At 46.2% G+C, this 54,184-nt stretch carries 49 protein-coding genes and 1 pseudogene (1 of these 50 running past the window's edge); 36 read left to right on the top strand and 14 right to left on the bottom strand.

Annotation, left to right across the window (positions count from 1 at the left end):
• A protein-coding gene (locus QUB61_RS04850; RefSeq protein ID WP_333122412.1) for a PAS domain S-box protein crosses the window boundary here: on the top strand, positions 1 to 1,495 show its 3' portion. The gene continues 3,701 nt to the left of window position 1, outside the view; only the last 1,495 of its 5,196 coding nucleotides appear in the window; the start codon falls outside the window, past its left edge; its stop codon occupies positions 1,493 to 1,495.
• 346 nt (positions 1,496 to 1,841) lie between these two features.
• Positions 1,842 to 3,275 carry a lipid-A-disaccharide synthase-related protein gene (locus QUB61_RS04855; RefSeq protein ID WP_333122415.1) on the top strand — a complete coding sequence of 478 codons (1,434 nt, stop codon included), beginning with the start codon at positions 1,842 to 1,844 and terminating at the stop codon, positions 3,273 to 3,275.
• A 333-nt stretch (positions 3,276 to 3,608) separates the two neighbouring features.
• On the opposite strand, the gene QUB61_RS04860 is transcribed toward QUB61_RS04855, so the two are convergent.
• The gene (locus QUB61_RS04860) at positions 3,609 to 4,400 is read right to left on the bottom strand and encodes a 2-phosphosulfolactate phosphatase family protein (protein ID WP_333122418.1); all 792 of its coding nucleotides are present in this window, start codon (positions 4,398 to 4,400) and stop codon (positions 3,609 to 3,611) included.
• An 89-nt stretch (positions 4,401 to 4,489) separates the two neighbouring features.
• Between QUB61_RS04860 and QUB61_RS04865 the strand changes: the two genes are divergently transcribed.
• On the top strand, positions 4,490 to 5,383 hold the full coding sequence (locus QUB61_RS04865) for an EI24 domain-containing protein (protein ID WP_333122420.1): 894 nt from the start codon (positions 4,490 to 4,492) through the stop codon (positions 5,381 to 5,383).
• A gap of 3 nt (positions 5,384 to 5,386) precedes the next feature.
• Here QUB61_RS04865 and QUB61_RS04870 read toward each other — a convergent pair whose 3' ends face one another.
• The gene (locus tag QUB61_RS04870; protein ID WP_333122423.1) at positions 5,387 to 5,662 is read right to left on the bottom strand and encodes a hypothetical protein; all 276 of its coding nucleotides are present in this window, start codon (positions 5,660 to 5,662) and stop codon (positions 5,387 to 5,389) included.
• 544 nt (positions 5,663 to 6,206) lie between these two features.
• Between QUB61_RS04870 and QUB61_RS04875 the strand changes: the two genes are divergently transcribed.
• The 8 genes and pseudogenes from QUB61_RS04875 to QUB61_RS04910 all read left to right on the top strand — a co-directional run bounded on the left by QUB61_RS04875 (position 6,207) and on the right by QUB61_RS04910 (position 14,377).
• Complete coding sequence (locus QUB61_RS04875; protein WP_333122427.1) at positions 6,207 to 7,397, top strand: transposase; 1,191 nt, start codon at positions 6,207 to 6,209, stop codon at positions 7,395 to 7,397.
• The gene (locus QUB61_RS04880; RefSeq protein ID WP_333122429.1) at positions 7,390 to 7,623 is read left to right on the top strand and encodes a hypothetical protein; all 234 of its coding nucleotides are present in this window, start codon (positions 7,390 to 7,392) and stop codon (positions 7,621 to 7,623) included. Before QUB61_RS04875 ends, QUB61_RS04880 begins: the two co-directional genes overlap by 8 nt.
• A 151-nt stretch (positions 7,624 to 7,774) precedes the next feature.
• Positions 7,775 to 8,533 (top strand): annotated as a pseudogene (locus tag QUB61_RS04885) (glycosyltransferase); the annotation flags it as partial.
• 24 nt (positions 8,534 to 8,557) lie between these two features.
• Positions 8,558 to 8,995, top strand: a complete 438-nt coding sequence (locus tag QUB61_RS04890) for a glycosyltransferase (RefSeq protein ID WP_333122432.1) — start codon at positions 8,558 to 8,560, stop codon at positions 8,993 to 8,995.
• A 546-nt stretch (positions 8,996 to 9,541) separates the two neighbouring features.
• Positions 9,542 to 11,047 (top strand): MBOAT family O-acyltransferase, encoded by a 1,506-nt coding sequence (locus QUB61_RS04895; protein ID WP_333122435.1) that lies wholly within the window; start codon positions 9,542 to 9,544, stop codon positions 11,045 to 11,047.
• Between the two features lie 10 nt (positions 11,048 to 11,057).
• Complete coding sequence (locus QUB61_RS04900; RefSeq protein ID WP_333122438.1) at positions 11,058 to 11,984, top strand: hypothetical protein; 927 nt, start codon at positions 11,058 to 11,060, stop codon at positions 11,982 to 11,984.
• Between the two features lie 309 nt (positions 11,985 to 12,293).
• Entirely contained in the window at positions 12,294 to 13,025 is a 732-nt protein-coding gene (locus QUB61_RS04905; RefSeq protein ID WP_333122442.1) for a DUF7873 family protein, read from the top strand.
• A gap of 461 nt (positions 13,026 to 13,486) precedes the next feature.
• Positions 13,487 to 14,377, top strand: a complete 891-nt coding sequence (locus QUB61_RS04910) for a serine/threonine-protein kinase (RefSeq protein WP_333122444.1) — start codon at positions 13,487 to 13,489, stop codon at positions 14,375 to 14,377.
• Positions 14,378 to 14,409: 32 nt separating this feature from the next.
• Here QUB61_RS04910 and QUB61_RS04915 read toward each other — a convergent pair whose 3' ends face one another.
• From QUB61_RS04915 to QUB61_RS04925, 3 genes are all read right to left on the bottom strand, one after another.
• Positions 14,410 to 15,036 (bottom strand): J domain-containing protein, encoded by a 627-nt coding sequence (locus QUB61_RS04915; RefSeq protein ID WP_333122447.1) that lies wholly within the window; start codon positions 15,034 to 15,036, stop codon positions 14,410 to 14,412.
• Positions 15,037 to 15,166: 130 nt separating this feature from the next.
• Positions 15,167 to 15,760 (bottom strand): ATP-dependent Clp protease proteolytic subunit, encoded by a 594-nt coding sequence (locus tag QUB61_RS04920; RefSeq protein ID WP_333122451.1) that lies wholly within the window; start codon positions 15,758 to 15,760, stop codon positions 15,167 to 15,169.
• Positions 15,761 to 15,977: 217 nt separating this feature from the next.
• Positions 15,978 to 16,637, bottom strand: coding sequence for an ATP-dependent Clp protease proteolytic subunit (locus tag QUB61_RS04925; protein WP_333122454.1), 660 nt, complete (start codon positions 16,635 to 16,637; stop codon positions 15,978 to 15,980).
• A gap of 72 nt (positions 16,638 to 16,709) precedes the next feature.
• Here QUB61_RS04925 and QUB61_RS04930 point away from each other — a divergent pair, with 72 nt between their 5' ends.
• The 21 genes from QUB61_RS04930 (at position 16,710) to QUB61_RS05030 (ending at position 40,709) form a co-directional block, all read left to right on the top strand.
• Positions 16,710 to 17,945, top strand: a complete 1,236-nt coding sequence (locus QUB61_RS04930; RefSeq protein WP_333122457.1) for a VWA domain-containing protein — start codon at positions 16,710 to 16,712, stop codon at positions 17,943 to 17,945.
• A gap of 572 nt (positions 17,946 to 18,517) precedes the next feature.
• Positions 18,518 to 19,084: a Uma2 family endonuclease gene (locus tag QUB61_RS04935; RefSeq protein WP_333122460.1), complete on the top strand. Its 567-nt coding sequence runs from the start codon at positions 18,518 to 18,520 to the stop codon at positions 19,082 to 19,084.
• A gap of 3 nt (positions 19,085 to 19,087) precedes the next feature.
• Positions 19,088 to 19,582 carry a tetratricopeptide repeat protein gene (locus tag QUB61_RS04940; protein ID WP_333122462.1) on the top strand — a complete coding sequence of 165 codons (495 nt, stop codon included), beginning with the start codon at positions 19,088 to 19,090 and terminating at the stop codon, positions 19,580 to 19,582.
• Positions 19,583 to 19,672: 90 nt separating this feature from the next.
• Positions 19,673 to 20,737, top strand: coding sequence for a homoserine kinase (gene thrB / locus QUB61_RS04945; protein WP_333122464.1), 1,065 nt, complete (start codon positions 19,673 to 19,675; stop codon positions 20,735 to 20,737).
• 165 nt (positions 20,738 to 20,902) lie between these two features.
• A complete protein-coding gene (locus tag QUB61_RS04950; RefSeq protein ID WP_333122468.1) occupies positions 20,903 to 24,343 on the top strand; it encodes an AAA domain-containing protein in 3,441 nt (1,146 codons plus the stop codon).
• Positions 24,340 to 25,872 (top strand): phospholipase D-like domain-containing protein, encoded by a 1,533-nt coding sequence (locus QUB61_RS04955; RefSeq protein ID WP_333122471.1) that lies wholly within the window; start codon positions 24,340 to 24,342, stop codon positions 25,870 to 25,872. Before QUB61_RS04950 ends, QUB61_RS04955 begins: the two co-directional genes overlap by 4 nt.
• A gap of 285 nt (positions 25,873 to 26,157) precedes the next feature.
• Entirely contained in the window at positions 26,158 to 27,231 is a 1,074-nt protein-coding gene (gene fbp, locus QUB61_RS04960) for a class 1 fructose-bisphosphatase (protein WP_333122473.1), read from the top strand.
• A gap of 178 nt (positions 27,232 to 27,409) precedes the next feature.
• Complete coding sequence (gene tal / locus QUB61_RS04965; RefSeq protein ID WP_333122474.1) at positions 27,410 to 28,564, top strand: transaldolase; 1,155 nt, start codon at positions 27,410 to 27,412, stop codon at positions 28,562 to 28,564.
• Positions 28,565 to 28,921: 357 nt separating this feature from the next.
• Entirely contained in the window at positions 28,922 to 30,046 is a 1,125-nt protein-coding gene (locus QUB61_RS04970) for an RNA-guided endonuclease TnpB family protein (protein WP_333122477.1), read from the top strand.
• Between the two features lie 87 nt (positions 30,047 to 30,133).
• Positions 30,134 to 30,259 carry a hypothetical protein gene (locus QUB61_RS04975; RefSeq protein ID WP_333122480.1) on the top strand — a complete coding sequence of 42 codons (126 nt, stop codon included), beginning with the start codon at positions 30,134 to 30,136 and terminating at the stop codon, positions 30,257 to 30,259.
• Positions 30,260 to 31,789, top strand: a complete 1,530-nt coding sequence (zwf, locus tag QUB61_RS04980) for a glucose-6-phosphate dehydrogenase (RefSeq protein ID WP_333122482.1) — start codon at positions 30,260 to 30,262, stop codon at positions 31,787 to 31,789.
• A gap of 164 nt (positions 31,790 to 31,953) precedes the next feature.
• Complete coding sequence (gene opcA, locus QUB61_RS04985) at positions 31,954 to 33,321, top strand: glucose-6-phosphate dehydrogenase assembly protein OpcA (RefSeq protein WP_333122484.1); 1,368 nt, start codon at positions 31,954 to 31,956, stop codon at positions 33,319 to 33,321.
• A gap of 388 nt (positions 33,322 to 33,709) precedes the next feature.
• The gene (locus tag QUB61_RS04990; protein WP_333122486.1) at positions 33,710 to 35,251 is read left to right on the top strand and encodes a cobyrinate a,c-diamide synthase; all 1,542 of its coding nucleotides are present in this window, start codon (positions 33,710 to 33,712) and stop codon (positions 35,249 to 35,251) included.
• A gap of 208 nt (positions 35,252 to 35,459) precedes the next feature.
• Positions 35,460 to 35,951, top strand: coding sequence for an ureidoglycolate lyase (locus QUB61_RS04995; RefSeq protein ID WP_333122489.1), 492 nt, complete (start codon positions 35,460 to 35,462; stop codon positions 35,949 to 35,951).
• 195 nt (positions 35,952 to 36,146) lie between these two features.
• The gene (locus QUB61_RS05000; RefSeq protein ID WP_333122491.1) at positions 36,147 to 36,479 is read left to right on the top strand and encodes a hypothetical protein; all 333 of its coding nucleotides are present in this window, start codon (positions 36,147 to 36,149) and stop codon (positions 36,477 to 36,479) included.
• 20 nt (positions 36,480 to 36,499) lie between these two features.
• Entirely contained in the window at positions 36,500 to 37,558 is a 1,059-nt protein-coding gene (gene codA / locus QUB61_RS05005) for a cytosine deaminase (protein ID WP_333122494.1), read from the top strand.
• A 26-nt stretch (positions 37,559 to 37,584) separates the two neighbouring features.
• Complete coding sequence (locus QUB61_RS05010) at positions 37,585 to 37,893, top strand: hypothetical protein (RefSeq protein ID WP_333122497.1); 309 nt, start codon at positions 37,585 to 37,587, stop codon at positions 37,891 to 37,893.
• A gap of 11 nt (positions 37,894 to 37,904) precedes the next feature.
• The gene (locus tag QUB61_RS05015; RefSeq protein WP_333122500.1) at positions 37,905 to 38,357 is read left to right on the top strand and encodes a hypothetical protein; all 453 of its coding nucleotides are present in this window, start codon (positions 37,905 to 37,907) and stop codon (positions 38,355 to 38,357) included.
• A 99-nt stretch (positions 38,358 to 38,456) separates the two neighbouring features.
• On the top strand, positions 38,457 to 38,918 hold the full coding sequence (locus QUB61_RS05020; RefSeq protein WP_333122503.1) for a KGK domain-containing protein: 462 nt from the start codon (positions 38,457 to 38,459) through the stop codon (positions 38,916 to 38,918).
• 120 nt (positions 38,919 to 39,038) lie between these two features.
• Entirely contained in the window at positions 39,039 to 39,215 is a 177-nt protein-coding gene (locus tag QUB61_RS05025) for a DUF4089 domain-containing protein (RefSeq protein WP_015176516.1), read from the top strand.
• A 24-nt stretch (positions 39,216 to 39,239) separates the two neighbouring features.
• Entirely contained in the window at positions 39,240 to 40,709 is a 1,470-nt protein-coding gene (locus QUB61_RS05030; RefSeq protein WP_333122506.1) for an AtzE family amidohydrolase, read from the top strand.
• 2 nt (positions 40,710 to 40,711) lie between these two features.
• On the opposite strand, the gene rpsU is transcribed toward QUB61_RS05030, so the two are convergent.
• Positions 40,712 to 40,906, bottom strand: a complete 195-nt coding sequence (rpsU, locus tag QUB61_RS05035) for a 30S ribosomal protein S21 (RefSeq protein ID WP_006632476.1) — start codon at positions 40,904 to 40,906, stop codon at positions 40,712 to 40,714.
• A gap of 195 nt (positions 40,907 to 41,101) precedes the next feature.
• Positions 41,102 to 42,221, bottom strand: a protein-coding gene (prfB, locus tag QUB61_RS05040) for a peptide chain release factor 2 (protein ID WP_333122509.1) whose coding sequence is annotated in 2 segments (ribosomal slippage) — positions 41,102 to 42,148 and positions 42,150 to 42,221 — 1,119 coding nt in all. Because the reading frame shifts where the segments join, the coding sequence is not laid out codon by codon here.
• A gap of 183 nt (positions 42,222 to 42,404) precedes the next feature.
• Between prfB and QUB61_RS05045 the strand changes: the two genes are divergently transcribed.
• Entirely contained in the window at positions 42,405 to 43,547 is a 1,143-nt protein-coding gene (locus QUB61_RS05045; RefSeq protein WP_333122512.1) for an IS4 family transposase, read from the top strand.
• Positions 43,548 to 43,572: 25 nt separating this feature from the next.
• Here QUB61_RS05045 and QUB61_RS05050 read toward each other — a convergent pair whose 3' ends face one another.
• The 5 genes from QUB61_RS05050 to QUB61_RS05070 all read right to left on the bottom strand — a co-directional run bounded on the left by QUB61_RS05050 (position 43,573) and on the right by QUB61_RS05070 (position 47,458).
• The gene (locus QUB61_RS05050) at positions 43,573 to 44,619 is read right to left on the bottom strand and encodes a PCRF domain-containing protein (RefSeq protein WP_445300164.1); all 1,047 of its coding nucleotides are present in this window, start codon (positions 44,617 to 44,619) and stop codon (positions 43,573 to 43,575) included.
• A gap of 171 nt (positions 44,620 to 44,790) precedes the next feature.
• Positions 44,791 to 44,979, bottom strand: a complete 189-nt coding sequence (locus tag QUB61_RS05055) for a hypothetical protein (RefSeq protein ID WP_333122515.1) — start codon at positions 44,977 to 44,979, stop codon at positions 44,791 to 44,793.
• A gap of 161 nt (positions 44,980 to 45,140) precedes the next feature.
• Positions 45,141 to 45,800, bottom strand: a complete 660-nt coding sequence (locus tag QUB61_RS05060) for a tetratricopeptide repeat protein (protein ID WP_333122517.1) — start codon at positions 45,798 to 45,800, stop codon at positions 45,141 to 45,143.
• 50 nt (positions 45,801 to 45,850) lie between these two features.
• On the bottom strand, positions 45,851 to 46,174 hold the full coding sequence (locus QUB61_RS05065; protein ID WP_333122519.1) for a hypothetical protein: 324 nt from the start codon (positions 46,172 to 46,174) through the stop codon (positions 45,851 to 45,853).
• Positions 46,175 to 46,729: 555 nt separating this feature from the next.
• On the bottom strand, positions 46,730 to 47,458 hold the full coding sequence (locus QUB61_RS05070; protein ID WP_333122521.1) for a Bax inhibitor-1 family protein: 729 nt from the start codon (positions 47,456 to 47,458) through the stop codon (positions 46,730 to 46,732).
• 561 nt (positions 47,459 to 48,019) lie between these two features.
• On the opposite strand from QUB61_RS05070, the gene QUB61_RS05075 reads away from it, so the two are divergent.
• Positions 48,020 to 48,316, top strand: coding sequence for a PEP-CTERM sorting domain-containing protein (locus tag QUB61_RS05075; RefSeq protein WP_333122524.1), 297 nt, complete (start codon positions 48,020 to 48,022; stop codon positions 48,314 to 48,316).
• An 82-nt stretch (positions 48,317 to 48,398) separates the two neighbouring features.
• On the opposite strand, the gene QUB61_RS05080 is transcribed toward QUB61_RS05075, so the two are convergent.
• Positions 48,399 to 50,546, bottom strand: a complete 2,148-nt coding sequence (locus QUB61_RS05080) for a magnesium chelatase subunit D family protein (protein WP_333122528.1) — start codon at positions 50,544 to 50,546, stop codon at positions 48,399 to 48,401.
• Positions 50,547 to 50,771: 225 nt separating this feature from the next.
• Between QUB61_RS05080 and QUB61_RS05085 the strand changes: the two genes are divergently transcribed.
• The gene (locus QUB61_RS05085; protein ID WP_333122532.1) at positions 50,772 to 51,134 is read left to right on the top strand and encodes a hypothetical protein; all 363 of its coding nucleotides are present in this window, start codon (positions 50,772 to 50,774) and stop codon (positions 51,132 to 51,134) included.
• Positions 51,135 to 51,275: 141 nt separating this feature from the next.
• On the opposite strand, the gene QUB61_RS05090 is transcribed toward QUB61_RS05085, so the two are convergent.
• A complete protein-coding gene (locus QUB61_RS05090) occupies positions 51,276 to 52,700 on the bottom strand; it encodes a HAMP domain-containing sensor histidine kinase (protein ID WP_333122535.1) in 1,425 nt (474 codons plus the stop codon).
• A 66-nt stretch (positions 52,701 to 52,766) separates the two neighbouring features.
• Between QUB61_RS05090 and QUB61_RS05095 the strand changes: the two genes are divergently transcribed.
• Complete coding sequence (locus tag QUB61_RS05095; RefSeq protein WP_333122538.1) at positions 52,767 to 54,104, top strand: ArsB/NhaD family transporter; 1,338 nt, start codon at positions 52,767 to 52,769, stop codon at positions 54,102 to 54,104.
• Positions 54,105 to 54,184 lie beyond the last annotated feature (80 nt).

The following is a 54,184-nucleotide window of genomic DNA, read 5'->3' on the forward strand; positions in this document are numbered from 1 at the left end:
ATTTCTCGCCAACATGAGCCACGAACTGCGCACGCCTTTAAACGGCGTTTTAGGTTACGCTCAAATCCTCAAAACCGACACAGACTTAAGCTCAGATCACCAAGAAAGTCTCAGCAATATTCAACAGTGCGGTCAACACCTGCTGATGTTAATCAACGATGTTTTAGACCTTTCCAAAATCGAAGCTAGAAAAATGGAACTCTACCCGGAAGAGTTAAATTTTCTACATTTCACAAAAAACATTGCCGACCTCTTTCAGATGCGAGCCGCTCAAAAAGGAATTTCCTTCACTTACGAACAAGTATCTCCCTTGCCTAGCTGCGTCCGTGTCGATCAAAAAAGATTGCGCCAAATTCTCATAAATTTACTCAGCAATGCCGTTAAATTTACGGAAACCGGCGGAGTGACTTTCAAAGTCGGCTATGTCGGCACGGGGGCCTGGAGTCGAGGTCAAGTAGAGAATTATGAATTCTCGATTTTGAGTTCGGAACTGAAAGAAAATTATATGCGCTTCACCCACAATGCGAAGGCAGCCAAACACGCTTTAAAAATCCGCTTTCAAATCGAGGATACCGGCACTGGAATAGACCCAAGCAAGTTAGAAGAAATATTTTTGCCCTTCCACCAAGTAGGAGGCAATACATTTATTGAAGGTACAGGTCTAGGACTCTCTATCAGCCAGAAATTAGCGAAACTGATGGGCAGCGAAATTCGCGTTAACAGCACTTTGGGAAAAGGCAGCACTTTTTGGGTAGATTTAGAGCTGCCCTCGGTCAAACGGCACTTGGAGGTGTCTCCTTTGCGCGAAAAACGCTGGGTGGTGGGTTTTGTCGGCAACAAGCGTAAAGTCCTAATCGTGGACGAAAATCAACTAAATCGCGATTTGTTGTGCAGGCTGCTGGGGCGTTTGGGATTTGAACTTGTAGAGGTCGAAAACGGTCAAGAATGCCTCTGCAAAGCTGTTGAATTTCAACCGGATGTGATTTTAATCGACTTGCGGATGCCTGTAATGGATGGCTTAGAAACTGCAAGGAGACTGCGGCAGTTGCCGGAATTAAAAGATGTCGTGTTAATCGCTATGTCAGCTAGCGTTTTCGAGGCTACGCAGCAAGAGAGCATCCTCGCAGGGTGCGATGCTTTTCTTCCCAAGCCGATCGAAGCCAATCACTTTTTGGAACAGTTACGCGTGCACTTGGGACTAGAATGGATTTACGAGGAATCTTCGGAAAGCCAAAAACGCAAAACTCCCAGTTTGTCACCAGCATCTGATTTTCCTGCTTATTCTTCTCTGTTACCTGCGGCTTCTGAGTCGGTAGCAAAAATTTTGAAACTCGCAGCTATGGGCGACATTGAAGAAATTTTTGAGGAGTGTGCTAAGCTGGAAAGTTTAGAGCAAAAATTAGTGCCGTTTGTCTCGAAGCTGCGCCAACTTGCTAAGGGATTTCAGCTCAAACAAATTCGGAATATTTTAAAGCAATATATCGAGGGAAAATAGTAGGACGATCGTGGTTTAGAGCTTGCCTGCAACAGATAATCTAGATGCGCAGCAGCTTACCGCTGCGTTATGAAAGCCGGAGATCGGGCAATTGTCGATCGGGCAATTGTCAGTGCAGGCGGTCCTAAGTCCCCACATTAAACAAGTTGTTTTGCCGCGGAAGAAGTTGCCCTCTAGCGAGTCCGAGCAACTGCTATTAAATGCCAGATATTTTTGGGTACAGCAGAGATTTTGATCGGCGCCGGGTCTGGTTCGATATTACGGCGTTTTGTACTATTTCAAACAACAATTTTCTGGTAAACTAAAGTGTAAAGTTGCCTTCGATCCCTAGACTGAAGTCCCAGGGTTGGCAGGCTATTTTTTGACAATAGAGTTTTTGAGAGAGTTGGGATTGAAATTACTTTGCCTCAGTAACGGCCACGGAGAAGACGCGATCGCCCTTCGCATCTTGCGGGAACTGCAACAGCACCCACATCCCCCAGCATTAGACGTGTTTCCGCTAGTGGGCGAAGGGCAAGCTTTTGCTCGACTAGAAAACGCCCGCATCATCGGCCCGGTGCAGCGGATGCCTTCGGGCGGCTTTATTTACATGGACAGAAGGGAATTTTTGCGCGATGTCAAAGGCGGCCTGATTCAGTTGACCGTAGCTCAGTTTAAAGCCATCCGCGCTTGGGTGCGGGCGCAACAACAGTCTGGGAATCAAAACGGCGTTATTTTAGCCTGCGGGGATATTGTACCGCTGCTGTTTGCTTGGCTCAGCGGCGCGCCCTATGCCTTTGTCGGTACGGCAAAGTCTGAGTATTATTTGCGGGACGAGGACGGGCCTTTGGCTCGCAAATCCCGCGCCGGATCTGGGTGGAGTTGGTCGCCGCGATCGGTTTATTTGCCTTGGGAGCGCTGGTTGATGACTCGTGAGCGCTGTCGGGCCGTTTTTGCCAGGGATGCGCTCACCGCCGAGACTTTACAAAAGCTGGGAATTCCGGCTTACAATCTCGGAAATCCCATGATGGACGGACTCGAACCGGAAAACCCAGCCGGTTTTTACGGCCCTGACGCAGAGTTTCGGGAAAGGTCGCGATCGCTCGTCATCACCTTACTCCCCGGTTCTAGAGCGCCGGAAGCCTATGCTAATTGGCTGCTAATAGTAGAGGCTGTAGCCGGAATTTTGTCGCTGTTTGCCGAGCGCAAATTGTTATTTTTCGGAGCGATTTCTCCTGAGTTAAATTTAGAAGCTTTGCGACCTAGTTTAGATTTTTTCGGCTGGCGACAAGACGGCGAAACTAGAACGCAGCGGCGAGAAGGAAGTATTTTGCGACCTGCTGTTTCTAGTCATCAAGAAATGCGGAAAGACTCTCCTAATTTGCTATTGCCCTTGACATTTGTGCAGAGAAACGCCACGATGATTTTGACTCAGCAAAGTTTTAACGATTGTTTGTACGAAGCCGATTTAGCAATAGCAATGGCAGGAACGGCTACAGAACAGTTTGTAGGTTTAGGAAAACCCGCGATCGCCATTCCCGGAAACGGCCCGCAATTTACTCCCGCTTTTGCAGAAGCTCAAAGTCGCCTGTTAGGCCCGTCATTAATTTTAGTCAAACATCCCGCCGAAGTTGCCGGCGCCATGCAGTCTTTGTTCCGCGACCCCGACAGGTTGCAGCTAATCGCTGAAAATGGCTGGCGCCGCATGGGACAACCCGGTGCAGCAGCCAGAATTGCCAAGTGTTTAATTCAGCGCTTGGGCGGTGAAAGCAGCAATTCTCAATTGCCTCCAATACACTAGCAACACAACATTAGTGATGTCCCTACCGAATATCTTTAATTCTACTTTCTTAAATAAAAAATCTCGTTCGCTAACTACTAATATCAAATCCGTTAGCATCGTCCTGTATTCATCTCTCTGTTCTCGAACTCTGCGTTAAGAGCGTTCTCTGCGGTTTAATCATTCCAATGCAACCGGAATTGATATAACTTCCATTGTATGCAGCATCGGAATGCAAGTCCTCGGATTTTTATGAGGACTTGCATTCCGATACTGCAAACCAATTTTATTGTGGTTGTTCCAGTAGGGTGCGCCGGGCCGCGCACCTTACTAATACACCACTCGCCGAAAATTTTAATTCGCCGTTTTTTCCGAAGATGGCACCCAGAAATTAGCTTGAGGAATTTTAAAATCCGACTTAACCAAAACTCCCGGTTCTCGCTGCACCGGCAGCACATCTAAAGTATCCGTTTGCGCGCAATATTTTAAATCTTCAATAACACCTAAACCGAGGAGGCGCTGGCCGTGACTCGCTCTTTCCAACAATTCGTGCAACCGATCTTGCCAGTGCAGGTAAAGAGCAATAGCCGCAAATACTTCATCGTTACCAGCAAAATCGCTCGCAGGAATACCGCTTTCTGCCAGGAGACTTTGGGCGATCGCACCAGCACAAACCGTATCTTCCAACGAATAACCCCCTTCCCAACCAGAACCCACAATCCAAATAGTTTCCGGCTGTTTATTTAACAAAAACTGCACCACTGATTTGCGGTTAATCAAAGCCGCCGTTAACACAGTTGCAGCAGCTTGCACTCGCTGCAGAGCCCGAGTACCGTTAGTTGTGCTGATAAAAATTCGCTTCCCACTCACCTTTTCTGGCGTGCAGTCGAAGGGGGAATTTCCCATGTCAAATCCGTCAACTTTGCTGCCGCCGCGCTCTCCGGCGCGAATCCGCTTATCTGCAGGCCATTTTTCGCTCTCGGCCATCAGCTTATCTAAGTCGCTGAAAACTTGGACAGCTTCCGCCCCATTATTCAGGGCCGTTGCCATTGTCGTAGTCGCCCGCAGCACATCAACTGCGATCGCGCAAGCCGGCATATTGTCGGCTGGCGTAAGTTCCGGGGTATGGTAAATAAAAAGCTTCACTTTTGGGCCACCTGCGATAAATCCTCATCAGCAATAATAATGGAAAGTGGATAATAGAAAATAAAGTCGAGTCCTCAAAAGCAGCAAATATGTCAAAACAGCTAAATTCAAACCCCGCCCGCGCCGCCATTACCGCACCAATTCGACTCCTCGCAGGTTTCACCTATCCTTTTCGAGCTTTCACGCTGATTTGGCAAACTCCTAAGCTGTGGAGTTATGTATTAGTTCCCGTAGGGCTAAATTTTATAATTGGTATCGGTCTTTATTTAAGCTTGCTATTTCCCAGTTTGGCAGGCATAGACGTTTTAGTTGCCGATTTGTCCGTCCGATTTAATGCTATAATTGCGAGTTTTCCAGCTTGGCTGAGCTTTCTCGGCGTGTTAACAGTCGCTTTCGGCTGGCTGCTGCGCGTACTCCTAGTCTCAGGACTTTTGCTGATAATCGGATTTTTGTTAGTGCAGTTTGGCGTGATTTTAGGTTCGCCCTGGTACGGCAAACTTTCCGAACAATTGGAACTTCTGCGGAACGGTCAATTGCCCGCAGAAGCACCAATGGATTTACGCAGTAGTTTTCAGGATATTCAAAGGGCGATCGCCTTTGAACTGCGAAAACTACAAATTTTGTTGAGCATCGGCATACCGCTGCTGCTGCTGAATTTTATCCCGGGCGTCGGCTCTATTCTTAGCAGTTTGGGTGGCGTAGCTTTGGGCGCGACTATTGTCTGTTTGGACTTCTTAGATGCACCTTTGGAGAGGCGGAGGCGACCTTTTCAGGAGAAATTGGAGATAATTTGGGCGAGTTTGCCGGCCAGCGGGAGTTTTGGTGTGGTTTGCTTGGGTTTGGTGAGTATTCCCCTGTTGAATCTGTTGGCGATTCCGCTGTGCGTGACGGCGGGAACTTTGTTTTTTTGCGATCGCATTTGGCCGGCCCGCTTTGCCCCAGAAGAGAGAAGTATCGATCGAGAAACTAACATTACAAATTAAAAACTAGGGAGATGCTTCTACATTCTGCCCAATGCCTTCTCCCTTCGGTTGACTCTGGGAGTTAAGACCCAGAAAAGGGCTTAAAAATAGCCAACTAAGGAAGAAGAATGAAGCTGTAAATAGCTGGACAATATCGATCGCCGACAAATATCCGTCAGATAATAGTGCAATACTTCTATCTGTCAGCCCGAATATCCAAGAGAGAATCCCAAACAGCCAAATGCCTTTTTGGAGGATTGGCAAAAATGCTGAAACTTCGGAGTTTTGCTGTTTGTTCATTGATTTAGCCCTTGTTTGCGAAGAATCTAATTAACCGGGGCACGCCAAGGGCTTAAGGATTTTTGGTGTCTCCTCGCATTCCCTTTGTTATCTATATGTTAAGAAATGTTTCCCGATATGACAAGCGGGCTCGGGAGGTATTGGCGCATCTATCTCAAGAGGTAGTCGCCGCGTGAAAAACAAGTAAACTTTCCTACACTTTGGTTAGAGGAGGTTTAAAAATACGGAGAGAGACAAAAAGGCTTAGGCAAGTCTGCCTAGCCTCTGTCGAATCATGGCAATATGGATCAAACCTTTTTTTGATGCAGGTAATCGCTGATAATCGATATTTCGGCGGCCAGAGCAATGGAATTAACCGTAGGTGCGCTCTACTATCGAACCTTTGGGAAGCAGCACAAAACCTTGAGTGCCCTCAGGTGTTTTGACCGAAAATAATGGGATACAAGCCTCCCCCTTTTAGGGGGACTTTCGGTTCTGAATTTCTCCGAAGAGGATTTTGAATAAATGTAGTGCGGTTTGTTCAGACTTGCTATAAAATGGTTGTATGTTAAATCTAACCTACCAGTACAAGCTCATTCCTACCGATAAGCAACGCGAAACTTTCGACCAGTGGCTCAATATTTGCCGCAAGGTCTATAACTTTGCATTGCAGGAACGAAAAGATTGGGTCAATTCTCGTAAGTGTGATATTAACTCGTGCAGTATTAAGCAAGAATACATCATTCCATGTGATGCACCACGCCCAAGTTTTGCTCGTCAATGCAAGTCATTGGCATTCGCAAAAAAGTCAATTCCTGAATTAAAACTGCCACATACCCATGTATTGCAACAGGCGTTGCGACAATTAGAAGCAGCATTTGTTGCAATGTGGGAGCGAGGACATGGTTTCCCTAGATTCAAAAAACGGATGCGCTCACTTGTGTTCCCTCAATTGAATCTAGAGTCTGTTAAACACTTTAATGGCGCTGATTGGGTTAACCTGCCCAAGATTGGTTTAGTTAAAATGCATCTATCACGTCCAATTCCTGAAGGGTTTGAGGTTAAACAAATTCGCGTTGTCAAAAAGGCATCTGGTTACTATGCCATGCTTACTTTGCAATGTGATGTCGAAGTACCTCAAACCTCACCTTCAGGACATGGATTAGGGATTGATTTAGGGTTAGAACATTTTTTGGTAACTTCTGATGGTGAATTGATTGATAGACCTCGATTCTTTGTGGATGGACAACGCAAGCTGAAATCGCTGCAACGTCAACGGTCGCACAAGAAAAAAGGCTCTAGGAAGTCCCGTCAACTTCATCACCGAATAGCCAAGCACTACGAATACATCTCGAACATTCGCAAAGATTTTCATTTTAAGACCGCTCATCATTTATGCAACGCAGCCCAAACATTATTTGCTGAGGATTTGAACCTCAAAGCAATGTCAGCCGGAATGGTTGGCAAACACACGCTTGATGCAGGGTTTGGTCAGTTCTTGAATATCTTGAGCCATGTTTGCTTTAAGCGAGGTGCATACTTCGCTAAAGTAGACCCGAACGGAACAAGTCAAACCTGCCCCTTATGTCAAACCCATACAGGTAAAAAAGAGTTATCTGAACGGGTGCATAAATGTTCTGAGTGTGGCTATGAAACAAATCGAGATGTTGCAGCCGCGCAAGTAGTATTGCAGCGTGGATATACAGCGGTTGGGCAAATCGCAGTGAATTTTGGGGAGGGCAAGCTACATGAGTAGTCCCAATGAACCAAGAATCCCTGCTCCTTTAGGACAGGGAGTTGTCAAGACACGGGCGAATCCATCAGGATGTATCCATCACCCAAGGGAGAAACTCCGCCCCAGAAAATCCTCCATAGACCCAGATGCGGACGAGTCGCAGCAGGCGATGTCCTGGTTCACTTATTTGAGCAATTGCTTTGCTCCTTCGCCCTCAGGCAAGTTGGTAGAATTGGGCGGAGACTGAGTTTGTACAGCAATCCTAACTGATTGGAAAAATCCTCTCTTCTCTCTGTGTCCTCCGCGACTCTGCGGTTTGAAAAAAAAATCACTAATAAAAAATGATTCAGCCGTTGTTAATTAACACTTAGGATCCAAAAGGAGGAGGCGGATCCGCGCGCGCAGCTTATCGGCTGCATCAGGGGTTAATTCAGCTAGGAGTTGACTCCAAGATGCTAGTTCAAGATCGGAGAATTGACGACAGGACTGTAATGAGTGCTCCTAACAACGTAGCTCAAAGAATGTGGAAAGCGCGTCCTGTTTTGGAGGATTTGCCGCTACAATTTTACAGGAACAGACCAAGCTATCCGGCACGTCTCTCCGTGCAATGGCTCCCCGATATAATTACGTCGCGAATTGCTGCTCTCAATCCAGATGTCCTTAACTTGTACTGGATAGGCGACGGATTTGTTTCGCCAGAAGCGCTGTCTGAGTTTAATAAACCAATTGTTTGGACGCTGCACGATATGTCAGCATTTACGGGCGCATGCTGTTACAGCCAAGAGTGCGATCGCTACACCAAATCCTGCGACAATTGTCCTCTACTCGGCCATAATAAAAGCTGGGATTTGTCCCGCTGGGTTTGGCAGCGAAAAGCGAAAGCATGGCAAAATCTCAAACTCACAGTTCTCAGTCCTAGCAAATGGCTCGCTGACCGTGCAAAGTCCAGTTCGCTATTTAAAAATAGTGACATTAGAGTGATTCCAAACGGATTGGATACTGGCACATATAAACCCTGCGATCTGCAAACAGCCAGAAATATACTAAATCTCCCGCAATATCGGCAACTAATTCTTTTCGGTGCGCTGAATTCAACAAGCAACAAAAGGAAAGGTTTTCCTTTACTTATGCAGGCTTTAAAGCAGCTAAGTAATTAGGAAAACTCACAAAATTGGGAGTTAATGGTATTGGGTGCATCTCAACCAAAGGAAAAACAGGATATAGACTTTAAAACTCGCTATCTTCCTACTCTAAGCGACGATATTTCTTTAGAACTTATTTATGCAGCAGCAGAGATTTTCGTTGCTCCTTCAGTTCAGGATAATTTACCCAACGCCGTCAGGGAAGCCTTAGCTTGCAGCACTCCTTGCGTAGCTTTTCAAATAGGAGGAATGCCAGATTTAATAGAACACAAACAAAATGGCTATTTGGCTCATCCCTTTGCTACAGAAGATTTAGCGCAAGGAATTGCTTGGGTGTTAGAATCTCCGCAGCGTTGGCAAGTTTTATCAAGTCGTGCCAGAGAAAAAGTTGAACAGGAATTTACTTTAGAAAAACAAGCACGTCGATACTTATTTGTATTTGAAGAAGGAAGTACAAAAACCTTTAAACAAAGCTAGTAACTCTCACAGTTACCGAGCTAATTAAACAGTAAAAACTTCAAAAATTTGAGTCAAATACTAACTTCGGAAACTTCATTTACTCTCTCCCCAATTCAGCAGTATAATTAGTTTTTGCATCAAGGATCGCCAGAAGGTTTAACTGATAAACTTTCTGGGGCACTGCGGATTAAATCAGCGGTGGATATCGGTGCCGTAAAAGCTGCATTTCAAACTTTGATTGACCGCCGGCTAGGAAAGAGGTAAAAAACCTGCATGACGCAAGTTCGTCACGATCGTCGATACCCTGGGGTTACTGATGGCTGTGCGGGTTGTCGCCGCCCAAATGTCGATTATCAGCGATTACCGGCATCAAAAGAAGCCTCGATCCACATTGCCATGATTTGACTGATGCTACGCAGACTTGCCTGGGCCTTTTTGTCTCTCTCCGTATTGTCAAACATCCTCAAAGAGCGAGATCCCTTTAGCCGGAGTCAGCTCTTGCCATTACCGCACCTACTTGATATAGTGGGTCACAAGCGACGTAAAAGAGCGAAATCACAAACTATGTTATTTAACAGTGTTGAATTTTTAGTATTTTTTGCGATTGTTTTCACCATATATTATTTCCCTCCCTTGCAAAAACTGCAAGTTCCCATCCTCATAATTGCCAGCTTTATATTTTACAGTTGGAGCGCACCCGCACTGCTGCTAATCCTGCTGCTATCAATTATTATCAACGCTACGGCAAGCTTTCAAGTTGCTCGAATTTCCGACAAAAAACAGCGATTCTTTTGGGCTTTATCGGGAGTAGTTCTGAATGTATTAATGTTGAGCTTGTTTAAATATGCCGGTTTGCTGACTAACTTTGTTGCGGATGTTTTTAATATTGCTCGAACCGAAGGCAGCATTGCTTATTTATTCTTAAAATTGCCTTTGCCGATCGGCATTTCTTTCTACACCTTTGAAGGCATCAGTTTAATCGTAGACGTACTGAATCAAAAAGATAAAAGCGAAACAGACTCAAACGCTTACGTCTCGCCCTACTTCACCCAACACCTGCTCAACACCTCATTTTTTATTAGCTTTTTCCCCAATTTACTGTCAGGCCCGATTTTAAAATCCAAGACATTTTATCCCCAGATTGCTCCTAAATACTTTAAAGACATTCCTGGGAATTTCATTTTTCGCTCGCTCGTTGTCGGCTACTTCCTAAAAATGGTCATCGCCGACAACTTAAAAGACTATACCTTCTGGATCAGCTTTCCCTACTACCAAGGACTTGGAACTTTTACCAACCTGACGCTGCTGTTCGGCTACTCAATACAAATCTTTGCCGATTTTGCCGGTTACTCCTTAATTGCGATCGGTTTTGCAGCCGCTTTGGGCTACAAAATTCCAGACAACTTCGACTTTCCCTACATCTCTCGTTCCCTTTCCGAATTCTGGAGAAGGTGGCACATTTCCCTCTCAACTTGGCTCAGAGATTATCTATACTTTCCCCTCGGCGGAAACCGCAAAGGAAAAATCCGAACTTATGTTAATTTAATGACAGTAATGACTTTAGGAGGATTATGGCATGGGGCTGCTTGGAGTTATGCAGTTTGGGGAATTTATCACGGATTAGGTTTAGCCGTAGAACGCTTTTTTGGGTTCGATAAATCTAAAAATAAATCGCAAGAACCAAATCAAGCAAAAACCACACCAATCTGGCAGCAATTATTATTTGACAGCCTTAGTGTTTTAGGAATTTTCTCTTTTGTTTCCTTGGGATGGCTGCTTTTCAAACTGCCTCGATTTGAAGAAGCGGTTGACTTTGCAGTTACTTTAGTTCGCCACTATAAAGTCAAGCCCGCTTGGAGTCACGTTATTCCGACGCTAATTTTTTCCCTACCCGTAGTAATTTATCACATTCCTCATTTTCCCACTTGGCAAAATCTGATGAAACAGGATTCAAATAAAAACGGTCAAAAAGTCTGGAGCCTTTATCAAGATTTAGCTTTAGGAATTATGCTAGCAATGATATTCCTCAATAGCGGCAGCTCGAAACAATTTATTTATTTCCAATTCTAGAAGGTGTTCTATGTTTGTCAAATTCCAGTTGCGATCAATTTTGCGCCCGGTACTAATTTTTCTGTTTCTAATGAGTTTTTATCAAGTCCTCGTCAGTGGCGGAGTTTTGCCAGCTTCTGACGGAGCTAGCCTGATTCAAAATAATATTGTCAAAGCTCAAAGGTATGTATATCAGGATGATTCAGATCTGAAAATGGTAATCGTAGGTAGTTCGCTAGCTGCCAACCTTAATGTAAAACAGATTGGAGAGGGCGTAAAAAGCATAGCTTTGGGGGGAGGATCGAGCAAAACAGGTTTAGAAATAATTAAAAGAAGTAACAGCAAGCCTCCGATAGTTTTGGTAGAAATGAATGATACTATTGTTCGCAAAATAGATGCAGACTTACTTGATTCTTTGTATCACCCTATTTTTTATTGGATGCGTCAGTATCTGCCGATGATGAGAGAGGAATACCGTCCGGTTAGCGTTTTTATTAATTCTTTGAAAAGTCGATCGCAGCAGAACCTAAAAATGATGACGCGAGAGGCACTAGATAGCTTAGAAGGTCGAAATATTACTCCAGAATTATCGCAAAAAGCTATCCAAATGACAGTTGATGTTGAAAGCACACCTTTGTCTGAAAAAGATGCAGAAACTATGAAACAAGAAGCTGAGTTAATTAAAACTCAAATCGCCGAAATTAAAAAAAATATCGGGGCCAAAGTAGTTTTATTTGACATACCGCTAGAGTCGCGAGTTAACGCTGCAATCAGGAGAAAGCAAGTCCGAGAATTGGCGAAAAAGCTGTTTCCGCCCGATCGTTTTGAGTGGCTGCCGCCCCCGAAAGAGCGAGAGTGGCGCACCAATGATGGCATCCACTTGATCCGCAGCGACGCTAGAGATTTTGCCGAGTTTTTGAGGGATAATACCATTTTAGATTTGAGATTAAAGAATTGAAGAATTGGGAATGACTTATTCCATACTGGTTTGGAGCACGGGCCTACAGTTGCATTCTTTTTTTGGATAGGTATAAATTCCTGGACACGAGTAGCGGCGGGCTTTCTTGGCAGCGCGCCTACAAAAGAAAGGTTGTAATTTACATTGAAGTATGCAATACTACAAGTAGAGCAAGTCTGGTTAAAGAACGATCGTGAGGTTTGTACTGAGGATCCAGAGTCCTCAAAGCCCTAAAAGCCACAGGACAAACAATTCGATTATCAGTATTAACCCGGCTTGATATGAGTTCAGCGTCAATAACATCGAACAATGGCACGCTTAAATCAGATTATCGCGATCGAAAAAGGCATCAAAAGCCGCTCGGTCCAAGAACTAGCAGAAGCTCAAAAAGCACTTCAGAAGCCCGCTGTGCTTTCTGGAATATCGCGCACTTACCGTCCCAAAGACGAAGAAGGCGAACAACTGCCGCCCGAGTCCAAAAAAGTTGAAGTCAAAGCCGAAGAGATTATCCGCAAAACGACTGAAGTTTTGACCAAACTCTTCGACGTAACGGCAACCAAAGATTGGACAAATTGTAGCGCCCGCGCTGATGTAGTTGTAGACGGAAACGTGCTTTTGAGCCAAGTACCCGTCAGCTATTTGCTATTCATTGAAAAGCAGTTGGTCGATTTGCAAGCATTCATCAAAAAACTTCCCGTCTTAGATGCTTCCGAGACTTGGAACTTCGATGCTTCGGCAGACTGCTGGGCAACAGAACCGGTGCAAACTCTCAAGACTTTTAAAACTCCGCGCAATCACGTTAAAGCTGAAGCTACCGAACACCATCCTGCTCAAGTCGATGTTTATTACGAAGATATTACGATCGGCTATTGGCGGACTGTCAAGTTTTCTGGAGCTTTGCCCGCGCGGCGGATCAATGAGTTGCTGCAAAGGGTGGAAATATTGCAGCAAGCTGTTATGTTCGCCCGCGAAGAAGCTAACAATTCTGAAGTTGAGGACAAAAGAGTGGGAGAGCGAATTTTTCAATTTATTTTCCGCTGATTGCTTGCTTTTTTGAGAGTTATGGTTTAAGATATAAACAGAGTACAAGTTAAAACTCAAACTTCAACTTAAACCGTACAAATGTGATAGTGCAGGTTCGACTCCTGTCCCTCCTACCCAAAAAAGGGGGGTAGCCCAATTGGCAGAGGCAGCATTGCGTACAATTCAACAGCAAGTTATTACTCTAAACTCAGCATTCACCGCCGATCGCTAAAACGAATGTCAGGAAAAATCACATCATCGAGGTTGCTGGCTCATATCCAGTCCCCTCTACCAAACGCAGGGGGGTAGCTCAATCGGTAGAGCGCGATGCTATTAATCTTAAATCCTTGACTTAAATGTGATAGCGTGCCCAAATGGGCGGTAAATAGAAACCCAGTAGTAAGGTCAGAACTGCTGGGTTTTATGCTAATAACTGAATAAATCCGTTAAATCCGTCAGTCCTGGACGTATCAAGGCCGATGATTTACTGCATCAATCCTCAATGCGAACAACGCGAAAATCCTGCTGCTGCTCAAAATTGTCAGGCTTGCGGTACGGCTTTGTTAATTGCCGATCGCTATCGTATCCTTAAACCAGTGCGATCGCCCAATCCCGCACGCCCCACAGACATCTTTGAAGTCGAAGATTGGGGAACTGGGGAAAACGAATGGGGAACTGTCAAAGTTTTAAAAGTCTTGAAACACACCCACAATCCAGATTTAGTTCGCTTGTTCAAGCAAGAAGCGCGAGTTTTGATTTGGCTGGCGGGAAATGGCCCAGTTCCCCAAGTCGAACCTGACGGTTATTTCCACATTAAACTACCCAATAACTGCCAGAAATTTTCTTGTTTGGTAATGGAAAAGATTGCTGGAGAAAACTTGACCGAATTCTTAACTAAAAACCAGTGCGTTTCTCAACAACTAGCTCTGGATTGGCTGCAACAAATGCTTCATATTTTGCAGGAAATCCACAAATATCATGTAGTGCATCGGGATATTAAGCCATCCAACCTGATGGTTGAAGCCAAGGGGAAATTGAGATTAATTGACTTCGGGGCCGCCTCAGAAGCAGAGATGGATACCGCACCCATAGGTTCTGCTGGATACGTCGCACCGGAACAAATTCTAGGTAAAGCAGGCGTGCGATCGGACTTTTTTGCCCTGGGGCGTACTTTTGTACATTTATTAACAGGCATACAGCCGATCGACTTTCCCGTTAATGAAAAAACTGGTAAAATTAATTGGAGGAACCAGGCTATAGATATTGACCCGTTACTCGTAAACTCGATCGACCAATTGATGGAACCGCTACCAGAAAACCGACCGGAAAATACCCAAGTTATTTTAGAAAAATTAAAAATTCACGACTGATCCCCCCTGAAAAAGGGGGACGCAACATCGCTTCAATAAATCTGTTCCAACCTGCGAAAATCCCGCTCAACTTCCGCCCACAAAGCTCGATTGTGAGGGTCAGTTTTCACAGCCTTTTTCAAATAAATTCTTGCCTTATCAACCTGCCTTTCTCCGATCAAATGCCGTCCCCAGCGCTGATAGGCGATCGCCTGCCACTGACGCACCTCCAAATCTTCGGGAATCCGCTGTGCCAAACCTTCAATCAAGGCGATCGCCCGTGGGAACCTCTGATATTTCAGCAACTGCTGCAGCTCAATATAAGCATCTTGCTTTAACTTTTCTTCTGCAGCCGATAAATCTGCCTTGGATTGCCCCGGCGGATCTTTTCGAGTCACTTTAACTGCCTGCGGTTGAGCTTTCACCCCCCGAGGTTGTGGTGTCGAAGTAGGCGACGCAGTGGAATTGCCAACTTTCGACTCCGCAACATCGGGGGGGGCAATATTCACCAGGAACTTATAAGCCTCAGTAATAGCAATAAACTTATTCTTAGCCTGTTCGTTTCCCGGATTCACATCTGGGTGATACTGTCTGGCTAACTGGCGATAAGAAGCCTTAACTTGCGATAAACTCGCACCAGACCTCAGTCCTAACTGTCGGTAATAATCTGCAATATCCATTTAGCATGAATGAGCGTTGATAGTACCATTAAATATGGCAGAATCCTTAAATGTAAAGATTCTGCCAAAATTTACTGCGAACTAGGTTGTAGTGCGAGGGTTGCCCGCACTACTGAAGCGAACAAACAACTTACGGACGCTCTTCGATCACTCTGTCAATCAAGCCGTATTCCTTGGCTTCCTCAGCGGACATGAAATAGTCGCGATCCATGTCCTTCTCGATTTTCTCGATCGGCTTGCCAGTATTCTTAGCATAGATATTATTCAGTTGGTGCCGCAGGCGCAGAATCTCTTTCGCCTCAATCTGAATATCCGTTGCTTGTCCCCGCGTGCCCCCAGAAGGCTGGTGAATCATGATTCGCGAGTGAGGCAAAGCTAACCGTTTCCCCTTGGCACCGGCTGCTAACAGGAAAGAACCCATCGAAGCAGCCAAGCCCACACAAATCGTCACCACGTCCGATTTAATGTGCTGCATGGTATCAAAAATAGCCATGCCTGCCGACACCATCCCGCCTGGGGAATTGATGTACAAAATAATATCCTTACCTGAATCTTCCGAATCGAGATAGAGCATCACAGCGATGATTTGATTGGCAATTTCATCGTCAACGTCCCTGCCCAAGAAAATAATCCGTTCCCGGTAGAGGCGATCGTAGATATTAATCCACTGAGTATCATAACCCCCCGGCATTTTGTAGGGAACTTTTGGCACACCGATAGGCATAATTCGGAACTCCGTTTAGTTGGTAATTGGTGATCGGGCAATTGGGCATCGGGAAAACAGGGCATCGGGCATCGGGCATCGGGCATCGGGCATTGTTAGTCATAAAAAGACTATTGAATAACTAATCAGGGTAGAAACTACTAGCCATTAACCCTTAATTCTTACTCATTCCCCATTGCCCATTCCCCATTCCCCATTCCCTATTCCCCATTCCCAGTTAGATGACTCCAGCCGGCAGCGGTTTCGGCAATTCTTCCGAACTTTCAAGAACGCGATCGATCAAACCGTATTCTTTAGCTTCCTGGGGCGTCAGGTACAGCAACCGATCCATATCTTTAGTAATCTTTTCGATCGGTTGGCCAGTACATCTTGCAAAAATATCAAGCATCGTTGCTTTATTTGCCAGCACTTCCTTAGCCCGAATTTGAATGTCGCTTGCTTGACCCCGCGTGTACGCCTTGGGTTGGTGCAAAACAATCGAAGCGTGGGGCAAACTCGCCCGAAAGCCTTTTGTACCAGCCGCTAACAGCATCGCAGCCATGCCCATTGCCGAACCGAGGCAAATAGTGTGCACGGGCGGCTTAATGTATTTGATCGTGTCGCAGATAGCGAAGGCTTCCGTTTCAAAGCCGACGGGTTCGCCACTGTAACCAGAAGTGCCGGTCGAGTTGATGTAGATTTTGATCGGCTTATCTGGGTCTTCGTACTGCAAGAACAACAGTTCAGCGATAATCAGTTCTGTTACCGCAGGTACCAGAGGCATACCCAGATAAACGATCCGCTCCTTCAGCAACAGGGATGGCAAATCGGGAGGTGGCGTCCGAGAGTTCCCTTCCCCGTAGTATGGCGATTGCACAGCTTTAATTGGTGTGTTCATATAACCGAAATGTTGCCTGAACTGATGGAGCTATTCTTAAAGAAATACTAACGCAATCTTTAGGTATCCCGCATGAAAGTTAGTTTGCTCCCGGTTTTAAACGACCCTAACCTTGACGCTGCCGCGCCCTCGACCCAGCGCCAGCTAGCGATTTCAGTATCTGCGATCGCCAGGGAGATCGACTCCAGCGTACCCTTAAACCTGTGCCTGATTCTCGACCACAGCGGCTCGATGGGCGGACGCCCCTTGGAAACCGTCAAACAAGCCGCCGGACAGTTGCTGGACAGGTTGAAGCCCGGGGATCGCTTTTGCGCGGTGGCTTTCGACCACAAAGCCAAAGTCCTCGTCCCCAATCAAATTGTGGAAGACCCCGCTAGCATTAAACGGCAAATTGAGCAATTGCGCCCGGCCGGCGGCACTGCAATTGATGAGGGCATTAAGTTAGGTATTGAAGAGTTGGGTAAAGGCAAAAAAGAAACTATCTCTCAGGCGTTTCTGCTGACTGACGGCGAAAACGAACACGGCGACGACAGCCGCTGTTTGAAGTTGGCGAAACTGGCCGCCGAGTATAACATGACTTTAAATTCTCTGGGATTTGGCGATAACTGGAACCAGGATATTTTGGAAAAGATTGCTGATGCTGGCGGCGGTGCTCTGGCTCACATTCAGCGTCCGGAAGATGCGGTTGACGAGTTTGGCAGGCTGTTTACTCGCGTCCAAGGTGTAGGTTTGACTAATGCTTATTTGCTATTTTCGCTGATGCCAAAAGTGCGGTTAGCCGAACTCAAACCGATCGCCCAAGTAGCCCCAGACACGATCGAATTACCGGTACAGCAGCAGGGCGATCGCTTTATGGTGCGCTTGGGAGATTTAATGAAGGATGTAGAGCGAGTAGTTTTGGCTAATATTTATATTGGACAGTTGCCCGAAGGTACACAGGCGATCGGGCAATTGCAAATTCGCTACGACGATCCGAGTGTCGGTCAAAGTTTGCTTTCCGATCCTGTTGAAGTTTTCGCTAATGTCCTGAAAGTTTATCAGCCGGCACTTAACCCGATGGTGCAGCAGCACATTTTAGCTTTGGCTAAGTACCGACAAACTCAACTGGCAGAAACCCGATTGCAACAGGGCGATCGGGCCGGTGCCGCCACCATGCTGCAAACGGCAGCTAAAACTGCTCTGCAAATGGGTGATAAAAGTGCCGCAACTGTGCTGCAAACTTCTGCTACTCGTTTGCAGTCTGGTGAACAATTGAGTGAAGCCGATCGCAAGAAAACTCGCATTGCTTCTAAAACTATTTTGAAGTAGTAATCCGGTGATTTAAAATTTTAAATAATTTTAAATTGGGCGATCGGACAATTCGCCGATCTCAAATCGATCCTACACAAACGAAACCCGCGCCCAGGCGGGTTTCAATATTCTGAGTCTCGCCTGCAAAAAGCGACACTCTGTGTAGCCCGATTGTTTCAAGCCGTGGAGCGACAAGAAGCTCGATCGTTTAGAATGTTTGTATCACCTATCAAGAGTGCTTGTGTCAGGAACCTTAGCCTAAAGGCATAAGGCTTGAAAGAGAAATCTAGAAAGCCATCCTGACCAGCTTAAGTCCTTCGCGGACTACGTTTTTTGAGTCACGACACCTTGGGATGCGTAGCTAGTCCCCTGCTCTGTCGCTGAGAGTTAAACAATCTTAAGGTCACTGAGATAGTGCTTTCAGCCTAACAAGCTCACTAAACATTGACCGACAAGCTAACTTTACTCCGAAAGGAGAACGGGACAACCATATCCCGACGGAGGGGCAACCATACCCCTCCACCCCGGAAGGGGATTCAAATTAATGTAAAGCCGTCCTAAAAGGACGGGGTTTCAAACCCAATTTTCCGATGAACCAGACAATATCTGATAAAGTACGCTGGACTACCGCCGATTTAGAACTATTGCCCGATAACGGCGATCGCTATGAAATTATTGATGGGGAGCTATTTATGACTAGAGCACCGCATTGGGGGCATCAAGAAGCTTGTGGTAACATCTACTTAGAGTTAAAAACTTGGTCGCGCTCGACTGGTTTGGGACGAGCCGCCATCAATCCGGGTCTTATTTTCACGGACGCTGATAACGTCATTCCTGATGTAGTTTGGGCGAGCAATGAACGCTTGGCTATCTTGCTAGACGAAGCCGGCCATTTAACCGCCGCACCCGAGTTAATTGTTGAAGTATTGTCCCCCGGTGCAGACAATCATAGACGCGATCGAGATTTGAAACTCAGACTCTATTCGGTGCGAGGAGTGCAGGAATACTGGATTGTGAATTGGCAATTGCAGCAAATAGAAGTTTATCGCAGGGAACAAGCAAGTTTAAGGCTGATTGCTACGCTGTTGAGCAATGATGAACTAACTTCGCCTTTGTTGCCCGGTTTTAGTTGTTCTGTAGCTGATATTTTTGCCTAGATTATGAAATCATCATTTTACATTTTAATTGCTCCTCTAGGAATATTTACTATCTTTGGTAATATATCCCCTGCTGTCTCTGCTCAATCCTCAGCAATATTAATAGCTCAAAAAACGATTGTTCAAAATCCGGCCGAAGACTTATTTAACAGCGGTTTAGCTAAGTCAGAAGCAGGGGACATTGAAGGTGCGATCGCCGATTACACCGCAGCCATCCGCCTCAACCCCAACTACGCTACAGCCCACAACAAACTGGGCATAATTCGCGCCCGCAACCTCAAAGATTATCCAGCAGCCAAAGCAGATTTCGCTCGCGCCATTGAAATCAACCCCAACTACGGCGATGCTTACTACAACCGCGCCAGAGTCCGCGAGTTCTTAGAAGACAAAGACGGGGCGATCGCCGATTATCATAAAGCAGCCGAACTCTATGAAAAAGATGGCAATACCAACGATTATCAAGATGCCATCAAGCATCTTCAAATGCTGCAAGAATAAATGGCTTTTGAAAACATAGTATAATATGCTTCGCTCGGCGTTCCTCCGCATTCATCTGCAGTTAAACATTCCAAATCCACCATTCAAAAAATGCCCGAAACTTCCACCGTCACCGTTACCGTACCCGCCACAACCGCCAACTTAGGCCCCGGCTTCGACTGCATCGGCGCCGCTTTAAGCCTCTACAACCGCTTCCAATTCTCCCGACTCGAACCCTCAGCAACCGAGAAACTAAAAATTACAGTTACAGGCCAAGAAGCTGCCAAAGTCAAGATAGATGACAGCAATCTCGCTTATCAAGCATTTATAAAGTTATACGGATACCTGAACCAATCGCCGCCGCCCGCAGCCATACATATAGATATGCAAGTGCCGCTGGCTAGAGGTTTAGGAAGTTCCGCCACAGCTATTGTCGGTGGGTTAGTCGGTGCAAATGAATTAGCCGGAAAGCCTTTGAGTCAGGTGGAAGTGATGCAATTGGCGATCGAACTTGAAGGACATCCCGACAACGTTGTCCCCGCTTTACTCGGAGGATGTCGCCTCGCTGCTAGCAATGCACCCCCCCAACCCCCCCTTAGTAAGGGGGGGCTAAGAGAAGAATTCCCCCTGCGTGAAGCGGGGCTAACAGAAGAATTCCCCCTGCGTGAAGCGGGACTAACAGAATCACCCCCCCGAAGCTTGGGGGGGCAGGGGGGGGGTTCTTGGCAAATTTGCGATATTCCCTGGCATCCGAATATTGTGCCCGTGGTAGCCATCCCCGATTTTGAACTTTCTACAGCCGAAGCCCGCAAAGTTTTGCCAGCAGATTACAGTAAGGCTGACGCGATTTTTAATGCCGCACACCTCGGTTTGCTAGTGCGGGCTTTGGAAACTGGCAATGAAAACTGGCTGCGCTGCGCCCTCCAAGACAAAATTCACCAACCTTACCGGCAATCTCTGATTCGGGGATATGAAGCGGTGCAACAAGCCGCCCTGAATGCAGGGGCCTATGGAATGGTAATTAGCGGTGCCGGGCCAACACTTTTAGCTTTAACTGATGTGACATCTGCCTCAGCGGTTGAGAGGGAAATGGCGGCTGCTTGGATGGAATTTGGGGTGAAGGCTGATGTAAGGGCGATCGGGCCCGACACCCAAGGCGCGCAAGTCTCGACTTAATTATTGGTAAGGTGCGTACCCGAGAGGGTAAACGCCTCTTAAAAATTTGCCATCATCTAAAAATATTAAGACTACCTATAATTGACAGTCTATAAACCGCTGAAAAGCCTGTTTCATGGGATCTGTGTTACAAAAAGAACAGAAATCTTTTATGGGTAGCAAGTTATGCCAGTTCGCTTCATCAACGATCGCTATGCTCTATCTCCTAACCCGCGATCGGGTGGAATGGCAGATGTTTACCGCGCAAGAGATTACGATCGGGAAGAACGGCTGGTTGCAGTAAAAGAATTCAAACACGGGCAGATTGAAGCAGATATTCTAGCCGAGTCCTTCAGACGTGAAACCCAAGCCCTCCAAGAGTTAAAGCATCCTGGAATCATGGAACTTATAGATTCTGGTAAGGATGAAACTACGGGTAACTATTTTCTCGTCTTGGAGTGGATGGACAAGGATTTGGCAACACTTCTGAAAGAATCTCCAGCAGACGGTTGGGATTCTTTCTGGGAAGCGGTAGCGTTGCCCGTGCTAGAGGCTTTGGCTTTTTCCCATAGTCGCAGCATAATACACCGGGATATCAAGCCTAGCAATATTTTAGTGGGGAGTGACGGTAAACTCAAACTCGCTGACTTTGGCATATCCAAGCTTAAGAGCTATTTGCAACCAAGCATTACTCTCAAAAACTTTGTATCGCGTACATTCACACCGCCAGAACATGACGATGGTTCTTATACCTACACCCGCGATATCTACAGTTTTGGTGTATTAGTTTTAAAGTGCCTAACCAACGTGAATCTTGTCGATTGCGAAAGCATCCCCGAAGCTCTCAAAGCGTTTGAGGCACCACCTGAAATCCTTGAAATAATCGAGCGTACTGTTTCCCTCGACCCCGCAGAGCGTCAACCTAATGCAGAGGTATTGCTAGCTGAACTTAATGCTATTCAAGGGAAGCGATCGCAAACACACTCAGCCAAGAAACGTGATTGCTACCTGAAACTTACTACGAAGGCTTTGAACAATCTTCAGAATCTACTTGATTCGCCTCAAAATGAAATTCAAAAGATTATCTTAGAGGATTTGAATAGTGGATGTGGAATCTTACCGTATCAGAAATCCAACGGAGCTAATCAGGCTAACGAATCCTCTGAAGGTCATTACTCTATTTTTGGGTTTTCCTACAGATACCATGTAGCGGTCGATCGAGATTGTCTAGCCATCATCAACGCCCAAGATTTTTCCAGCGCTATTCTAGAACAACAGCGAGAACGTGCATGGATTCCACCCTACGAATTCAAATTTGGAAGACCGCTGATTAGATCGGAAGCCGAGGAAGTTATTAGGGAACTTCAATTTTCAGTAGAAGAACATGAGGCAAACCTGCGGCAGACAAGAGCTGAAGAAGAAAAACAACGCTTATTCCGAGTTTGGTTGAATATTCTAAGAGCCAAGACAGATTGGGAGAAAAATCGAGAAAAACCGATTAAATACACAAGCGTTACTCCTGAGGGAAACCGCGTTACCTTTGAATTATCAGAACTTCCAGAAAATGATCTAGCTGGACAACCCCGCCATGTGACAAATCCAAAAGGATTTAGCATAGTCGGAGGAGATGTTGAGGAAGTCATCGGTGATAAATTGGTTCTTTATGTCAAATTTGGAGAACCAGACCGACTCCCACCTACTGGTGAGCTACGCTTTGATACTCGTGCGGCTGAAGTTGCCTTAAATCGACAAAAAACTGCCCTCGATGCCGTTCGATTTGACCGTGCAGTACGCTTAGACCTTCGCCATTTACTCGTCAATCCCGAAGAAGTCCGTACTCCTAAACTAGAGGTGGATGTCCAGTTTGTTCAACCTCTCAATGAATCACAGCAGGAAGTTGTTAAAGCTGCACTCGCGACAGAAGATTTTCTAATTGTCCAAGGTCCACCAGGTACAGGAAAGACAACATTTATTACAGAAGTTGTTCTGCAAACTCTTAAAGCTAATCCTGATGCTCGAATTTTGCTCAGTTCACAAACTCATGTTGCGCTAGATAACGCCCTAGAACGGATTCAAGCTAAAAATCCTAACTTGAAGTTGGTGCGACTTGGTAACCATGAACGGGTATCAGATAATCTTCATTCGCTCTTACTCGAAGAACAGATGGAACAGTGGCGAGAGGGTGCGATCGCTAAAGGGCAGGAATTTATTGCTAATTGGTCAGCACAGCGCGGTATCTCTCACAAGGACAGTGAAATGGCAACTCTGTTTCAAGAATTGGGAACTATAGCCGCCAAGATCGAAACCTTGAAAACAGAGATTGCTATTTGGAAACTGGACTTAGACGAAATTTTAGCTATCAATTACGACCCAGAAAACCCAGAATCAGTAGTAAAAGCTCACATACCCAAGGAGAGGTTAGAGGAAGTTCAAAGTATTGAAGCTGAAATTGTCAGTCTGCGTCAGCAGTCAAAAGAAGCGCGTGATGAGCAGAAGAATACAGCCAAACGTCTGCAACAGTTAAGTAGAATTGATACAGAAGAACTTTTGGGCTTATCGTCGGAAGATATAAGTTGTTATATCAGCATACTAATTGAGAAAAACAATCCCGATGTAAAAATGCTTCAACAATTGCTGAGTATCCAAACGGAGTGGTTCGATCAGTTTGGTAGAAATGATAAATTCAATGCACCTTTGATTAAGCGATCGCAAGTAGTAGCCGGAACCTGTATCGGAATTCCTAGAGATATTCAAGACATAGAATTTGACCTGTGCATTGTTGATGAGGCTTCAAAAGCTACGGCGACAGAAGTATTAGTTCCAATGGCGCGATCCCACCGCTGGATACTGGTGGGCGACCCCAAACAACTCCCACCCTTCCGAGATGAAGCCAGCAGAGATTCTGATTTTCTGGACAAATACGAACTTACTCAGGAGGATATCCGAGAAACTTTATTCGATCGACTCCTCAGAACACTCCCAGATGGATGCCGCAAGATGTTAACAATTCAACATCGAATGGTAGCACCAATCGGTAATCTTGTCAGTGAATGCTTTTACGAGTGTCAACTTCAAAGTTCCGGGCCTGATGTAGATAAAAATCTTACCAGGGTTTTACCGCAACCTGTTACTTGGCTGACAACAACAAAACTTCCTGACTTTCGCGAGCAATCTGTTAATTCTAGCTTTAACAATGCCTGTGAAGTTAAAGTCATTGTTCGGTTTCTCAAACAGCTAAATCAAATAGCATTACAATATGAAAAAAAATACAGCGTGGCTGTTTTGACGGGGTATGCAGCACAGCTCAAAATACTTAATCGTAACCTTGACTCAGAAGTAAATAATTGGCAAGCATTAACAGTTGAGTGTAATACAGTGGATGCCTTCCAAGGACGCGAATCTGATATTGCAGTGTACTCTGTGACTCGTTCTAACAAAGAAGGTAAAGTGGGTTTTCTACGCGATGCAGAACGACTGAATGTGGCTTTGTCCCGAGGTAAAGTTGGCTTAGTAATCGTCGGAGATCACCACTTTTGTAGAACCTCACACGACAATCCATTACACCGAGTTTTGGATTACGTTGAGCGTCACCCTGAAAATTGTGTCCTAATAGAGGCTAAATTATGAGTTCAGAAGAATCAGCTTCTCTTGCTCCAGAAGAACTACGTCGCTACGACAATCGTACAGGCTTTGACCTGGTTAGTTGTAGAGAAGTCGGTTTGCCTGTTTATAAAATCACGGTTCAAGTTCTAACCCAAATCCGTAAACCGATTCCCCCTATAGAAGAATATGTATTGAAAGCTATTAACGTTGGTCTATCCTCTGAAGAGGATATTGGTGGGTTTCTCGGTCTCGAACCGCCTATCATCAGGGATGCAATGATCAATTTAAGGATGAGTGAAGATATTGACCTCATAGCCCCTCATGACTCTCTGATGCAAGTTTGGAAGTTGACCAAAAAAGGTGAAGGAACGCTCCGTGATGCCAAAATTATTGTTCCAGAGGAGCGAACATTTGATATCAACTTTGATGGACTCCTACGGCATCCTCGCTGGTACGGGCAATTGGAGTCACGTTTGCTCAAGCCAAAAGACTTGCGCGACAAGGATATTATAGAAATTGAACCCTCTCCGAAAAAACCTCCAGAATTGTCAGACCTCAAACTCAAAGATGTGGACGCAATTATTCGTCAGATTGAGGGGGCAAGCAAAGCCAAGGTCAAGCAAGAGCGAGACCTGCTAGCCTTGAAAGCTAGTGAGCGGAGGCAGAGGTTTTTTCAACCTGCCTTAATACTAATCTATAAGGCAAAGGACAGTGATGATGTTCAGGTTGCCTTTGCTATCGATGCTGTCCTTTCTAATGAACATGAAGCTGCATTTGCTCGTGCTAAGGGGGTCAAGAAACTTCGTTTACTAGAGGCATTGAGGGAAAGCGCACCCCAAAAGTTAGCCGCAGAAGTTTTAGGGGATGAATTTGTTGCTCAAGCTCCTTTACAACAAGTTGAGGCTCTTAAGGAAGAAGTTTCTGCTGCTCAAGCTCAGATAGAAGCACAAATAGAAATAACTCGAAACACTCTAGAACGAACTGAAGATAAGGAAGAAAAACTCATTCTTGAGCAACAACTTAAAGACGCACAACAACAAATAGAGAAACTCCAAGTCAAACTAGATTCTCTGTTAGCGGCGGTTCCTATGCGTTGGCTAGAGATGTACGAACACCGCCCACTCCTAGAACAGGCTCTTCAAGATAGCCAAGAACGTTTGATGATTATCTCTCCTTGGATTCGGGCAAGTTCTGTGGATAAACGGTTTATTCAACAATTTGAAAATCTTCTCAAACGGGGAGTACAAGTTTTCATTGGGTACGGTTTGGGAGAGAACGATGATAAAAAGTACCAATCTGATATCCAGGCTGAGAAGAATATTCAAAAATTAGCGAGTCAGTACAAGGATAATTTCCGGTTTAAGCGCCTTGGAGATACCCATGCAAAAATCCTCATCTCTGATGTAAAATTTGCTGTAACAACAAGTTTCAACTGGCTTTCCTTCAAGGGCGATCGCGATCGCACGTTCCGGGATGAGCGGGGGACGCTGGTATCTGATCTCCAGAAAATCGATGAACTGTTCGATAGCTATAGGTCGCGATTTAAAGATTGAATGGTATCGCTTCCACAAAGTTAAAACCTTCTTCCCTCGCACTTCCTCTGCGCTTAATTAAAAAATTGAGTGATTTTTAATACAATTGCGGACTCAACACTCGCTCGAAGTCCTGAATTTTCGATGCGGATCTAAAATTCACCTAAAGTTCGACGCCCGATCGCAAAACCCTTCCTAAGATAGAAGTTAGAGGTCGATCGACCTAAAAGCCGATTCAGGAGCAAGTGTGAAGCACCTGAAAAATCCCAAACGAGCGAGCCACAAGACAGGGAGGATATCAAAATCATGGTAAACGCGCCGACAGGGGAAGCCCGCCTGGGCCCGACCGAGCAGGTACAATCCTTAGACCGCGATTGCACAACTCTATCCCGTCACGTACTCCAGCAACTCCATAGCTTTAGTGCAGATGCTCAGGATCTCAGTGCCCTGATGAATCGCATCGGGCTAGCTGCAAAGCTGATCGCGAGGCGGCTCAGCAGAGCCGGGTTAATGGAAGATGCTTTAGGGTTTACAGGGGCTGTGAACGTGCAGGGAGAATCCGTCAAAAAGATGGATATCTATGCCAATGAAGTGTTTATCTCGGTATTCCAGCAAAGCGGACTTGTCTGCCGCTTGGCTTCGGAGGAAATGGAAAAACCTTATTACATTCCCGAAAATTGTCCGATCGGGCGTTACAGTCTGCTCTACGACCCCATAGACGGTTCTTCCAATCTTGACATCAATCTCAATGTCGGCTCAATATTCAGCATCCGCAAGCAAGAGGGGGACGATGAAGACGGTTCTGCTTCCGATTTGCTGCAAGACGGACACAAACAAATTGCGGCTGGCTACGTGCTCTACGGACCTAGTACCATGCTGGTTTATTCGATCGGTCAGGGCGTTCATTCCTTTACCCTCGATCCGAGTTTGGGCGAGTTTATTCTAGCTAACGAAAACATTAAGGTTCCGGATCGCGGCCCGATTTACAGCGTTAATGAAGGGAACTTCTGGCAGTGGGAGGAATCTTTGAGAGACTACATTCGCTACGTACACCGCAGCGAAGGCTACACTGCCCGGTACGGCGGGGCTTTGGTGGGAGATTTCCACCGGATTTTATTCCAGGGAGGCGTGTTTTTGTACCCCGGAACGGTCAAACAACCGCAGGGCAAATTGCGTTTGCTTTACGAATCGGCTCCTTTGGCGTTTTTGATGGAGCAAGCCGGCGGGCGCGCCAGTACGGGGACTCAAGATATCTTAGACGTTGTGCCGACCCAACTGCACGAGCGATCGCCCTTGATTGTCGGTAGTAAAGAAAATGTAGCGATGGTGGAGTCTTTTATTCAAGATCGATCGCGCAATCCTAGAACAGTCCAACAGTGAAGTCATTAGTCATTAGTCATTAGTCATTGGTCATTAGTTATTGGTCATTAGTCATTAGTCATTGGTGATTAGAACCAAAAAATCACAACTAAAAACTAAGCAATGCCCAATTCTTTTAGACCAGAGCCTAAATTCCCAATTCCCAATTATCAACTATCAAATTGTAGGAGTTACAGTAATGACGGCAACGCCAACGAATCACCTGTTAGAAATCAAAGAAATTGGCCAAAGCATCTGGATGGACAATTTGACTCGCAATCTGATCGAGTCCGGCGAACTCAAACAGATGATTGAAACTCGGGGACTGCGGGGGATTACATCTAATCCGGCGATTTTCGAGAAAGCGATCGCGGGTAATGTGATTTACGACGCGGATATCGAAGCGGGCATCCGGGCGGGCAAATCTGTGATGGAGATTTATGAATCTCTGGTATTTGAAGATATCCGCAACGCTTGCGACATCTTCGCGCCAGTTTACGCAGAGTCGAAGGGTTTGGACGGTTACATCAGTATCGAAGTGCCACCGACGATCGCCAACGACACAGAAAGCACGATTAGCGAAGCCATTCGCTATTACACAGCCCTCGGCAAAGAAAACGTGATGATTAAGATTCCGGGAACTGCTCAAGGTTTGCCCGCAGTCGAGCGAGTCATCAGCGAAGGGATTAACGTTAACGTGACTTTGCTGTTCTCGGTTGACAGCTACGTCGAAACCTTCTGGGCTTACATTCGCGGTTTGGAAGCGCGGGTGGCTAAAGGTTTGGATGTGAGCAATATTGCTTCTGTTGCCAGTTTCTTCTTGAGCCGGATCGACATCAATGTCGATGGCAAGATTGATGAGAAACTCAAAAATGTCACAGATATTTCCACAAAAGCCAAACTGGAAGCGGTGAAGGGGAAAGTTGCGATCGCCAATGCGAAGGTAGCTTACCAGAAGTATAAAGAGATCGTAGCGAGCGATCGCTGGCAAGCTTTAGCGGCCAAAGGAGCGAAAGTGCAGCGCTTGCTGTGGGCTTCCACCAGCACCAAAAACCCCAACTACAGCGATGTCATGTACGTCGATGAACTAATCGGTCCCGAAACCGTTAACACTTTGCCGCCGAACACCGTTGAAGCTTGTTTCGATCACTGCGATGTCGCACCCCGGATTGAGAACAATGTTGCAGAAGCTTACAACCTGATCGAAAGTCTCAAAGATCCCGACATCGACATCAACTTGGACCAAGTGATGGCAGACTTGCTCCTCGACGGGATCGACAAATTCGTCACCCCGTTCCAATCCCTGATGGATTCCTTGCAAGAGAAAGTGCAGAAGTTGTCACCCGTCGCCTAGACAGATATCTGTATCCTTAAAGGCAGAAGCATTTAGGAGTTGGAATAGATAATTGTTTGGGTTCTGGGCGCTGAGTTTTCCATCCCGAACCGGAAAAACTGAGACCAATTGGTCTCAAAAATCCTACAGAGGAAAATCAACTCCCTAGAATTTGGGTTCTGGGCGCTGAGTTTTCCATCCCGAACCGGAAAAATTTGAGACCAATTGGTCTCAAATTTCCGACAAAGGAAAATCAAGTTCGTCCTCTAACAGGATTACCCCGAGACCTGCAACTCGAAATCTGGCAAGAGTTGGACATAGCGTGCCAAATAGTCTACTAAACTTGTCCACAGTTAATTAGCGAGAGGAGGTTTAACCATGTTTGCCGTCAAGCGAGCGCTCAAATTGAATAATAGGGAAGCGACCTTGATGGCAAAACACGCAGGATTTCGGCGTGTAGTATTTAACATGGGTTTGAGCTTGCGAGTCCAAATGTACGGTGCCGGTGAGTTTTCAGACTCAAAGGTCATCAACCAAGTCAAGAAAGTTCTTACCAATCACGTCAAGAAAAAGCCTGAATTCGCTTGGATGAACCAGTTGTCTAGTCGAGTTTATCAAAATGCTTTGATTGACTTAAAAGATGCTTTTAGTCGGTATCGCTCTGGAAAAGCAGGTCATCCAAGATTCGCTAGTCGCCGGGACGGTCAGTCTTTTACGGTTGACTCATCTCATGGGAAAGTTCTTTTAGCTGCTGGCAAGACCATTAAGATTCCCACCTTGGGAAATTTTCGACTTTGTGAACCCCTAGAATGCGGCTTCGTATCTCAAACTTTTACGATTTCAAAAAAAGGAAGTCGTTGGTTTGTCTCATTCTGCGTTGATGCAGAGCGTTTGCCAGTGAAGCCGCCTGAAAGCTCTGTAGGAATTGACGTAGGTATTAAATATGCGGCCACGCTGTCAAACCAGCAGGTTTTTGATGCACCAAAACCGTTGAAAGCCCGTGCGAAAACCAAACTTGCTAAATTGCAACGCAAAGCATCAAAACAGGTAAAAGGCTCCAACAACCAGCGCAAAACCTACAATAAAATTAGCCGGCGACCTGCGCGGATAGCTTGCATTCGCTCAGATTTCCTTCACAAGTTAACAACTTATTTAGCTAAAAGTTTCAAGCTAATCAAGATTGAAGACTTAAACTTTAAAGGTATGATGGCGAATCACAAACTGGCTGGGGCAATATCCGATCTAGGGTTTTACGAATTCAAGCGCCAACTTGATTATAAGTGCAAAATGTATGGAGCAACTTTAGTTCTAGTAGATCAATGGTTTCCTAGTTCTAAAACCTGTTCTAATTGTGGCACTAAAAAAGATATGCCACTAAGCATTCGGACTTTTGACTGTCCTGCTTGTGGTAGATCTTTCGATCGTGATTGGAATGCCAGTTTGAATATTTTAAACTGGGAACCCTCGGCAGCCAGGGGGATAGCCTACTTATCTTGGGATTAGCCGTCTACCCAACAGCGTAGGAAGTGAACTCGAATTGTGTCTAAAGATGGTTTTAGACAAGTTTAGGTAAGTTTTACAAAGCAGGAAGTGAGAGCCGAAATCAAAGCTAAGTATGAAGGCCAAATTCACTCTCTCACCCAGCAACTAGCAGAAATGACCGCAAACTATCATGGTGTATTAGCAAGACTAACAGCTCTAGAAAAAGGAAAATAAATGGTAACGCTACTTGAAAATCCGTTGCGCGTAGGCTTACGAAAAGAACGGGTGCCGGAACCACAAATTCTGGTAATCTTCGGAGCATCTGGGGATCTGACCCAGCGCAAACTGGTACCAGCAATTTATCAGATGAAGCGCGATCGCCGCTTGCCACCGGAAACAACCGTCGTGGGAGTAGCCCGCCGCCCTTGGAGCCACGATTACTTCCGCGAGCAAATGCGCGAAGGCATTGAAGAATTTGGCGGCGGCATTGGCAATGAAGAATTTTGGCAAGAATTCGCTAAAGGTTTGTACTACTGTCCGGGCGACATTGACAACCCCGAAAGCTATCAAAAACTCAAAGATTTCTTAGCGGAACTCGACGAAGAAAGGAGAACTCGCGGCAATCACATATTTTATCTCTCAGTTTCCCCGAACTTTTTCCCAGAAGCAATTAGGCAACTGGGCGCGGCTCAAATGCTGGCAGATCCAGTAAAAAACCGCTTGGTAATTGAAAAACCCTTCGGCCGGGACTTGAGTTCGGCAAAAGCTCTCAACCGAGTCGTGCAGAAGGTTTGCCAAGAACAGCAAGTTTACCGGATAGACCACTATTTGGGTAAAGAAACCGTTCAGAATTTAATGGTGTTCCGGTTTGCGAACGCGATTTTTGAACCGCTGTGGAATCGGCAATTTGTCGATCACGTACAAATTACAGTTGCAGAAACTGTAGGCGTAGAAGACCGGGCAGGTTACTACGAATCCTCTGGGGCGTTGCGGGATATGCTGCAAAACCACTTGATGCAGATTTTCTGTCTGACGGCGATGGAACCACCGAATTCCTTGGACGCTGACAGCATCCGCACCGAAAAGATGAAAGTTCTGCAAGCAACTCGCTTGGCAGATTTGCATAACTTGGAGTTCTCAGCGATTCGGGGTCAATATTCCGCGGGTTGGATGAAGGGCAAACAGGTGCCAGGATATCACGAAGAACCGGGGGTTGCTGCCAACTCGACAACGCCGACTTTTGTGGCGATGAAGTTTATGATTGACAACTGGCGCTGGCAGGGAGTGCCTTTCTACCTGCGAACCGGCAAGCGGTTGCCGAAAAAAGTTAGCGAAATTGCGATTCAGTTTCGGGAAGTGCCGCTGTTAATTTTTCAGTCCGCGGCCCAACAAACTACTCCTAACGTTTTGACGATGCGCGTACATCCCAATGAGGGGATTTCGCTGAGGTTCGAGGCGAAAATGCCGGGGCCGGATTTGCGGACGCGGACGGTGGATATGGATTTCAGTTACGGTTCTTCCTTTGGGGTGACATCTTCGGATGCTTACGATCGACTGTTAATTGACTGTATGCTGGGCGACCAAACTTTGTTTACCCGTTCTGATGAAGTGGAAGAAGCTTGGCGGGTGGTAACGCCGGCGCTGATGGATTGGGAATCGTCCAACGAACAGGAGTTGGTTCCTAAATACGAAGCGGGTACTTGGGAACCTGCGGAAGCAGAACTGCTAATTAACAGAGACGGCCGCAAGTGGCGCAGACTTTAAGAGTCATTAGTCAGCAGTCATTAGTCAGCAGTCATTAGTTTATTGGTCAGGATTAGTGATTATTGATTAGCTAAGAACCAATGACTGAGAACCAATGACTGAGAACCAATGACTGAGAACCAATGAGCAATGAGTAATAACTAATAAGAAAGGAGAAAAGATTTATGACGATGACACCGATGAAAGCTCCGCCTCTGGTTTCGCTGCAAAATCCTAAAGATGTGTCGATCGACCAGATAGAGGCAGAATTGAGTCAAATCTGGGAAAGTTACAGAGAATCTGGGTCAAAGGGCGATTTTCCGATCGCTACTAGGGCAACAACGTTTACTTTTGTAGTCTACGAACCGGAAGAAACTCAGCAGTTATTGGCGGATCTGGGGTTTTACGAGGGGCCGGTGGACGGTATTACCGGACCGATGACGGCATCTAGCATCAGGGCTGCTCAAAAAGCTTACGGACTGCCGAGAACTGGCAAAGCTAACGCTGAATTGCTGGCGACTTTGCGGGAAGAAGTGGCTCGCAAAAATTCCAATGGTGACAGCAAGTTGGGCGCGCCTGGCTTGGGTTCCGGGGGTTCGGGGGTGGCTGACGCGATCGTGGCTGCGAATCCCTGCCGGATTATTGCTCTGTGCCCGACGGCGGGGGAAGATAGGGGCGTGCAGGCTCAAGTGGCTGCTTATTGTCCGGTTCACAAGCGCAACACCGGCAATCTGATCTGCTGCGAGTACATTACGCTTCGGGGTACGGAAGCTGCCCTGGAACGGGTGAGCGGCATCGTGACGGCGTTGACGATCCCGAATTTGCCGACGCTGCTGTGGTGGAAAGCGAATCCCGATGCCGATCGAGGTTTGTTCCAACGGCTGGCGACAACTAGCAGTTCTGTGATTGTTGACTCTAGCAGCTTTGCCGAGTCTGAAGCGGAATTGCTGTTGATGCAAAGTCTGATCGAGGAGGGAATTCCGATCGCCGATCTCAATTGGCGGCGGTTGGCCGCGTGGCAAGAGTTAGCTGCTGAGGCTTTTGACGCCCCGGAACGTCGGGCGGCGATTCGGGAAATCGATCGGGTGACGATCGATTACGAAAAAGGAAATACTACTCAAGCGCTGATGTATTTGGGCTGGCTGGCGAGCCGGCTTCAGTGGCGTCCGGTTGCTTTCAAACAAGAAGAGGGCGATTACCAAATCAAGCGAATTAAATTCGCAGGTCCCGACGAACGGGTTGTAGAAGCCGAGTTGGCTGCTATTCCTACTGCTGATTGGGGCGATGTCCCGGGCGATTTGATTGCTCTGCGTTTGAATTCTACGAACGAAAAGGCTGACTGCGGTACAGTTCTGTGTTCGGAAGCGGGCGGCTGTATGCGGATGGAAACCAAAGGTGGCGCTCAAACCGATCGCTTTAACCAGGTGACTCCTCTGTTCGACCAGGTGACGGAACAGTTGCTGGGTCAGCACCTGCAGAGTTGGGGCCGAGATGTGCTTTACGAAGAAAGTTTGGCAGTGACGGCTCAAATGCTGAAGTTAGCTAAACAGTAAAAAGAAGTTCGGCAACGGATTGTGTAGCGGATGTAACGGATGTAACGGATGGATGGAATCAGGAGAAAGGAGAAAAAAATAAGCAAGACGGATTGAGTTAACATTCAGTGGGGCAGGCAATGTCTGCCCTACTTTTATTCTTCTCTTTTCTTCCTTCGCGCTCTTGGCGTCTTCGCGGTTCGTTAAATAGTTATTATTTGAGCGGTTCGAGAGCAATACTCATAACTTTATCAACTGTCTATTTTTATGAGGAAGGATTGCATAAATCTTTGATTGATACAGAAACCGCAGATTCAAGGCAGATTAACACAGATAAACGCAGATAATTTCCTGATTGGAAAGCGACTTTGGCAATCTTATCTATTATTTATTTTAACTAACTAGAACTATGGCTTTAGTAATTGCTGGCGAACGCAGCGGTGCGGGAAAGACGACTGTGACGATCGCCCTTTTAGCTTATTTAATCCGCCGCGGCTTGAACGTTCAATCTTTTAAGGTTGGTCCCGATTACATTGACCCCATGTTTCATACTTTTGTTACTGGTCGCCCCTGTCGGAATTTAGACCCGGTATTAACGTCTGAATCTTATGTAAAAAAGTGTTTTTCTCGTCAGATCCAAGATGTCGATTATGCCTTAGTTGAAGGGGTGATGGGACTATTTGATGGAGTGAGTCGAAAAAATCAGGAATCACGAAGCCACGACACGGATTTTGACACGGATACACGGATTAATTATCGAAAAGAAGAAGGCAATTATGATTTTTCCTTTGCTTCTACGGCTCATGTGGCTTATTTGCTGAATTTGCCGGTATTGTTTGCGATAGATTGCAGCAGGCTCTCTGGTTCTGTGGCTGCGATCGCCCACGGTTTTCGTTCTTTTAACCCTGACCTTAAATTCGCTGGTTTGGTGCTGAATCGGGTGGCGAGCGATCGACATTTGGAGTTGCTTCAAGATGCTCTCAAACCGCTCAATTTACCTATTTTGGGCGTTTTGCGTAGGGATGAGGCTGTTACTATTCCCGATCGACATTTGGGGCTGATTCCTGCTGAGGAGTTGCCTAATCTTCATGCTGCGATCGATAAACTGGCTGATTTGGCTGCTGTTAGTTTTGACTGGGAGCAACTTTTGCCTTTGTTGGCTGCAACTCGAAATGGGGGTGAGGGGTCTGAGCAACTTTCGGGTAGACACAGTCTCCCTTCGGTTATTATAACTCAAAAAGATGATGTTGTCAACTCTTTGGGAAAACAATTTGGAGTGAGGATTGCTGTTGCGCGCGATCGGGCTTTTAATTTTTACTATCAGGACAATCTTGATTTGTTGGAAGAGTTGGGTGCCGAGTTGGTATTTTGGAGTCCCCTTGATGACTCGGTTTTTCCTGACAATGTGCAAGGGTTATATTTTGGTGGTGGTTTTCCTGAGGTGTTTGCTCAAAAATTGAGCGGTAATGTTTTAATTCGGGATGCGGTAAGAAGTGCTATTTTTTCGGGAATGCCGACTTATGCGGAGTGCGGCGGTTTGATGTACTTGTGCGATTCTATTGTAGACTTCGATGGCAATTCTTGGCAAGGGGTGGGGGTGTTGGAAACTGCTGCTGCGATGGGTAAGCGTTTGACGCTGGGATACCGAGAAGCTGTGGCGGTGAGGGATAGTTCGGTGTTAACTGCTCTCGATCAGGTTTGGGGACATGAGTTTCATCGATCGCATTTAACTGTGGAACCGACTAATCCAGTTTATCACAGTTGGAGGTATGGCAAGCGGGGGGAGGTTGAGGCGGTTGCTGAAGGTTGGGGAGTTTGTCAGGTACACGCTTCTTATTTGCATTTGCACTGGGGTGCTCGTCCTGATATTCCGGCTCGTTTTTTGCAGCAGTGTGCTGATTTTGATTTTAAGGGTGTTTTGGGCGATCGATCTCAAGTAATATCTTTTTAACGAACCGCGAAGGCGCGAAGGACACGAAGGAAGAGAATGAAGAGGAAGGAGAAGATAGGTAGTGTCTGTAGCGCTTTGGCAATAAATCTATTCTGTTTTTTGGGAAGTCGAAAAGCCTGTTCCTGGCTGCGCCCAAGGTAGAAATAAAGTGGTCTTACTATTTATATTAGAATATTTATGACGGAGAAGGCTAGGGAGGTTGGGATTTATGAGCGAATCAATTTCGACTAAGCTGTTGTTTGCGCAATGGGTGACACGGGAGAATTTTCGGCGTTACGGTCAAGTTATCTTTGCGGCTGTTGATGGCAAGTCTTTCGATGCTGAGGACGCTCAGTTAAATTTGCAAAATGGTGTTCCTAGATTTTACATTATGCGGTTGCTGGAGGAAGGTCGCAAGTTTGGCAAAATTACGCGGCACGTTCAATGTACTCAGTGTTTGGGTTCTTTGGAGGGGAAGGATTGGTTGATGGCGGTTGCGCCTCCTGGGGATAGCGATAAACCGAGTTTAGATGATATTGTTGCTTTTCGGATTCCGGGCAATTGTTTTATTAAGTTAGATGTGGGGACTTGGCACGCTGGGCCGTATTTTGATGCGGATTTTGTTGATTTTTACAATCTGGAATTGAGCGATACTAATGTGGTTGACCATTTTACTTTTGATTTTGTGAAAAATCACAATCTGGAGTTTGAGATTGTCTGAATGTTGGCGATTTGTAGTTGCGCTTTCTTTTTGGTGATTTTTGAGTAAGATTTTTTAACCGCAGAGGGCGCAGAGGACGCAGAGGGGGAGAAGGATGAGGTTCGCAAGTGATTGGGGAATTGTTTTGGTCTCACTCGGCTGAATGGCCACGCTTGAAGGATAAAGTTTACAAGTGTTAAATTAAGTGCAATTGTTATGTCTGAGCAAAAGTATAGCATTGTTCTGCGCGAATGTCGTTTGTTAGGTGCGAGCGACGATCGCCCAACGGTTGATATTGCTATTGAGGATGACCAAATAGTCGCCGTTTCGCCTCGGATATCAGAACTTGGCGAACGCGAAATCGACATTCAAGGCAATTTAGTTAGTCCTCCTTTTGTGGAGTCGCACATTCATCTTGATTCGGCTTTGACCGAAAGCATCCAGGATACAAGCCCCCGGATTCATCGGTGGAGAAATAAAAAACCTGTATCCGATGAAACTTGCCCCCCGAATTTATCCGTGGGTCAATGCTTCAATTCTTTAATCTAAAATCTAAAATCTAAAATCTATTGACTGCGGGGGAACCGCGATGGAATCAAAGCGGCACTTTGTTCGAGGGAATTCAAATCTGGGGGGAACGAAAGCAAAGTTTAACTCTGGATGATGTCAAAAAACGGGCTGTTGAAACTTTAAGGCTGCAAGCGTCTCAAGGGATTTTGTTTGTCAGGAGTCACGCTGATGTTAGCGAACCGACGCTGACTGCTTTGCAAGGACTTTTGGAAGTTCGTGAACAAGTCAAAGATTGGATGACTCTGCAAGTTGTGGCTTTTCCCCAAGACGGGATTTACGGAAGTCCAGAAAATGACAAACTTTTAGAGAAATCTCTGGATATGGGTGCGGATGCTGTGGGCGGGATTCCGCATTATGAGTTGACGCGGGAAGATGGCGTGAAGTCGGTTGACCGAATTTTTGAACTTGCTGAAAAATACAATAGATTAATAGATGTTCACTGCGATGAAATCGATGATGAACAGTCGAGATTTTTGGAGGTGGTAGCAGCTTGTGCGATTAGAAGCGGGGCTGGTTCGCGGGTGACGGCTAGCCACACGACGGCTTTCGGTTCTTACAACAATGCTTTTGCTTTTAAGCTGATGGGAAGTTTGGCAAAATCGGGAATTAATTTCATCGCCAATTTTTTAATTAATATCACTCTGCAAGGCCGCGCTGATACTTATCCGAAACGCCGTGGGGTGACGCGGGTTAAGGAGTTGTGGCTGCAGGGATTGAATGTGAGTTTTGGTCACGACTGCGTGCAAGATCCTTGGTATAGTTTAGGTACGGGAAATATGTTGGATGTCGCTCATATGGCGGTTCATGTTTGTCAGATGACGGGAATGGCTGAGATTGCGGCTTGTTTTAATATGGTGACTGTCAACGGTGCTAAGACTCTCTATCTGGGAGATGATAATTATGGGATAGAGGCGGGTAAACCTGCAAATTTGATTGTGTTGGATGCTGAGGATTGTTATGAGGCAATTAGGAGGCGCGCTGCGGTTCGGTATGTGATTTCGCGGGGTAAGTTGCTGGCGGAAACTGCACCTGCTAAGATGAGTTTTTATGGTATTTGACAAACAATATTTGAAGCTGTTAAATTGTGAATCAAGGTGCTATTCCCGATGAGAGTCCGAGAAATTTGCCGGAGCAACTTCTGTTGCAAGATGCTAAGGCTAGCGTCGGCAGACGAATTCTAGGCAGTGCAGATAAGCCGTTGGGAGATGCTCCCAGATTGGTCGCTAATTACGGAGGCAAAGTCGGTGATTGGGTTAAAATGGTTAGTGCCCAAACCGCAGTAATTGAGGGAGCAGTTGTTGAAGTACATTGGTTCAGGAATAACGAGACAGCCCAAACTGTTCAATTCAAATTCAAACGTACATATCCTAAAGCTGCACTAAAAAATTTGTAGTTATAAAAAACATGAAAATTCGCTGTATTGCCAATACAGGTAATGCTCTCCCTGAAAGTTACCTCAAGCCTGAGTTCTATTTTACGAAAGAAGTGGAATTTCCCCTAACGGTTGGCAAAGAATATGTTGTCTACGCTCTTTACCAATCGCAGGGTAATGTTTGGTACTATATCTGTGACGATAACTACACCTATTATCCCATGCAGAATCCGGCACCGCTGTTTGAGGTGGTTGATAGTAGAGTTTCTAAGTATTGGCGGTTTGAACTAGCACCGAATGGGCGGTTAGAGATTGCTTTTGAGCAGTGGTTTACTGACCCTTATTTTTATGATAAGTTAACTGACCAGGAAGAGGCAGAGGTTGAGATTTTTGAGAAGGTTAAGGAATTAATGGATGCTGAGGATTTTACTTTCTCTCCGCTGGATGTGGCCGTTGAGAAGTTGCGGGAACCTGTCAGTGTTTGAGTGGGAAAAGTGCGATAATTCATTAATTTTGTTAACCAGCTTGACTCAGATAGCTTGAAATGGTATCAAATAGGAATCAGCAGAATTTGGTAAAAAAAAATGAACGATGAAATTAAATCCAATAATAACTATCAGACCGTCGGTGATGATGATGTTTTGTTATTCGATGAAGCTACTTTTCTGGTGCGTAGGTTTAAAAACTTAACCGCCAGCAAGTTTAGTAAGATACTTGAAACTTATGTAGTAGGAGCTAATAACCAAGGTGGTAACAAGCAGATAATTGAGTGTATGAACGAGCTGCGAATTAACGAAAAAATAATAATTTATGGATCTGAAATAAACTGGAATTTCCCTAAAGAAGGAATCGATTGTCAAGTTATCAAAATCGGTTCTAAGGGTTGGCAAAAAGGAAAGGTTAAAATAGAAGTTAATGAAGATTTACAGTTGGGGAAAACACAGGTTTGTATAAAATTTTGCCCAGATGAACCATCAGAGCAAAAATCGCCTCTAGATGATATCAGACAATCAGAGGAATACAAAAAACTGAGCAATAATAGCTGACTGCCAGATCGCGCTTACAATACAATAATCGATCGCACTTATATCTGAATCTTAGATTTTTAACCGCAGATGGGGGCGGATGTACGCGGATGAACGCTGATGTTTTTTTGGGAGGGACTCATGGTAAATGTAGAAGAATATGTCGATCGCACTGCTGAACTGATAAATTTACCGTTAGACCCGGAACATCGGCCGGGTGTTGTGGTAAACTTTGAGAGGATAGCTGCGATCGCCCGACTGGTTACTGAGTTTCCTTTACCCCCAGAAGTAGAAGTCGCGCCGGTGTTTGAACCTTAGATTTTTAACCGCAGATGAGGGCAGATGAACGCGGATGAACGCAGATGTTTTTTGGAGAGGGCTGATGCGGTTGCTACGGCAGCGGCTGTTAAATGTGGTAGGGTTACGGCTACAGTGGCGGTAAGTGCTGCTTTGGAACGGATTGCTGTTAAGGATAAGGCTTTTAATTGTTTTACTGCTATCACTGCTTCAAGCGCACTCGCAGCAGCCGAAAATATAGATAGTTCGATCGCAAATAACCAAGACCCAGGCCCTTTAGCAGGCGTTCCCTTCGCTGTCAAAAACCTGTTCGATGTCGCCGGAATTACTACTCTAGCTGGGTCAAAAATCAACGCTGGCAATCCGACCGCTACCCAGGACGCGGCTGTGGTCGCCCGACTCAGACAAGCCGGGGCTGTGCTCGTGGGTACGCTCAACATGGATGAGTACGCCTACGGTTTCGTGACGGAAAACAGCCACTACGGCCCGACTCGCAATCCCCGCGATACTGCGCGCATCGCTGGCGGTTCCAGCGGCGGTTCCGCAGCAGCAGTCGCCGCCGGTTTTGTACCCGTCACTCTCGGTTCTGATACTAATGGTTCTATCCGCGTACCGGCTGCTTTGTGCGGTGTCTTTGGGTTTAAGCCTACTTACGGCCGTTTGTCCAGGGCAGGCGCTTATTTATTTTCGAGTAGTTTGGATTGTGTGGGACCGTTTGGGCGATCGATCAGAGATATGGCGCTGCTGTACGATGTCCTGCAAGGCCCTGATTCTCGTGACCCTGTTTGCACTCAACGCCCGCCTGAACTTTGTTCGCCGCAGTTAAATCAAGGCATCGAAGGATTGCGAATTGCTGTTGCTGACGGGTATTTCGCCACAGGGGCCGCACCGGAAGCAATGGATGCTGTAGAAATAGTTGCTAAAGCCTTGACAAATGTCTTGGATTGTGGTAAAGGCACAGAAAAAACAACAAACCCCCCAAAAATAGGGGGGCTTGCAACTGTCACCATACCGGAATCCGATCGCGCCAGGGCTGCGGCGTTTATCATTACCGCCTGCGAGGGGGGAAATTTGCATTTGGACAATTTGCGATCGCGCCCTCAAGACTTCGATCCTGCCACGCGCGATCGCTTTTTAGCGGGAACTCTGATCCCTGCGACTTGGTACTTGCAAGCCCAGAGATTCAGACAGTGGTACCGCGATCGAATTCGCGAAATATTCCAACACACAGACATCATCCTCGCACCCGCAACCCCGATAGCTGCCCCTGAAATTGGCGTCGAGAAAATGGTAATAGCCGGACAAGAAATCTTAGTACGTCCCAATCTCGGACTGTTCACCCAACCCCTATCATTTATTGGCTTGCCCGTTCTTTGCGTGCCCGTACAGCGGCCCGGCGCTTTGCCCTTGGGGGTACAAATTATTGGTGCTCCCTACAGCGAAGCGGTGATTCTCCGAGTCGCTGCGGTACTTGAATCGCAAGGCCTTGTATCTGCCGAATCAATTGACCCCTAATTCTAGGGTTTGTTGTTGCGGTGGAAGCGTCTCTTAGTCCTTCTGGCAATAGCTTTGCGCTTCTGCTTTTCCAAGGGGGTTTCAAAGTGGCGGTGCTTTCTCATGTCGGGGAAAATACCCGCTTTGGAAACTTGCCGCTTAAACCGTCGCAGGGCTGACTCAATCCCTTCATTTTCGCCTATTACAACTTGGGTCATTCTTTCTCCTTAGTGTTTGTTAGATCAAGTTTTATCATATCAAGCTTTTTGACGGCGCGACCTGTTGGAGGTCGGGCGATCGCCCAAAACCTCAAAATTATACCATAGAATTGGTTTGTAGTGAGGACTTGATTCCTCAAATTTTGACGGTCGCTAAAATCCTCACTACTAACCCCTTTGATTGCGGGTACTGGTTTAAGAGGGTTGGGCTATCAACTGATTTTCCTGCCGCAGGTAAGCTTGAATAAACGGGTCTAATTCGCCGTTCATCACATCTTCGATGGCCGTTGTTTCCACTCCAGTACGCAAATCCTTGACCATTTGGTATGGGTGAAAAACATAATTGCGAATTTGGTTGCCCCAAGCTGCCTCTACCATGTCGCCGCGAATCTCGGCAATTTCTGAAGCCCGCTGTTCCTTCGCAACCACCAACAGCCTAGCCTTGAGTAATGCCAAAGCTTTTTCCTTATTTTGCAACTGACTGCGTTCTTCTGTGCAGCGGACGGCCAAACCGGTAGGAAGGTGAACGATGCGGACTGCGGTTTCTACCTTGTTAACATTTTGCCCGCCCTTGCCGCCCGCGCGGGAAGTCGTGATTTCCAAATCCTTTTCAGGAATGTCCAACTTGACGGATCGATCGAGAATTGGCATCACTTCGACGCCTGCAAAACTGGTTTGACGCTTGTCGTTAGCATTAAAAGGCGAAATTCTGACCAAACGGTGAGTGCCTTTTTCCGATCGCATATAACCGTAAGCGTAGCGGCCGACAATTTCCAAAGAAGCAGATTTAACACCTGCTTCCTCTCCCTCGGAAATTTCCATTAAATGTACTTTGTAACCTTGACTTTCCCCCCAGCGGGTGTACATCCGCAGCAGCATTTCGGCCCAATCTTGAGCATCTGTGCCGCCGGCCCCGGCGTTAATCGTCAAAACGGCGCCGCCTTCGTCGTAGGGCCCAGATAGTAATTGTTGCAGTTCCCACTGGTCGAGTTCGCGGGTTAACTGAGAAAGACTCGATGAGGCTTCTTGGAACAGGGACTCGTCGGCTTCTAACTCCAGCAGTTCTAAAATAGCTTTAGCATCTTCCAAGCTAGTTTGCCAGCCGCGATATTGGTCTAAATGAGATTTTAAGTCATTAAGTTCTTGGAGGGTTTCTTGAGCTTGGTCTTGGTCGTCCCAAAATGCTGGTTGGGCGCAGATTTGCTCTAAGTCTTGAATTTTGGCTGTGAGTGCGGGGATGTCAAAGATAGTCCTGGGTTGCACCCAGTCGATCGGACAAAGTTTCGATATTGTGTTTGATGTCTAGAACTTCCACTGTGAGTTCTCCGGCGTTGTGGGCTGTATTTTTGAGTTTAGCTGAAATGTTGCTCTAAATGTGCAAATCAATCTGGGGGGGTGACAACCAGCCTGAAACCCAGAGGTGGTGAGGATTGAGCCAATCCGCTGCTCAAAAAAGATAGGCAGCATAATTGTTACACGCTTGCCTATCCCAAAAATAATGATACCAACATTTTACCAGACTCATTTAAAAAAACAACTGACATCAGCTCAGTTTCTTGTAATGACAACTTTCCTATCTGTGATCCAATCAGAAAAACAAGTGAGATTAGAACGACTGGCACGGGTATTTCCTTACCCAATTACAACGGAAAGTCGGCGTAGGAAACTACAAAGATTTCTGGATTTACCAAACTTAACTATCTCATTAATTTGGTTCCCCTTAATTACTTATTGGTTGACCACTTATTGCCCCATTGGTACTCGTTTATCAATCGCAATCGACCGCAGTCAATGGGGGTGCATTAATCTCTTTATGGTTAGCTTAATCTGGGAGCGAAGAGCAATTCCATTATACTGGTCACTGTTGCCCAAATTGGGAAACAGTAGCTTCGAGTCACAGACTACCAATTTACAGCAAGTTTTACCATTATTTTCAGAATATAAACTCATCGTTTTAGGAGACCGTGAATTTTGTTCTGTTGATTTGGGAAACTGGCTTAAGGAAAAGGGTGTGTCTTTTTGCTTAAGACTGAAAAAGAATCTTTGTATCGAAACAGAACATTTAGTTTGGCAACGGTTGGATGAATTAGGAATAGTACCCGGAACTTCTTTGTATGTTCAAGGGAAAAAAGTGAGGAAAACTCTACCTACTACCGGGTTTGAGCTTGCTTGTAAGTGGAAAAGGAACTATGGGAAATATCAAGTTAAAGAAGCCTGGTTTATTCTCACGGATTTAGGCTCATTGCGAGCAGCGCTCAATGCTTATAAGCAGCGGATGGGCATTGAAGAAATGTTCCGAGACTGTAAAACAGGAGGCTACGATCTTGAAGGAACAAGCCTCAAAGGGAACCGACTTATTAACATGATTATGCTCATGACACTGACGTACAGTTCAGCAATATTTCAAGGTAATGAACTGAAGAAAAAGCAGGTACAAGAATATGTATCTCGTCGCACAGAACCAAAGAAAAAATATCGCAGACGGAGTACATTTGGTGTGGGATTAGATGGAGAAAAGTGGGTTAATTATCTAGAACAATATTCTTTGGAGGTGGAACAGTTAATGAAGTTAACTCCTTCTAAACGCCGCTTTTATCAACAAGGTATGCGGGCTGCAACCCTTATACAGTCTATTTCGTAGACCTCTTTGTCACCCCCCCAGCAAATCAATTTTTCAGCAGCACACCAGCTTTGATAAATGAGTCAATTTTGCCGTCGAGCACGTCGGCCACGGCTGTTGTTTGGATTCCTGTACGGAGATCCAAAACTTTGCCCTGATTCGCGCTGTCGCTGGCCAATTGATATTCCCGAATTGGTTGGTTAAGGACTGTTTTTAGGATCTCGCCCTGAATGTCTGCAAGCTCTTGAACTCCTTGCCTTTGCATAATAGCAAACAGTTTGCTTTTGAGAAGCGCCAAAGCCGTTTCTCTATTTAGCAATCGACTCCGCTCCTCCCCAGATATTGCAGAAATACCAGTAGGAACATGAACAATCCTCACCAAAGTTCTGATTACACACCTCACGTAGGGAGGAGGCAAGATTATTAATTCTAAATCCTGCTTTGGAATCTCCAGTTCCACATACATTGGCACAACTTCCACCGTCACTGAACTCGCCTGCTTTCTGGTAATATTAAAAGGCGATGTACGTTTCAGTAGATGCACTCCGGTTTCTGACTTTAGATAGCCGTAAGCGTAACGTCCGTCTATTGCCAAAGTTAGAGAATTAACTCCTCCTATTTCCAAAATAGCAGAATTAATTTCTACATACTCCGATAGGGAATCTTCAACCAACATAACTCTATAGCCTCGGTTGTGTCCCCAATGAGCATACATTCTCAGCAACATTTGTGCCCAGTCTAGAGCATCTAAGTCATCTATTGCTGCATTAATTATGAGGTAGGCTCCATTTTTGTCGCAAGGCCCGCTCAAGGATTGCTCTAATTCACACTCTTCGAGAGAGCAGTTGAGTTGAGCTAAATTAGTTTGAAGTTCTTGCTCTAATTCCTCGTCTGCTTGAAATTCGAGTAACTCCAGTGCTGCTGTAGCATCTGCCAAAATTGTTTGGCACTGGTTGAGTTTTGCCTGGTAGGATTGGAGTGCGTCTAGTTCTTGGAGTAGCCGTTCGCCTGTATTGATGCTGTTGCCCGATTTCGGCTGTGCTGCTAGCTGTTGTAACTTTTGGTTCTCGGCGGTTAAGGCTGAGCTAAAGATAGTCTTGTAGACCCGTTAGGCGATCGGACAATGTTTCGATATGGTGTTTGATGTCTAGAACTTCCATGGCTAGTTCTCCGGCGTTGTGGGCTGTATTTTTGAGTTTAGCAGAAATTTCGACATTTCAGCAATTAATCCGTGTATCCGTGTCCAAATCCGTGTTCTTCCTTCTTATATATACTGCGAACCTGTTGAATTGAAAGTTTTACCGCATTCGTGAGCGCATACGTCCAACCTTTTGGAACAGGAAAAACTTTTTGTGAGGTCTTCGCGAAACCAATCACTTTCCAGGGCATCTTTCACAGATTGAGTTCTGAGAGAATTAAACCCCTTGCCGTATTTTTCAATTAAAGCCAGCATTTGCGGTCTGTAAGTGTGGTTATAAACAGCGTATTTAGTATGGCTTACCCAACAGCAAAGCCAGAGTTCCGCTTCAAAACTGATGAAAATCTCTTTGCTGGCTTGAGTTTGACAGCTAATTTCTACATTTCGGTAGTAATTGTTTAGGCTACCAAATATTTCTACAGCTTGGATAAATTGGTCTCCCTGTGGATTTTTATATTGTTCCAGCGATGGGGTTGGAGTTCTTCGCTGGCTGGCTTTGATGGGACAGAACGAGTTTGTTCTGCTGCTTGAGAGGTTTCGATAGCTATAGCTTGATACCAAGCATAATTGGCTTTTTCTGGTTGCCTCAACTGCGTCAACACTTTAGCTAAATTGCGATAAGCTCCGGCAAAATTGGGTTTAAGCTCGATCGCCTTTTGGTAATAAGCACTAGCTGGCTGCCACTGTTGCTGTTGAGCATAAAGACTGCCGACGTTAGCATAAACTTCGGGAAAATTAGGCTGAATTTGGAGTGCCTTGGCGTAACAATCTGCAGCTGCTTGCATCTTCCCCAAACCTTGAAAAGCGTTGCCCAAAGTTTTGCAGGCTGCTGCAAAATTAGGTTGAATTTTTAGGGCTTGTTGGCTGGCTGCGATCGCCTCTGACAGTTGCCCCTTTTTCAAACATTCCTCAGCTTGTCGGTGGAACTGAAGCGCGGCCTGTTCTTGATGCTGAGGGGCTGATACATTCGCGGTTGCTGGTTGGTTTGGGCGATCGCTCTTAGCATCTACCTGAGAGTTTTCTGGCTTCTGAGGCTGTTGATTGGCGGACTCTTTTTCATAAATCTCTTTCGCCACAAAACGAGAGGTAGCTTTCGGTACAAACTCGACAAATCCTAGTTGTTGGGCTAAGCTAAATCCCGCGCTGCTTCTACTTGGTGCTGGTTGTGTTCAAAAATCAAGTAGTGCCATACAGCTTTTCCGCCTGCTTGGATAAAGGCATTAACAGACTGCATTATCCTGTCCCAGTTGGTATTTTGGCGGTAGATGCTGTTAGTATCGGCCAACCCGTCGATACTAAAAATTAGGCGATCGTATTCTCCTGTCATTGTCTGTGCCAGCCTGTGCCACCACTCGGGGTTGCGTCCGCTACCGTTGGTGTACAGGCAGACATGAGGAATTCCCATGCGGTGCAAATACTCGATCGCCCCAATTGTGGTATTGCTAGTCATAGCATCGCCGTAGTTGCCGCACATATAAACAAAATCCAACTGAGAGCAAAACTATGAGGGAAAAATACTCTCAATATCCTGCATCTTTAATTCCGCCCCCGGCAAAATCGGGTTGCCGGTGCGGGGACACTGCGGGCAAGCTGCATTGTACCTGGAGGTAATTTCTACCCTGACTCTTCTGATATCTTCATATTTTAAGTATATGAGTTTTATCCTATTGATTTTTTATGAATGTTGAAATCGCGATCGACAGAATTAGACAACAAGACTTTTGATTAAGTGATTAAAAATTAAAATTATACCTCATGCCTTCAGCCAGAGGACATGATACAGCGTATTCCTGGTTGATGAAGGATACCAGATATCGCTCTATCCCCGCCGTAGGCGCACTCTTGCCGGGCCCCGTGTCTCTACTTCATAAACCAGGAATACGCTGTATAAGTTTTGTTGACGATCGCGCTTGAGGCGATGACGACTATCTTGATTGCCTATCTCAATCAAAAACCGCGGCCGGATGTCGATCGAGCCGCGGTTTTTTTTAAGCTAAAGTTTCAATTAATCCCGGCCGTTGAGAGCAATCAGCAGGCGCAGAATGAAAATGAACAAGTTGATGTAGGTCAAGTACATCGACAGAGCAGCGGGCAAATACTGATCGTCGCGGTAGCTGCGGGGTAATATGTAAAAATCGACGATCGCAGCGCCGGCAAATATAAACACGCCGATGCCAGAAATGCCAATTTCCAACCAGGTTGGGGTGTAAACGCCAAATAGAGAGAGCAGAAACTGACCGCCAACGACGACTAACAAAGCAATGACACCTAAACTGATAGTTTTGGTGAGGGCCATGCCGTCTTCTTCAGAAAGGTTGGACCCAATTTGACGGGCGGCGATGAAGGTAAGACCACAGCCGAGAGCAGCAAAACCGATGCCGGAGATGCCGACGCCTTCGCTTCTGAGGGCTACAGACACCAATCCGCTGAGGGTGTAGCCTGTAAGCAAGCTGTAGGTTGCCAGCAGAGGCAAAGCGGTATTTTTGTTGTTTTGTTCGGCAGCGCCGCGGGCGACAAAGAACAGAATTAATTGTAGGACGATCGCGCCGATGAATGTGGGAAAGAAGATCCCGGGATAGTTGCGGATCACTCCCAGGCCCCCGTAGGTGCCGACAGCAGTTAAGACAAGTCCGCCGCCTACGAAGGGGAGAGCGTTGGAGATGACGTTGGGGCCTACCAGCGCGTGGTTTTTGGCCTCGCGCACGGCTTCGCGAAAATTGCTAGTGTTACTCACGAGGATTTACCTAATTTTGGCTGAGAATTGCTATCTCTATTTTGACAGCTTTACAGTTTGTTTGCAAAACCTCAAAGAGTTTAAAGATTTGATAAAGAAGCGGTGACATCACTCCAAAGTACGGTTCGATTGTTTATAATCGAGTCTGATCGAGTCTGTGGGGTGTGACCCTCTCGCACGGTTGCGCGTCGCGGCAGAGCTATAATTGAGGTTAAAGAGCCGGCACTATCTGCGGCGAGGGGCAAGCTTAAAGTCGATCGAATCGCAGATAGCTGAGGTCAATCTATTTTGGATGGGGGATTTACGATTTGGGATTGAGGAGTCTATGCTAGAGGTAGGGGCAGCAGTTGATTTGAGATTTTTAATTTGTGGCCTAGTTGAAACTAGGGATCAGAAACTCCAAAAATCTAAAATCTAAAATCTAAAATCTAAAATCGGTTCGGTTAATTGCTAAGGTAGCTCAGACAGAGGATGCCCAGGAAATTAATGAATAGATCGAGTTTGAGCGACAAAATGCTAAATAGGTAATCTCCCATGCACACCTTTTTTGAGCGCAAATTATTGCCACATGCAACCGGAATTTTACTGGCTGCCGCCGTTATGTCCGGCGGTCAAGCTGCCGTTGCAGCTAATGTCGGAGCCGTTTCTACCGCTGCTTCAGAGCAGGGTTTAGAAAATTTGCTGCTGACTAATATCGCTCAACTCCCCCAAGGTACAACTTCTCCAAGCCCGAGACCGCCAAGGGTAGTAAGACGGGTGCTGCCGGTGAGAATTCCTGAGGCTTCGACGGTGGTAGGGTTGGGTGTAGTTGCGGGTTCGCTGGCGGTGACTCGCCGGAGAGTGAGAGTTAAAAATTAGACTTTTGGCAAAAAGTGTAATTTTGGGATGTTTAACCGCAGATAAACGCGGATAAACGCAGATAAATGCGGGTATCAGGATTTTAGCCGATAGCGTCGCGCAGAGCATTTTTAGTCATAGCTGCGATCGACTGTTCGGTAGCTTTCGGCAAGTGATAGTATTTCCCTCCAGAAGTCTTGGCCAATTCCTTCGCAAAGCCAGTCGAAATAAACTTGCTCTCGGTATCAATCACCAGCAACTGCATTCCCAACCCACGAATTTTGGCAGCAATTTCTAACAATTCCTTCTTAATATCAGGCTTTTCTCCATCTAAAATTGGTTCGCCCAAAGAACGAGCCAAAGGAATATTACCGCGTCCGTCGGTAATGGCGACAATCGCAACTTGACCGATATCTCCAGACTGCCGCGCGTTGACTCCCACGCGCACGGCTTGAGTCAAACCGTGGGCCAGGGGGGAACCGCCGCCGCAGGGCAACCGTTCCAAACGCTTGCGGGCCAAGGCTATCGAGCGAGTCGGCGGTAGCAGCACTTCTGCTTGTTCTCCGCGAAAGGGAATGAGAGCAACTTGGTCGCGGCTTTGATAAGCTTCTGTAAGTAATTGCATGACTGCACCTTTGGCCGACTGCATCCGGTTGAGGGCCATCGAACCGGATGCATCGACGACAAATACGACTAAGGCTCCAGCTTTTCTGGCCAAGCGCTTCGCCCGAATGTCTCCCTGTTCGACAAATACACGGCGCTCACCTCCCCCTTGCCCCCCCTTCCCAAGGGGGGGCTGACTCGCCTCTTGCCCCCCCTTCGCAAGGGGGGGTTGTGGGGGGTGAGAATTCCTGTCGCGGCGGGCTTTTTGGTAGGGTGCGGCGGCTCTGAGGGTGGCGTCAACGGCGATGCGGCGGACGGGGCCTTTGGGTAATACTGGCTTGACGTAACGGCCTCTATCTTCGGAGAAAATGGTGCTTCTGCTGCCCGATTTGCCTTGGCGGTTGGCGGCTTGGGCGAAGAAAAGCACGCTGGGGTCGAGAATTACGCCTTCGGGGTCGAAGAGAAATTCTTCGGGAATGGTATCTTTTTCTGGTTCTTCTTGAGGTTCCGGGTTGTCTTCATCCTCTTGGTCTTCTTCGTCTTCTTGCTGGTTTTCTGGTTCGTCTTGTTCTTGTTCTGACTGCTTTTGGGGAGGCGGTGGGGGGGGAGGAGGAGCAGAGTTTTCGTCTGGGGGAGTTTGGATGATGGTGGCGCGGGGTACGATGACTAATTCTACGGCGCGGCGCAGGTCTTCGGCGTTAACTTCTGTGCGTCCCTCGATGGCGGCGGCGGCTTTGGCGACGCGGACGGAGAAGATTTCGGCGCGGTGTCCTTGAACGCCACCCCGGATGGCTTCTTCTACTAGGTAGGCAATTTGTTCGCGTTTAATGCTGACATCTTTGAGCCATTCTCTGGCTAGGATAATTTGGGTTTTGAGGTTGTCGGTGTCTTCGGCGTATTGATTGAGAAATTGTTGGGGGGAGCTGGAGTAGGATAAAGCTTGTTCTACTGCATAGACTCTTTCTTCTAGTTCGAGTGCTGCGTCGGCTGAAAGTACGATCGCGATGCGATCGAGCAAATGTTCTCTCAGCGGCCCTTCTTCGGGGTTGTAGGTGGCGATAAATAGAGGTTTGCAGGGGTGTTGGAAGCTAATGCCTTCGCGTTCTATTTGGTTGCGCCCTTCGGTTAATACTGTTAGCAATTGGTTGGAAATGTTGTCATCGAGGAGGTTAATTTCGTCTACATAAAGTACGCCTCGATTTGCTTGGGCTAAGAGTCCTGGTTGAAATACGGTTTGACCGAATTTTACTGATTGTTCGACATCGACGGAACCTAAGAGTCGGTCTTCGGTGACACCCAAAGGAATTTGGATGAAGGGTGTGGGAATAATTTCGGTGGTGAGATTAGTATTTGTGGTGTGGGCATCTGGCTCGCTATTTTCGGCTAACAAGCAAGATGCCTGTGAAGCGAGAAGTTCTTCAGCATCGGCGTTGCAAAAAGAGTCTTTGATAATTTCAATTGGCGGCAATAAGGAATGCAAGGCGCGGGCCATGACTGATTTGGCGGTGCCGCGGCGACCTGCGATCGCAACTCCTCCCAATCCGGGATCGACTGCTGCTAAAAGTAGGGCTAGTTTGATTGCTTCTTGTCCAACAACGGCTGTTAGGGGAAAGGCTGTCACGGTAGGGGTTGCGTAGAGGGCGGACATCGAAATAATGTTCTGTTAAAGAGGCTTCGATCTACTTATCATACTACCAGTAGGATGCGATCGCGTTTCTGACCAATAGTTTTTTGTACAGTACGATACAGTACGATTTAGTATTATAAAGCTTTCCGGGACCAAAAATGTTAAAAATTGTATATTATCTGGCTGGTATCTTGTCACGAAATCAAATTCTAAAATAGAATCATAGGGTCGTTTAATAAATAAGCTGTGAAACCCATACTAACAATAAGTCTGTTAGTAGCAATTGCTATTATCGCTTTTTTGATATGGCGCGATTCCCAGGACACAGAAGGGATAGATAGAAACTTGTTGCAAGCTGTCAAAGGAAACAAAGCTTTAGCCAAACGCCTGCTGAATCATGCTAGAGAAAGGTATCCCGGAAAGTCTGAGAGATGGTACGCAGAAAAGGTCATTTATGACTTAGAGCGCGACGGGGCAGGTAGAGGGGGACGCGGTTCGAGTTACAGGCTCGATCGAAGAGAACTTCGAGAGAACATTTTCCTGGCAAGCGCTTTTATCTGGTTAGTTAGTTCGATATCGTCTCTTGTAGATGGCTTGTTTAGAAGATAGCAGGCAGGTGTTTGCTCATACTTCAAAGTAGCTGCGGTGCCCTAGCGACAGTATGATAACTCAAGCAATTGCGGATTTATGGGTTAAGAGTTATGAGTTGTGAATTAAGAGCTGGGATTTATAACTCACAATTGTTAACTTTTAAATTACTTCTTGCAAAATTTTAACTTCTAGGGGCAGAATCACGGTAAAAGTTGAGCCGACTCCTATTTCTGATACTAGCTCGATTTTGCCTTGCAGCAGCGTGACGAGCCGCGATACTATTGCTAATCCCAGCCCGGTGCTTTCGGCGGGAAAGAGCTGTTTGCCGGCTTCTCCTGCTTGAAAGAAGGGGTCAAAGATGCGGTTTGTATCTTCGGGGGCGATGCCAATGCCAGTATCTGTAATTGCGATCGCCCAATTTGCTTCTCCATGACAACGGCAACTTAATTCAATGCTACCAGATTCTGTATAGCGAATGGCATTGCTCAGCAGGTTAATCAGAATTTGTTGCAGCCGCTGTCCGTCGGCGATTACTTGTTTTGGGGCGCAGTCGCTGGTAACAGCGAGCTTGAGTCCTTTAGCATCAGCAATTGGCTGCATCATTTCTACTACGGTGTTAATTACAGATTGTACATTAGTTCGCTGCAGGTTAAGTTTAATTTTTCCGGCATTGGCACGAGAAAGTTCTAGTGTGTCATTAATCATGCGCAGCAACTGTCTGCCATTGCGCAATACTCGCTCGATGTGTTCGATGCCGGGGAGGGTATCTTTAATTTCAGGTTGCCATTTTCCTTGGCGTAAAAACAGTTCGGAATAACCGATAATTGAGTTGAGAGGAGTTTTGAGTTCGTGAGCTAAATGGTAGACGTTTTCTTGATTGACACTGACGAGGCGATTGAGTTCTTGATTGGTGAGTTTTAACTGAGTTTGGATTTGGTGAAGTTCCCGCAGCCTCTGAGCGACGTAGCTCTTGAAACACTGGGCAATCGCTTCGTCTATTACGGCATCTATCAGCCGAAAAGCTCTGAATACGTTGGCGGTGGTTCCTGCTAGCAATTCGGCTTCTAATTGGGAGAAAATTACTTCACGCAATAAGTGGTATTCCCGGGCTACTTCTGCTGCGTCGTAGCCTTGTTCTGCTCTGATTAATCCGTGATCTAAACTGGCTTCAATTATTACTTTTATGTCGCTGCTTTGATATTGGGAAAGCACTGTCGTCATCGCCGCCAGCAGGTGAGGTATGTGATTTTCGATGGCTGACAGTGGTAAGGCGTCAGCGGTTTCAATTTTCCGGTCCAAGCGTACTGCTTCAATCCAGTTTTTGACGATAGTATCGGTTTTTTCGGCGAGCACTTGGCTGTAGTCCATGATTTCTGCGTGGGGGTTGAGTTTGGCAGATATTGCCCATGCTTCATTGTAGTTGAGCGATCGCCCGATCTGCATACCAAACTTCGGGCGATCGCGACCCTCCCAAAAGAAGTAGTTTTGAAATGATTTTTTTCCTGTGCTGGATCGCTCTTGAGGAGACGATCCCAGCTTGTTCCTGCCAAAACCAGCACTTAAACTTATTGACAGAATAGCCATAAAGCAGTATAATTTCCTGACGATAAATATTTAAAATTTAAAATTTAAAATTTTTCAGGGGACTAAATGGAAAACGTGCAAGCTGCGATCGCTACGGCAACATTTATATGTGTAGTTTTCTTAATAATTACAGAATGGATACACCTAACAGTTGCGGCATTTCTGGGAGCGGTGATTCTGGTTTTTACCCACGTGATGACGTTAAACAACGCGATCGAATATATCGGTCGAAGTCACGCCACCCTGGGCTTATTCTTCGGAGTCATGGTAATGGTGAGAGCCTTTGAGCCTACCAAAGTATTTGAATACTTGGCGACTCAAATGGTGCTTTTGGCTAAAGGCAAAGGCAAAAATCTCTTGCTGGGTGTTGTCGCCATTACTACGCCAATCTGTGCAGTTTTGCCCAATGCCACGACAGTCATGCTGCTAGCACCATTAATTCCGCCAATGGCAGAAGAAGTCGGTGTAGATTTTGTGCCGTTACTGATTTTAATGGTATTTGTGGCTAACAGTTCGGGACTGCTGACAATCGTGGGGGATCCGGCGACATTCATTGTTGGCGATGCTATTAACATGAGCTTTGCAGATTATCTGGTAAAGTTAAGTTTTGGCGGGGCGATCGCATTAGCAGTTATATTAGTTATGTTGCCTTGGCTGTGGAGCGAAATTTGGCACAAAAACTTAGACGATTTGGAACATTTGCCGCATCCAAAAATCAATCACCCGCGAGTCTTAGCAGTGGGCGGCTTAATTATAGCTTTCGTGCTGACATTTTTTGTCATAGGAGAGTCTCTGCCCGTACCTATTTCACCGGCAGCCGTTGCTTTGTTGGGGGCTGCTTTGGCAATGCTTTTAGCTCACCATTCCCAACTTAATTCTGTTAATAATATTTTGCGGGATTTAGATTGGAGTACGCTGCTATTTTTTATGTCTATCTTTGTGCTGATTGGCGGTTTGGAAAAAACCGGAGTAATCGGCAATATATCTGGAATATTAGCAGTGATTTTAGGTAAAAATATTTTTCTTGGTTCTTTAGTTTTGTTATTTTTTGTGGGTTTGATATCGAGCGTGGTGCCAAATATTCCGCTGGTAGTGGCGATGGTGCCGCTGCTAAAACAGTATGTTGTCAATATCGGGCTGGCACCGGCAGAGGTGCTGGCTCCGGATTTTGCAGGGCAGTTTCCACCTGCTGTGCTGCCGCTGTTTTATGCGATGATGTACGGAGCAACTTTAGGCGGAAACGGCACTTTGGTAGGAGCTTCTTCTAATATAGTGGCGGCGGGAATTTCTGAACAGCACGGGCGCCGGATTTCTTTTCAAACTTTTCTGCGTTACGGGCTGCCTGTGATGGCGCTGCAATTAATAAGTGCGGCTGTTTATGTAACTATTCGGTTTCTGATTTGAAGAAGTCATTAGTCATTAGTCATTAGTCATTAGTCATTAGTCATTAGTCATTAGTCATTAGTCATTAGTCATTAGTCATT

This window comes from Microcoleus sp. C2D2, from assembly GCF_036702495.1.
Lineage (GTDB): Bacteria > Cyanobacteriota > Cyanobacteriia > Cyanobacteriales > Microcoleaceae > Microcoleus.

Excerpts from the sequence above, each read along its gene's own strand:
- QUB61_RS04865 (WP_333122420.1), top strand. The coding sequence starts at position 4,490 with ATGTCAAAACAGCTAAATTCAAACCCCGCCCGCGCCGCCATTACCGCA.
- QUB61_RS04870 (WP_333122423.1), bottom strand. The coding sequence starts at position 5,662 with ATGAACAAACAGCAAAACTCCGAAGTTTCAGCATTTTTGCCAATCCTC.
- QUB61_RS04875 (WP_333122427.1), top strand. The coding sequence starts at position 6,207 with ATGTTAAATCTAACCTACCAGTACAAGCTCATTCCTACCGATAAGCAA.
- QUB61_RS04880 (WP_333122429.1), top strand. The coding sequence starts at position 7,390 with ATGAGTAGTCCCAATGAACCAAGAATCCCTGCTCCTTTAGGACAGGGA.
- QUB61_RS04890 (WP_333122432.1), top strand. The coding sequence starts at position 8,558 with ATGGTATTGGGTGCATCTCAACCAAAGGAAAAACAGGATATAGACTTT.
- QUB61_RS04895 (WP_333122435.1), top strand. The coding sequence starts at position 9,542 with ATGTTATTTAACAGTGTTGAATTTTTAGTATTTTTTGCGATTGTTTTC.
- QUB61_RS04900 (WP_333122438.1), top strand. The coding sequence starts at position 11,058 with ATGTTTGTCAAATTCCAGTTGCGATCAATTTTGCGCCCGGTACTAATT.
- QUB61_RS04905 (WP_333122442.1), top strand. The coding sequence starts at position 12,294 with ATGGCACGCTTAAATCAGATTATCGCGATCGAAAAAGGCATCAAAAGC.
- QUB61_RS04910 (WP_333122444.1), top strand. The coding sequence starts at position 13,487 with ATGATTTACTGCATCAATCCTCAATGCGAACAACGCGAAAATCCTGCT.
- QUB61_RS04915 (WP_333122447.1), bottom strand. The coding sequence starts at position 15,036 with ATGGATATTGCAGATTATTACCGACAGTTAGGACTGAGGTCTGGTGCG.
- QUB61_RS04920 (WP_333122451.1), bottom strand. The coding sequence starts at position 15,760 with ATGCCTATCGGTGTGCCAAAAGTTCCCTACAAAATGCCGGGGGGTTAT.
- QUB61_RS04925 (WP_333122454.1), bottom strand. The coding sequence starts at position 16,637 with ATGAACACACCAATTAAAGCTGTGCAATCGCCATACTACGGGGAAGGG.
- QUB61_RS04930 (WP_333122457.1), top strand. The coding sequence starts at position 16,710 with ATGAAAGTTAGTTTGCTCCCGGTTTTAAACGACCCTAACCTTGACGCT.
- QUB61_RS04935 (WP_333122460.1), top strand. The coding sequence starts at position 18,518 with ATGAACCAGACAATATCTGATAAAGTACGCTGGACTACCGCCGATTTA.
- QUB61_RS04940 (WP_333122462.1), top strand. The coding sequence starts at position 19,088 with ATGAAATCATCATTTTACATTTTAATTGCTCCTCTAGGAATATTTACT.
- thrB (WP_333122464.1), top strand. The coding sequence starts at position 19,673 with ATGCCCGAAACTTCCACCGTCACCGTTACCGTACCCGCCACAACCGCC.
- QUB61_RS04950 (WP_333122468.1), top strand. The coding sequence starts at position 20,903 with ATGCCAGTTCGCTTCATCAACGATCGCTATGCTCTATCTCCTAACCCG.
- QUB61_RS04955 (WP_333122471.1), top strand. The coding sequence starts at position 24,340 with ATGAGTTCAGAAGAATCAGCTTCTCTTGCTCCAGAAGAACTACGTCGC.
- fbp (WP_333122473.1), top strand. The coding sequence starts at position 26,158 with ATGGTAAACGCGCCGACAGGGGAAGCCCGCCTGGGCCCGACCGAGCAG.
- tal (WP_333122474.1), top strand. The coding sequence starts at position 27,410 with ATGACGGCAACGCCAACGAATCACCTGTTAGAAATCAAAGAAATTGGC.
- QUB61_RS04970 (WP_333122477.1), top strand. The coding sequence starts at position 28,922 with ATGTTTGCCGTCAAGCGAGCGCTCAAATTGAATAATAGGGAAGCGACC.
- zwf (WP_333122482.1), top strand. The coding sequence starts at position 30,260 with ATGGTAACGCTACTTGAAAATCCGTTGCGCGTAGGCTTACGAAAAGAA.
- opcA (WP_333122484.1), top strand. The coding sequence starts at position 31,954 with ATGACGATGACACCGATGAAAGCTCCGCCTCTGGTTTCGCTGCAAAAT.
- QUB61_RS04990 (WP_333122486.1), top strand. The coding sequence starts at position 33,710 with ATGGCTTTAGTAATTGCTGGCGAACGCAGCGGTGCGGGAAAGACGACT.
- QUB61_RS04995 (WP_333122489.1), top strand. The coding sequence starts at position 35,460 with ATGAGCGAATCAATTTCGACTAAGCTGTTGTTTGCGCAATGGGTGACA.
- QUB61_RS05000 (WP_333122491.1), top strand. The coding sequence starts at position 36,147 with ATGTCTGAGCAAAAGTATAGCATTGTTCTGCGCGAATGTCGTTTGTTA.
- QUB61_RS05015 (WP_333122500.1), top strand. The coding sequence starts at position 37,905 with ATGAAAATTCGCTGTATTGCCAATACAGGTAATGCTCTCCCTGAAAGT.
- QUB61_RS05020 (WP_333122503.1), top strand. The coding sequence starts at position 38,457 with ATGAACGATGAAATTAAATCCAATAATAACTATCAGACCGTCGGTGAT.
- QUB61_RS05025 (WP_015176516.1), top strand. The coding sequence starts at position 39,039 with ATGGTAAATGTAGAAGAATATGTCGATCGCACTGCTGAACTGATAAAT.
- QUB61_RS05030 (WP_333122506.1), top strand. The coding sequence starts at position 39,240 with ATGAACGCGGATGAACGCAGATGTTTTTTGGAGAGGGCTGATGCGGTT.
- rpsU (WP_006632476.1), bottom strand. The coding sequence starts at position 40,906 with ATGACCCAAGTTGTAATAGGCGAAAATGAAGGGATTGAGTCAGCCCTG.
- QUB61_RS05045 (WP_333122512.1), top strand. The coding sequence starts at position 42,405 with ATGATACCAACATTTTACCAGACTCATTTAAAAAAACAACTGACATCA.
- QUB61_RS05055 (WP_333122515.1), bottom strand. The coding sequence starts at position 44,979 with ATGCTGGCTTTAATTGAAAAATACGGCAAGGGGTTTAATTCTCTCAGA.
- QUB61_RS05065 (WP_333122519.1), bottom strand. The coding sequence starts at position 46,174 with ATGACTAGCAATACCACAATTGGGGCGATCGAGTATTTGCACCGCATG.
- QUB61_RS05080 (WP_333122528.1), bottom strand. The coding sequence starts at position 50,546 with ATGTCCGCCCTCTACGCAACCCCTACCGTGACAGCCTTTCCCCTAACA.
- QUB61_RS05090 (WP_333122535.1), bottom strand. The coding sequence starts at position 52,700 with ATGGCTATTCTGTCAATAAGTTTAAGTGCTGGTTTTGGCAGGAACAAG.
- QUB61_RS05095 (WP_333122538.1), top strand. The coding sequence starts at position 52,767 with ATGGAAAACGTGCAAGCTGCGATCGCTACGGCAACATTTATATGTGTA.